We start from the raw sequence: 55,037 nt of genomic DNA on the forward strand, positions 1-55,037 counted from the left end.
TTCAAAGGTGAAACGGTCCTGAAACGGGGTGGTGACGGTGCAATGTTCCAGATCGATGGCAATCTCGTCGGTTTGGGCCACTTCCATCAGCCGGTCGACCTGATCCTGCGGCAGCACGACGGTCAGAATGCCGTTCTTGAACGCATTGCCCGAAAAAATGTCGGAAAAGCTGGGTGCGATCACGGCGGTGATGCCCATGTCCAGCAGCGCCCATGCGGCATGTTCACGGCTGGAGCCGCAGCCGAAATTATCGCCCGCGATCAGGATCGGCGCGCCCGCATTGCGCGGATCGTCGAACACATTGCCGGGTTTCGCCCGCACCGTTTCGAACGCGCCTTCGCCCAGCCCCTCGCGCGTGATGGTCTTGAGCCAGCGCGCGGGGATGATCACGTCGGTATCGACGTTCTTCGCACCGAACGGGATGGCCCGCCCTTCGATCGTGTCAATCTTGTCCATGCAAAGGCCTATATGGCGAAGGGGCACGCGGCTCAACGCCGGAATGCCCTTCAATCGGTTTCGGGGTTCTCGCCTGTCGGCACGGTGGGGGCGGGCTTGCCCTTTTGCTTGGCCCGTTCCATCCGGCGCGAGGCATACATCACCGCCGCTGCCAGCGCCGCCGATCCGATGGCGGCCCCCGCCATCGCGGCTTTCGAAGTCCAGTTCTTGTCGTCGCTCATACCGTTGCTCGGTCTTTCTCTATCCGGTTCAGGCCCTCTCGGCCCCGGCCATCCGGCAGCGGGGCCAACCCTTCTGCCCTATCTGACCAGCGCCCGCCGAAAGGCAAGGGCGCGCGGGCGATTATTCACCGCTCCAGCCATTGTTTCAGCACCATCCAGCGCATCTGCTTGTCGTGCGGGGTGATCGCGCAATAGGCGGGGCTGGACGAAGGCAGGTCGACCAGCGCGACGCGACCGTCACCCGCCATCAGCCTGCGCCCGATCCGCGCCGCCGCACTGCCGTTAAAGGCGATGGCGCGCAGGGCAGGCAATGTCGCCGCCAGTCCGGCCAGATCGGTCGGCTCCACATTGCGCAAGGCGGTATCCAGACTGCCGCGCCGCGACCCGCTGGCGGCCACGTCCCACAGCCCGATGCCGCGCGACAACAGCGCCCTCAGCCGATCGTCATAGGGCAGGGCGGGCAATTCCGGCATGTCCGCCGCCGCGCCCAGCAAATGCCAGAACCGGTTGCGCGGATGCGCGTAATACCGCCCCGCCACCAGCGAGGCATCGCCCGGCAGGTTGCCGCAAATCAGCAACCGCGTGCGCGCATCGGCAACGGGCGCGAACCCGCGTTTCAGCGGTGCGTCCGGACAGGCACCGGCATTCGGCGTTCCGCCGGCGTCCGCGCGCACCGCCCGATCAGGCCGGTTCCGGCTCTGCCACGCCCAGCGTCCGCACATCGGTCAGGCGGCCGGTCACCGCCGCTGCCGCCGCCATGGCGGGGCTGACCAGATGGGTGCGCGCGCCCGGTCCCTGCCTTCCGACGAAATTGCGGTTGGAGGTCGATGCGCAGCGTTCGCCGGACGGCACCTTGTCGGGGTTCATGCCCAGACAGGCCGAACAACCCGGTTCGCGCCATTCAAGGCCCGCGTCGGTGAAAATCCTGTCCAGCCCCTCGGCCTCGGCCTGCATTTTCACAAGGCCCGATCCGGGGACGACGATGGCCCAAGTGACATTATCGGCCTTCTTGCGCCCCTTCAGCACGGCGGCGGCGGCGCGCAGATCCTCTATCCGGCTGTTGGTGCACGAACCGATAAACACGTTCTGGACTTCGATATCGGTCATCTTCATGCCCGGCTCCAGCCCCATATAGTCCAGGCTGGCCTGCGCCGCGGCCTGTTTCGACGGGTCGGCAAAACCGGCGGGATCGGGCACTACGCCAGTGATCGCCACCGTGTCTTCGGGACTGGTGCCCCATGTGACGGTGGGCTGGATATCGGCGGCGTCGATCACCACCGTCTTGTCGAACACCGCGCCCTCGTCGGTGGGCAGCGTCTTCCACCACGCCAGCGCCTTGTCCCAGTCGGCACCCTTGGGCGCCATCGGCCGGCCTTTCAGATAGGCATAGGTCTTGTCGTCGGGCGCGATCAGACCGGCACGCGCGCCGCCCTCGATCGCCATGTTGCATACGGTCAGGCGGCTTTCGATGCTCATGTCCTGAAACACCTTGCCGCGATATTCCACGACATGGCCGGTGCCGCCCGCCGTGCCGGTCACGCCGATCACATGCATGACGACATCCTTGGCAGTGACGCCGGGGGCCAGTTCGCCCTCTACCCGCACTTCCATCGTTTTCGACGGTTTCAGCAGCAGCGTCTGGGTCGCCAGCACATGCTCCACCTCGGACGTGCCGATGCCGAACGCCAGCGCGCCCAGGCCGCCATGCGACGCCGTATGCGAGTCGCCGCAAACGATGGTCGCGCCCGGCAGCGAGAAGCCCTGCTCGGGGCCTACGACATGGACGATGCCCTGTTCCGCGTCGGCATCGCCGATATAGCGGATACCGAAGGCGGGGGCATTCGCCTCAAGCGCGGCAAGCTGCTGCGCGCTGGCGGGATCGGCAATGGGAATGCGGTTACCGGCTGCATCGCGGCGCGCGGTAGTGGGCAGGTTGTGATCGGGCACTGCCAGCGTCAGATCGGGGCGGCGCACGGTGCGTCCTGCCAGCCGTAGCGCCTCGAACGCCTGCGGGCTCGTCACCTCGTGCACAAGGTGGCGGTCGATATAGACAAGGCAGGTGCCGTCGTCGCGGCGTTCCACGACATGGGCGTCAAAGATCTTTTCGTAGAGTGTGCGTGCTTTGGTCATGATGCATGCGCGATTAGGCGCGACCGCCGCGCAATTCAAGCGCGACGGTCGTGCTTGCCCGCGCAACATTCGTGCGCGGGCAATCGGGGGCGGGGATCAGCCGCGATGCCTGTCGCGGTCGCGCTGTTCGGAGCGCAGCGACCATTCGATCCGGTCGATCTTTTTCGACAGCGTGGCGACCTCCTGCCGGTTCAGCCCGTTTCGCGCATAATTGCGGTAAAGCCGCTGCAGATCACCGGTATCGCGGCGCAGCGCATTGGCTTCCTTGCGGCTGATGGACCGGTTGCGTTCGGCGCGGTCGATCCGGTTGTCCAACTGCGCGATATCGCTGCGCAGCGATCCGCGATCGTCGACCTGCTTGCTATAGCGCGGTGCATCCCTGTCATGCGCCGCCGCCATTGCGGGCACGGGGGTCAGCGCGGCCATGCCCAGCACGGCGATCGCGGGGGTGAGGATCGTGGCAAACTTACGCATAACGGCACTCCTTGTGTGTCATTTTCCGGGTCGGGAGCATCTTTCATCCGATGCGTCCTGTGCATTCAGAAATAGTCATGCGAAAATGAACGGCGGAGAAACCGACTGCATCGAAAAGCATCTGGATTGTAAGAGTTTGTCGCAAATCCGCGGGCCGGTGCTATAGGGCGAGCATGACGATCGTTTACGCCGTGCTGATCACTCTGGCCGCTTGCGCCGCGATGGAAGGCGTTGCCTGGGCGAGCCATAGATATATCATGCACGGATGGGGTTGGGGCTGGCACCGCGACCATCACGAACGGCACGACAATTTCCTTGAAAAGAACGATCTTTACGCGCTGGTCGGCGCGGCGATGAGCATTTCGATGTTCGCGCTGGGCAGCCCGCTGGTGATGGGCGACCTGCTGGGCATGGCCGCATGGTGGCCCGCGACATGGATCGGGCTGGGCATATTATTATATGGCGTGATCTACACGCTGGTGCACGACGGCCTCGTTCACCAGCGCTGGTTCCGCTATGTCCCGCGCGGCGGCTATCTGAAGCGGCTAGTACAGGCACATCACCTGCATCACGCAACACAGTCAAAGGAAGGCGGCGTCAGCTTCGGCTTCGTCATCGCCCGCGATCCCGCCGCGCTAAAGCGCGACCTGCGCGCGCAGCGGGAGGCGGGAACCGCGGTGCTGCGAGAGGGTGCGGGGGTTTAGGCTTCCGCAGGTTGGTCAGGCCAGCCAGCGATCCGGTGCAGTCATTCCTTTACCAAATGTCTTCGGGTTTCTGCACCTCGTTCCGTTCGAGAACTTCCAGATAACAATCAAGATTGGCGGAAATTTTTTCGAGAACTTTTGGAAAATAGGGAACCAGATCCGTAAATTGTTCAAAACCAGCGGGAGGTCCGCTGTGGTAGAACCGGCAATACTCAAATAATTCTGATCGTTCATTGGACGTCAAGTGTTCGAGTGGATCGCTATTGTTGTAGTCGTGTAAAATCGATAGATGAATGAACGCGCATCCGAATTTGTAAACATTTTGCGCCCAACCTTGTAGATTGCGTGCAAAATCTACCAATTCTCTGTCAGTCACCTTTGCTCGTGACCCTTCACGCGTCCATTTTTCGCCATTCACTAACGCGTCAATCAAGAGATTTCGGCGCTCAAGGGGCTGGGCAATCAGATAGATAGATCGGACCATGGAATCGAGTTCTTGCCGGAGGACGGCCACCATTTGACCGGCCAGCTTGGCATCCGCCAACAGTTGCATCGCCTTACCATGCTCTGACGAGCGATCTCTTATAGCTCGAATAAGCCGGTCGCGATTGGACATACACTCACCCCTTCGCCGCGGCAGCCTGTTCATGGTGCCGGATCACCTCGTCGATCACGAAGCGCAGGAATTTTTCCGAAAACTCGGGGTCCAGATCGGCCTCCACGGCAAGCGCGCGCAGCCGTTCGATCTGGCGCTGTTCGCGGTTCGGGTCGGCGGGGGGAAGGGCGGCCTTTGCCTTGTACTCGCCCACCGCCTGCGTGATGCGAAAGCGTTCGGCCAGCATGTGGATCAGCGCGGCATCGATATTGTCGATGCTCTTGCGAAAGGCGGCCAGCACCGCATCAGGTGCGGGGGCTGCCGGGTGTGCAGGGCTAGTGTCGTCGCTCATAATGACCGGCCCTATAATGGGGCGGGCGCTTCAGGCAAATTTTTTGCGCAAATACCCGCCCGTACGCATCTTTCGGAACGTGCGGGCGCCAAACTTGGTGCTTGCCATCAGGGCCTTGGGACCACTAGGGAGGCGCCGTGACTGCGACCGTCCATACCCTCCCGCGCAGCGATGCCTCGCTTGGCCCGATCCTTGCCCTGACGGCGGACGGGATGAACCATGTCAATGCGATCATCCTCGATCGCATGCAGTCGAAAATCCCGCTTATTCCGGCGCTTGCGGGCCATCTGATCGCGGGCGGCGGCAAACGCATGCGCCCGATGCTGACGCTGGCCAGCGCGGCGCTGCTGGAATATGAAGGCACCCGCCATTACAAGCTGGCCGCAGTGGTCGAATTCATTCACACCGCCACGCTGCTGCATGACGATGTGGTCGACGGGTCCGACATGCGCCGCGGCAAGCAGGCGGCCAATGTCGTCTTCGGCAATCCCGCCGCCGTGCTGGTCGGCGATTTCCTGTTCTCGCGCAGTTTCGAACTGATGACCGAGGATGGCAGCCTGCGCGTGCTGAAAATCCTGTCGAACGCCAGCGCCATCATCGCCGAGGGCGAGGTCGACCAGCTGACCGCGCAGCGCCAGCTGGAGACGAGCGAGGAGCGCTATCTCCAGATCGTCGGCGCGAAAACCGCCGCCCTGTTCGCCGCTGCCTGCCGCATTGCCGCCGTGGTGGCCGAACGCGACGCGAAAACCGAACAGGCGCTGGACGATTACGGCCGCAATCTGGGCATCGCGTTCCAGCTGGTCGACGATGCCATCGATTACGATTCCGAAGTCGCGGAAAGCGGCAAGGACAAGGGCGACGATTTCCGCGACGGCAAGATGACGCTGCCCGTGATCCTCGCCTATGCGCGCGGTTCGGACGAGGAACGCGCCTTCTGGCGCGAGGCGATGACCGGCAAGCGCACGTCGGACGACGATCTGGCGCATGCCATCTCGCTGATCGCAAGGCATGACGCGGTGGCCGACACGCGCGAACGGGCGAAATATTTCGCCAATCGCGCCATCGACGCGATCTCGGGCTTTCCCGCCAATCCCGCCCGCGCGGCGATGATAGAGGCGGTGCAGTTCGCGGTAGCGCGCCGCTTCTGATCCTTTTAGGCGGCTTGGGATGAGCGTGCCGCCCGAAACCCTACCCGTTCAGGCCATCCTGCCCGACCTGCTGGCCGCCCTGCGCGCCGGACCCAATGCCGTGCTGGTCGCGCCGCCCGGCGCGGGCAAGACCACGGCGGTGCCGCCCGCGCTGATCGGTGAGGGCTGGTGTTCGGGACAGATCTGGCTTCTGTCCCCGCGCCGCGTTGCCGCGCGCGCCGCGGCGGAACGCATGGCGCATATGCTGGGCGAGAAAGCGGGCGAGACCATCGGCTATCGCACCCGCATGGACAGCAAGGTCGGCGCAAAGACCCGCGTTGTCGTCATGACAGAGGCGATTTTCGTCAATGCCATCGCTGCCGATCCCGACCTGCCGGACGTTTCCGCCGTGCTGTTCGACGAGGCGCATGAACGCCATCTCGACAGCGATCTGGGCCTTGCGCTGGCATTGCAGACGCAGGACGTGCTGCGCGCCGATCTGCGCATTCTGGTGATGAGCGCCACTATCGACGGCGCGCGTTTCGCACGGCTGATGGGCCCCGACACGCCGGTGCTGGAAAGCGCGGGGAAGGCATGGCCGCTCGAACATCGCTGGCTGGGCAGCGATCCCGCGCGCCGCGCCGACGAGCGCATGGTCAGCGCGGTGCTGACCGCGTGGCGCGAGACGGATGGCGACATCCTCGCCTTCCTGCCCGGTGTGGGAGAGATCGAACGCGTGCGCGAAATTCTGGCCGAACGGCTGAAGGATACGCCCGTCCTGCCGCTTCACGGTCAATGCGAACCCGCCGCCCAGCGCGAGGCGATCCGCCGCGACGCGCAGGGCCGCCGCCGTATCGTGCTGGCGACCGCCATCGCCGAAACCTCGCTCACGCTGGACGGCGTATCGGTCGTGGTCGATTCGGGCCTGTCGCGCCATGCGGAATTCGATGTGGCGGCAGGGACCAGCCATCTCGTCACCCGCCAGTCCAGCCGCGCCGCATCGGACCAGCGCGCGGGCCGCGCCGCGCGGCAGCAGGCGGGCATTGCCTATCGCTTGTGGGAGGAAGCCGCGCATCAGGGCCGCCCTGCCTATGACCCGCCCGAAATCACCACGGCCGATCTCGCCCCGCTGGTGCTTACGCTGGCGCGGATCGGAGAGAACGACCCCGCCGCCCTGCGCTGGCTGGACGAGCCGCCTGCCGCCTCGATCTCCGGCGCGCGCGAAAGGCTGCGCGCCATGGGCGTGCTGGATGCCGACAATCGCGTCACACCGTTCGGGGAAGCGCTGGCGAAACTGCCGATGGACCCTGTGCATGGCGCCATCGTCCTCCATGGCGCCCGCGCGGGCGAGGCGCTGCCTGCCGCAAAACTGGCGCTGCTGTTACAGGAACGCGCGCTTGGCGGCAGGGGCGATGATCTGCACCAGCGCCTGATCCGCTGGGACGGGCAATCGGGCGGAAAGGCGGAACAGGCGCGAAGGCTGGCCGCAGGCTGGGCCAAGCGGGCCGAAGGCGTGATCGCCGCAGATCCGGACGCCCCCAATGGCCATCCCGGCATCCATCTGGCCATGGCGATGACGGGCCATGTCGCCAAACGCCGCGATTCCACGGGCGAACACTGGATCAGCGTCGGCGGGCGGGGCTTTATCCTCGACCCCGCATCGCCGCTGGCGCGCAGCGAATGGCTGGCCATCGGCAACGCGCAGGGACAGGCCAAGGGGGCGCGGATCACGGCGGCTTGGCCGCTGGAGGCCGCCGATGTCGAACGGGCACTGGGCGATCTGGCCGAAACGCGGCATCTGCTGCGCTGGAATGCGGGCGAACAGCGGGTAGAGGCGCGGCAGGAAAAGCGGCTGGGTGCGATCACGCTGTCGACCGGCCCCGACCCCGATCCCGATGGCGCGGCGATTGTGGACATGCTTGTGGACAGGCTGTTGGCCGATCCGGCAAAACATCTGCCGCCCGCCTTGCTTGCCCGCGCGCGCCATGCGGGGATCGATGCGCTGTCCCCTGATGCGCTGGCGCAAAATGCGGACATTTGGCTGCGGCCTCTGCTGACGGGCAGGCGCGATCTGAAACTGGCGAAGGGCGCCTTGACCGAGGGGCTGTTGAACCTGCTCGACTGGGATGACAGGCAAAAGCTGGACCGGCTGGCCCCGCGCGAATTTACCAGCGCGGCGGGCACGCATCACGCCATCGATTACGAATCGGATGGCGCGCCGCAAGTGGACGTGCGCGTGCAGGCCCTGTTCGGGATGGACCGGCATCCGGTGATCGGGCCCCATGGGCAGGAAACGCCCTTGCTGTTGCACCTGACCAGCCCCGCGGGCCGCCCGATTCAGGCAACGCGCGACCTGCCCGGTTTCTGGCGCGGCAGCTGGGCCGACGTGGCCAAGGATATGAAGGGCCGCTATCCCAAACACCGCTGGCCCGAACGGCCGTGGGAAGAAGCCGCCAGCCTGAAAACAAAAAACGCCTTCGCGCGCGGCAGCGGGAAGGGCTGAGAGCGGTCTTGAGAATCCCGCCAAGTTGGATTATCCGGCCCGCGAAGCGAGAGCCGCAAGGCCAACCGGCCGCCCGAGCTTTATGCGAGGTAGCCAAGCGGGCCGAACGGCCCGCGCCCGGCGTTTGAGGGACCAACGAACCATGCCAGCACGTATCTATCAGCGCCCCAAGAACGCGATGCAGTCGGGCAAGGCCCGCACATCCGACTGGGTGCTCGATTTCGTGCCCGCCGAAGCGAAAAAGCCCGATCCGCTGATGGGCTGGGCCGGTTCGGGCGATACGCAGCAGCAAGTCACGCTGTCGTTCCCCGACATGGATGCGGCGGCGGCCTATGCGGCGAAGTACGGGATCGAGGCAACGGTGATCGCCACCCCGCCCAAGACGCTGAAAATTCAGGCCTACGCCGACAACTTCAAGTAAAATTGCCGGCGTTTCCGGCCCCTCAGTCGCCCGAAGCGTCCAGATAGACCATTTCGCCGCGCCATTGCAGGCGGCCTTCGTCGAATGCCTTGCGGCAATCGCTGGCGTCATGGCCGACATCGTCGCCCAGCAGCGGCGTATCGGTCATGCCGATACCTGAAAAGCGCAGATCGTCGCACTCGCCATCCTTGGCGAAATCGCCCTTGTCGTCACCGAAATCGATGCCGCCGGTCTTCACGAACAGCGGGTTCACCTGCAGCTTGCCGCGCATGAAGGCGCTGCGGCAGTCGGTCGCGTCATTGCCAAGGTCTTCGGTCAACAGCGGCGTATCGGTCATGGCTTCACCCACAAAGCGCATGTCGTCGCATTCGCCGTCATTGGCATAATCGCCATTATCGCCGCCCCATTCGATCTGGCCGACGGCGCGGTAACCGGAATTATAGCTCAGCTCGCCGCGGAAAAACGCATTGCGGCAATCGGTGGCGTCATGGCCGATATCCTCTTCCAGCAGCGGCGTATCGGTCATGCCTGGGCCGGAAAAGCGCATATCGTCGCATTCGCCGTCATTGGTGTAATCGCCCGCATCATCCCCGAAATCGAGGGTCTGCGGCTGCGCCAGCACGACCGTTGGCATGGTCGCGACGGGCAGGGCACTGGCAGCGAGGATCAGCGAAAGACGGGTAAGGCGTGACAAATTGCATGCTCCGGTTCGGGATTGAGTGTCTGCGGCGCTGATAAAGCATAATTATTGCCATTGTGTATGCGCGGCCATGCATTTCTTGCCCGTGCAGCGGGGCCCTTGCTTTCCGCGCCGCGCGCCGCCATATGGCCCACCGGGAGTCGGGCGGACGTTCGCGTTCGCCAACCTGGTCAGGTCCGGAAGGAAGCAGCCACAACGGATTGCTGCGGGTCGCTCGGCTCCTATTTCACACCCATTCAGTCGGCAGGGACGAACACGCCATGACCGACCATTATGACGCGATCATCCTTGGCGCTGGCGCGGCGGGCATGATGTGCGCCCTGCGCGCGGGGCAACGCGGTCGCCGCGTGCTGCTGATCGAAAGGCTGGCAAGACCGGGCGCCAAGATCCTGATTTCGGGCGGCGGACGGTGCAATTTCACCAATATCCACACCGCGCCCGACCGCTTCATCTCGGCCAATCCGCATTTCGTGAAATCCGCGCTCAGCCGCTATACGCCGCGCGATTTCCTCTCACTGGTCGAGGGGGCATGGCATCGCATGGCACGAAAAGACGCTGGGCCAGCTGTTCTGCGACGGTTCGGCGCGGCAGATCGTCGATATGCTGGTGGCAGAGGTCGAGCAGGCTGGCGGAACCTTCGCACTGGGACAGGAGATCGCATCGGTCAGCCACGACGGCGAGAATTTCACCGTCGCAACGCAGGACGGAGCCTTCACCGCACCCAGACTGGTCATCGCCACGGGCGGGCCGTCGATCCCCAAGATGGGCGCGACCGGCTTTGCCTATGACCTTGCCCGCCAGTTCGGATTGAAGGTCGTCGAACCGCGCCCCGCGCTCGTGCCGCTGACGCTGAAGGGCGAGGATCTGCTGTTCCGCGAACTCTCGGGCGTCTCCAGCGACGTGATCGCCAGCGCGGGCAAGGCCAAATTCCGGGAGGCGGCCTTGTTTACCCATCGCGGCCTGTCCGGCCCGGCGATCCTGCAGATATCCAGCTTTTGGCGCCCCGGCGACAGCATCGCCATCGATTTCTTCCCCGACCGTCCCGCCGACTGGCTGCTGACCGCCAAGCGCGAGGAGCCGCGCCGCGCCATCCGCAACCTGCTGGGCGAAGGGCTGCCCGAACGGCTGGCCGCCGTGCTGGCGGAAAAGCTGGCGCTTGACGGTCCGCTTCAGGAAATCGCGGACAAACGGCTGCGCGCCGCGCAGGAACGCCTGTCCCGCTGGGCCTTTACCCCCAACGGCAGCGAGGGTTTCGCCAAGGCCGAAGTCACGGTTGGCGGCATTGCGACGGCGGAACTCTCCTCGCAAACCATGGAATCGAAAAAGCGCCCCGGCCTGTACGCGATTGGCGAGGCGGTCGACGTGACCGGCTGGCTGGGCGGCTATAACTTTCAATGGGCGTGGGCATCGGGCCATGCCTGCGGTCTGGCGCTCTGACCCGATCGTTACACTTGCAACCATCGCCGCTTTCCGCTTTGGCTTGCGCGACGCGAGGCGCTAGATAATCGCCCGCCGCATCGATGGGAGAAAGCACGCATGTCCGACGTCCACGCCAAGGGTAAGGGGCCTTCGCTGTCCGCATTCGACTGGGCGGACCCGTTCCTGCTGGAGGAGCAGCTGAGCGAGGACGAGCGCATGTTGCGCGATGCGGCGCGCGACTTTGCGCAGGGCAGGCTTCAGCCGCGCGTGATCGATGCGTTCCAGAACGAACATACCGATCCCGACATCTTCCGCGAAATGGGCGCGGCGGGCCTGCTGGGCGCGACCATTCCCGAAGAGCTGGGCGGCCTGAATGCCAATTACGTCACCTATGGCCTGATCGCGCGCGAGGTGGAGCGCGTCGATTCCGGCTATCGCTCGATGATGAGCGTGCAGTCCAGCCTCGTCATGTATCCGATCCATGCCTATGGCTCTCCGCAGCAGCATGCGAAATACCTCCCCGGTCTAGCGAGCGGGGAGCTGATCGGCTGCTTCGGCCTGACCGAACCCGATGCGGGCTCCGACCCCGCGGGCATGCGCACCACTGCGCGCAAGGTCGATGGCGGCTATGTCCTGAATGGCACCAAGACATGGATCACCAATGCGCCCATCGCCGATGTCTTCGTCGTCTGGGCCAAATCCGAAGCGCATGGCGGCAAGATTCGCGGCTTTGTGCTGGAAAAGGGCATGAAAGGCCTGTCGGCCCCGAAGATCGAGGGTAAATTGTCGCTGCGCGCATCGGTCACCGGCCAGATCGCGATGGACGATGTGGAAGTGCCTGAAGATGCGCTGCTCCCCAATGTCGAGGGCCTGAAAGGTCCGTTCGGCTGTCTGAACCGCGCGCGTTACGGTATTTCGTGGGGCGCCTTGGGCGCGGCGGAATTTTGCTGGCACGCGGCGCGCGACTATGGCCTTGAACGCAAGCAGTTCGGCAAGCCGCTCGCCGCCACGCAATTGTTCCAGCTGAAGCTCGCCAATATGCAGACCGAGATTGCGCTGGGCCTGCAAGCCGCGCTGCGCGTGGGAAGGCTGATGGACGAGGGCAAGGCCGCGCCCGAGATGATTTCGATTACCAAGCGCAACAATTGCGGCAAGGCGCTGGATATCGCCCGCACCGCGCGCGACATGCACGGCGGCAACGGGATTTCGGGCGAATATCAGGTGATCCGCCATATGGTGAACCTTGAAACGGTGAACACCTATGAGGGGACGCATGATGTCCACGCGCTGATACTGGGCCGCGCGCAAACGGGCTTGCAGGCGTTTTTCTGAGGGGGCTGACCGGTGGCCAGCAATCCGGCAGACCGCGTCGCCATCGTCCACGACAATTTCCTGCGGCGCGTCGCGGCGGGCGATTTCCCGCAAGGCGCGCCGCCCGCCGGTCCGCTGGACGATATCACCGCCGTTTCGATATTCCGCAGCGCCTGCCTGACGCGCGCGCTGGACCGTGAAAGCCGCAGGATGCAGGCGGCGGGGCAGGGCTATTACACCATCGGCCCGTCGGGGCATGAAGGGCTGGCCGCGCTGGCCGCCGCGCTGGACCCTGCCGACACGGCCTTCCTGCATTATCGCGACGCAGCGTTCCAGATCCAGCGGGCGGAGCAAGTCGGCGGCACCACCATCGCGTGGGACATGCTGCTCTCTTACGCGTGCTCTGCCGAAGACCCGATTTCTGGCGGGCGGCACAAGGTGCTGGGATCGAAAGCGCTGAACATTCCGCCGCAGACATCGACCATCGCCAGCCATCTGCCCAAGGCGGTCGGCGCGGCCTATTCGCTGGGCCTTGCCCGCCGCCGTCCGCCCGAATTCCGCGCCATGGCGGACCATTCGATCGCGGTGTGTTCGTTCGGGGACGCGTCGGTCAACCATTCCACCGCGCAAGGGGCGTTCAACACGGCGGGGTGGACCAGCTTCCAGTCGATCCCGCTGCCGCTGCTGTTCGTGTGCGAGGATAATGGCATCGGCATTTCGACCAAGAGCCCGCGCGGCTGGGTGCGCGCCAATTTCGAAAACCGCCCCGGTATCCGTTATTTCGCCTGCGACGGGCTGGACATGTTCGAAACCTATCGTGTGGCGGGCGAGGCCGCCGAATATGTTCGCACGCGGCGCAAGCCCGCCTTCCTCCATATGCGCACGATCCGGCTTTACGGCCATGCGGGCGCCGATATGGCGATGGCCTATCTCTCGCGCGAAGAGGTGGAGGCCGAGGAAGCCAGTGACCCGCTGCTCCACATGGTCCGCCAGCTGGCCGAGGCGGAGATCATGGAGCCTGCCGAAGCGCTGGCGGTCTATAGCGAAACCGCCGCGCGCGTCGCCCGCATCGCCGCGCAAGTGGTACAACGGCCAAGGCTGCAAGACGCGGATCAGGTGATGCAAAGCCTGATCCCGCCCAAACGCGATTGCGCCCCGCTGCCCGCGCCCGATCCGGCCCTGCGCGACGGCGTGTTCGACAGCGACATGGCCGCGATGCAAAAACCGCAGCCGATGGGCAAGATCATCAATCTGGCGCTGGCCGACTTGATGCTGTCCCACCCCGATATCGTGATGATGGGAGAGGATATTGCGAGGAAGGGCGGCAATTACGGCATCACGCAGCGCCTGTCGGCCCGTTTCGGCAAGGACCGCGTGATCGATACGCTGCTCGACGAACAGGCGATATTGGGCCTTGCCATCGGCATGGCGCAGAACGGGTTTCTGCCCATGCCCGAAATCCAGTTCCTCGCCTATCTCCACAATGCCGAAGACCAGCTGCGGGGCGAGGCGGCGACATTGCCGTTTTTCTCGGACGGGCAGTTCACCAATCCGATGGTCGTGCGCATTTCCGGTTTCGGCTATCAGCGCGGGTTCGGCGGGCATTTCCACAACGACAATTCGGTCGCGGTGCTGCGCGATATTCCCGGCCTGATCCTTTGCACCCCGTCAAACGGGCGCGATGCGGCGCTGATGCTGCGCGAATGCGTGCGGCTGGCACGGGAAGAGCAGCGGCTGGTCGTCTTCCTCGAACCCATTGCGCTTTATGCGATGCGCGACCTGCACACGGCAGGCGATGGCGGCTGGCTGACGCTTTATCCCGATCCGGCGGAATCCATCTCGCTGGGCGAGGTCGGCGTGCATGGAACAGGCACCGAGCTTGCCATCGTCACATTCGCCAACGGGGCCTATCTGGCGCGGCAGGCGCTGCCCCTGCTGGCGCAGCGCGGCATCGATGCGCGGGTGATCGATATCCGCTGGCTGTCCCCCTTGCCGGCCAGCGCGATTGCGCAGGCGGTCGCAGCCTGCCGCGCTGCACTGATCGTCGACGAAACGCGGCGCACAGGCGGCGTGGCCGAGGCGCTGATGGCGCTGCTGGACGAGAACGCCGACCTTCCCAAGGCGCGGCTGACGGCAGAGGACAGCTTCATCCCGACCGGCCCCGCCTATGCCGCGACCATGCCCTCCCGCGATAGCATCGTCGATGCGGCGGTGGCCTTGGTGGAGGGGCTGCGATGAAGACGGCGGTCGTCATCTGTCCGGGTCGCGGCACCTATAACGCGGGCGAGCTTGGCTATCTGGCGCGGCATTTTCCCGATCCCGCCATGCTGGCCGCGTTCGACGCGCAGCGCGCTGCAGCGGGGCAGGAAACGCTGACCGCGCTCGACGGGGCGGCGAAATTCTCGCCCGCCACACATACGCGCGGCGACAATGCCTCGGGCCTGATCTTCGCGGCATCGCTGGGCGATTATCTCTCGATCGACCGCGAACGTATCGAGATCGTGGCGGTTACCGGCAATTCGATGGGCTGGTACAGCGCGCTGGCCTGCGGCGGGGCACTGGCGCCGCAGGACGGGTTCCGTACCGCCAATACCATGGGCACGCTGATGCAGGACGCGCTGATCGGCGGACAGATGATCTATCCGTGGATGGATGAGGACTGGGTGCCCGATGCCGCGCGAAAGCGGGAATTGCTGGAACGGGTCGCGCGGATCGGTGCCGCGCCCGACCGGCAGTTGTACCTCTCCATCGATCTGGGCGGCATGCTGGTGCTGGCGGGCGATGCGGCGGGTCTGGACGCGTTTGAACAGGCGGTCGGCGAACAGGCAACAGCCCGCGTGCAGCAGCGCTTTCCCATGCGGCTGGCCAATCACGCCGCGTTCCACACCGCGATGCAGGAACCGGTGGCGGCGCGGGGCAGGGCGCTGATCGACCGCTCCCTGTTCGGACAGCCGCACACGCCGCTGATTGACGGGCAGGGCCGCATCTGGTGGCCGGAGGCCAGCGATACCGGCGCGCTTTATGATTACACGCTGGGTGCGCAGGTGACGCAATGCTATGATTTTACCCGCGCCGTCACCGTGGCCGCGCGCGAATTCGCGCCCGACCTGTTCGTGGTGCTGGGGCCGGGCACGACTTTGGGCGGTGCGGTGGCCCAGTCGCTGATCGTGGCGGGATGGGAAAACATGGCCGGCAAGCAGGATTTCCGCCGCGTTCAGGACCGGTCGGGCCTGCTGGTTTCGATGGGCATGGCAGAGCAGCGCGCCATCGTCGCCTGACCGGAAAACACCGGATTTACCGGTGCCTGGGACCGGATCCTCATCCGTCGATGAACATCGTCCTTAGCAATTGTTAAGCAATCACTCATGCGGGAAACGGCACAATTCTTCCTGCGGGCGGCACGAACCGCCTGCGGGAAGGAGAACCGCATGTTCATGGATGTATCGAGGCAGGAAGGCGGCGGCGGCGAGCCGTACGGTCCGCCCTGCCATAGCTGCCACCGCATCATCGGCCCCGGCGAAGGCGCGACCGAAATCCGTTTCGAGGATGGCGACGACCAACGCCTCCACACGCTGAACGGCCTGTACCACAGCGCCTGCGCGCAGCCGATCCTGAGCGTCAAGCGCGCATTCGATCTGCTGAAGCGCCCCGGCTGGCGTTAATCGCCGCCTTCGGCCGCACCCAGCAGATCCATCAGATTGCGTGCTGCCTCGCGCTCGCCCTCGTCCTTGAACGCAACGTCGAGATCGGGCGCCGCGCCCAGCGTATAGAGCAGCGCCCATAGCACGAAACGCTGCGCCGGATCGCTCGCCAGCCCAAGGTCCACGCGCATATGTTCGATCCCCGCCTCGCGCGCGGCGGGCGGAACGGCAGCCAGATCGGATGTGCCGAAATAGCGGCGCAATTGTTCGTCGAAATCCATCGCCCGCGTTTAGGCGATCGCACCGCCCGCGCCAAGCATTGCCCCCGACATAAGCAGACTGCCGGAACCAACCCCCTGCAAACAGGTTGCTTTTCGCGGCGAAGCGGCGCAATCATGCCGGACGGCCCGCCCTGTCCGCGGCGCTTACCGGAGGAACGCCGGCCCGCTTCGTTTCGACCTGCGGCCGGAGCGTATCTGCATGAATTTCGAAGCCCTTTTCGCGCTTTCGCCCAATCCCTATGTCGTGCTCGACGCGGAATTGCGGATCGCGTGGATGAACGATGCCTATCTTCAGGCGACGATGCGCGAACGCGCCGATATTCTGGGCCGCGCATTGTTCGATGCCTTTCCCAGCGAACCGGGCACCGACAGCTATGATCTGCTTCACGCATCGCTGCACCGCGTGCTCGACACGGGCGAGCGGGACGAGATCGCGCTGATCCGCTATGACATCGCCCAGCCCGACGGCACGATGACGCAAAGGTACTGGAGCGCGACGCATACGCCCTTGCTGGGCGATGACGGGCAGGTCACCCATATTCTTCAGCACACGGTCGATGTGACAGAGCTTCAGGCGCTACGCCGCATGCGCGACGAGATGGGGCTGATCCAGCGCGCGGGCGCGATCCAGGCACGCAACACCGATCTGCAAGCACAGAGCGAGCGTTTGCGCCGCCTGTTCGAACAGGCCCCCGGCTTCGTCGCCATTGTCGAGGGGGCGGATCATGTGTTCCAGATGGCCAATGCCGCCTATCGCGCATTGGTCGGGCGTGATGATCTGCTGGGCCGCCCCGTAGCACAGGCGCTGCCCGAAATCGTCGAACAGGGCTTTGTCGATCTGCTCGACGGGGTGCTGGCCAGCGGCAAACCCTATTTCGGGCGGAACGAGCAGATATTCCTCGAGATCGAGGGGCGGATGGAGGAGATGTTCCTCGAATTCATCTACCAGCCGATCTTCGGCGACGATGGCGAGCCGGGCGGCGTGTTCGTCCAGGGCTATGACGTCACCGAGGAAGTGCGCGCCCAGCGGCGGCAGGAATTGCTGATCAGCGAACTGAACCATCGCGTGAAAAACACGCTGGCAGTGGTGCAGGGGCTGGCCAGCCAGTCGTTCCGGTCCGTCGACCCTGAGGGGGAAGCGCGGCGCATCTTCTCGCAGCGTTTGCATGCGCTGGCATCGGCGCATGATCTGCTGACCAAGGGGAACTGGGAACCGGCATCCCTGCGCGATAGCTTGATCGCCGCCGTTACCGCCGCGACGGGCGAGGATGTGGCGCGCTTTGCATTCGACGGCCCGCCCGTATCGCTGACCCCGCAGATCGGCGTGTCGCTGGCGCTGACAATCCATGAACTATGCACCAATGCCATCAAATATGGCGCCTTGTCGGCGGATACCGGCACGATCGCGGTGGACTGGCATCTGCGAGAGGATGACGCGGGCCGCCAGCGCCTGACCATCGAATGGCGCGAACGGGGCGGCCCGCCGGTGACTGCGCCCGAACGCAAGGGGTTCGGATCGCGGCTGATCGAACAGGGCTTCGTCATCCAGCATGACGGCAGCGCGCTGCTGGATTACCGGCCCGATGGCCTGTGCTGCACCATCGAACTGGAACTGCCCGCCACGGCCTGATCGCGCACGCCGCCGGCTTGGACACGGCGGCGCTTGGCGCTATGGGCGGCGCATGGCCGATATGACATGCGAATCCGGCGCGCCGCTGACGGTGGCGGCGCTTTACCGCTTTACCCGTTTCGACGATCCCGCCGCGCTGCAGGCCCCGCTGGAGGCCGTGTGCCGCAGCCATGGCGTGCGCGGCACGCTGTTGCTGGCGGGCGAGGGGATCAACGGCACCATCGCGGGCACGGCAGACGGCATCGCCGCGGTGCTGGACCATATTCGCGCGCTGCCCGGTTGCGCGGCGACGGACGTGAAATTCTCGGCCGCCGCCACCATGCCGTTCCACCGGATGAAAGTGCGGCTGAAGCGCGAGATTGTGACGATGGGCCAGCCCGACATCGACCCCAATCGCACCGTCGGCACCTATGTCGATCCGCAGGACTGGAACGCGCTGATATCGGACCCCGATACCATCGTGATCGACACGCGGAACGATTACGAAGTCGCGGTCGGCACATTCGACCGCGCGATCGACCCCAAAACCGCCAGCTTCCGCGATTTCCCCGCCTGGTTCCGCAGCGAGCGCGAAAGGCTGCTGGGTAAAGGCCTGCCGGGTGAGGGAAAAGCGCCCAAGGTCGCCATGTTCTGCACCGGCGGCATCCGCTGCGAGAAATCGACCGCCTTTTTGAAGCAGGAAGGCGTGGAGGACGTGTTCCACCTCAAGGGCGGCATCCTCAAATATCTGGAAACGGTGGACGAGCGCGACAGCCTGTGGCGCGGCGAATGTTTCGTGTTCGACCAGCGCGTCACCGTCAGCCATGGGCTGGTGGAGGGAAGCTATGGCCTGTGCCATGCCTGCCGCCGTCCGGTCAGCGACGCCGACATGGCCTCGCCGCTGTATGAAGAGGGCGTCAGCTGCCCGCATTGCCATGCCGAACGGACCGACGAACAACGCGCCGCCTATCGCGAGCGGCAACGGCAGGAGGAACTGGCGGCGCAGCGGGGCGTGGCGCATGTCGGCGCGGTGCAAAAGGCGCGCGATGACTGAACCCGTGCTCTACAGCTTTCGCCGCTGCCCCTATGCCATGCGCGCGCGGCTGGCGCTGGCGATCAGCGGCACGCCCTGCATCCTGCGCGAGGTCAAGCTGGCCGCCAAGCCCGATGCCATGCTGGCCGCATCGCCCAAGGGGACGGTGCCGGTGCTGGTGCCGGACGATGCGGCGGTCATCGACGAAAGCATCGACATCATGCGCTGGGCACTGGCCCGCAACGATCCGGAAAACTGGCTGGAGCGCGACGACCAAGCGCTGGTCGCGGCGAATGACGGGGCGTTCAAGCACGATCTCGACCGGTATAAATACCCCGACCGCCACGGATCGGACCCGATGGCCCACCGCGAAAGCGCGCTGGAGTTTCTGGGCGGTTTGAATGATCGTCTGGCCGCGCATGGCCAGCTGGGCGGCGCGCGGCGCGGGCTGACCGATGCGGCGATCTTTCCCTTTGTCCGCCAGTTCGCGGCGGTGGCTCGCGACTGGTTCGACGCATTGCCGCTGCCCCATCTGCAAAAATGGCTGACGGGCCATCTGGAATCGCCCCTGTTCAGGGCGATCATGGTCCGCCACCGGCCATGGGCAGAGGGCGACGATCCCATCCGCTTCGCGCCGGACCCCGCGTAACGCACAGCTCTGTCCGGCGCGGGCTTGCAACGTGCCATCGGCGCGTTATCGTCGCGCTCCATGCACATCAAACAGCTCGCAGCATCGCTCGCCGCCGTCTCAACGCTGGCCCTTGCAACCCCCGCCGCCGCGCAATCGCTTACCCAAAGCATAGAGCGCGACATGCCCGAGCTGATGGAGCTTTACCGCGAGCTTCACGCCAATCCCGAACTGTCGATGCAGGAAGTGAAAACGGCGGCGCGGCTGGCGGGCATCATGCGCGGGCTGGGCTTTGACGTGACCGAAGGGGTCGGCGGCACCGGCGTCGTCGCGGTGATGAAAAACGGCGAAGGGCCGACCGTGCTGCTGCGCGCCGATATGGACGGGCTGCCGGTAACCGAACAAACGGGACTGCCATTCGCGTCCAAGGTTACCGCCACCGCGCGTTCGGGCGTGGAAAGCGGGGTGATGCATGCCTGCGGCCACGATACGCATATGGCGGGCTGGGTCGGCGCGGCGCGCCAACTGGCCGCGCGCAAGGATGAATGGAGCGGCACGCTGGTCATGATCGGCCAGCCGGGCGAGGAAGTGGGCGAGGGCGCGGGCGCCATGCTGGAAGACGGGCTCTATACCCGTTTTCCCAAGCCCGATTACGCCATCGCCTTTCACGATGCGGCGCAGATACCGGCAGGCGTCGTCGGCTATGCCAGCGGATGGGCGCTGGCCAATGTGGATTCGGTCGATATCGCCATTCCCGGCGTCGGCGGGCACGGCGCCTATCCGCACACCACCAAGGACCCCGTCGTGCTGGCCAGCAGCATCGTGATGCGGTTGCAGACACTGGTCAGCCGCGAACAGAACCCGCAGGACCCCGCCGTCGTCACCGTGGGCAGCATCCATGGCGGGGCCAAGCACAATATCATTCCGGACGAGGTGAAATTGCAGCTGACGGTGCGCAGCTATTCCGATGCATCGCGCGACGGGCTGTTGAAAGGCATCGAACGCATCGCAAAGGGAGAGGCCATCGCCGCGGGCATGCCCGAAGACAAGATGCCGGTTGTCACCGTCGATCCCGCCTTCACGCCCGCCACCTTCAACAATCCCGAACTGGTCGACCGTCTGGTGCCGGTGATGCAGTCGACATTCGGAGAGGCGCGGGTGATCGACACCCCCGCCGTGATGGGCGGAGAGGATTTCAGCCGCTATCGCCGCGAGGACCCCGACAATATCCAGTCGCTGATCTTCTGGGTAGGCGGCGTCACGCCCGAAAACATGGCGAAATCCGAAGCCGGCGAAATTACGCTCCCCTCGCTCCACAGCCCGTTCTGGGCCCCCGACGCCGACGCAGTGGTCGAAACCGGCGCGACCGTGCTGGCACAATCGGCACTGACGCTGATGGCAAAGCCGCCCGTGAATTAGAAAGCCGCCCGCGAATTAGGGCGAGCATTGCGCAGCAAGCGGAGCCCTAATTCGCCAGAGGCGGCGCCCCGGCTGACGGACGCAAGGGCGACAACGCCCGCAGCGATCCGTTCAACGTGACAGCCGCGGCTTTGCCGTGGCCGCGGCAGCTTTCGGTTCCTGAGGTAATAGGTGCTAATGACTGGAATGGGGTGGAAAGCTGATGATCAGTCCAGCCCATTCGGCAGTTTGCTCGAACACCATGGACAATACGAAATTGCTATAACGGACGACCCGCCGTCATGGATCATCGGTCCATAGCTATCGCTAGCTTCAGAGTAGTGGATCAAGCAATCTGGACATTCAAAACGGTCCAAATGCTGATCGCACGTATTCTCGATATTCGAGCGCACCTTCTCGCAACAGTGCTGGATCATGCTGCTCATTCTCACAGAGGCCTTGTGGCCGCGACCGGCCATCAGCAGACCTTCCGCTTCCACCCCACCATACAGCCAAAAACCCACCAAAATCCTACCCAACACACCTGAAAAGGCGTATATTTCCACCGTCAACGACTCCAGCGGTTGGAGCCGCGCTAAAATGCGGAACTGAATGCAAGGAGGAGATCATGCGTATCCCTCATGCGCCACGGATCGGAAAGCATGCCCAATGGCATGTTCAGGCACCCCATATGCACGCACCCCATATCGATTGGGCCCATGTGGCCGCGGGGCTGGCGGCATTGCTGCTTGCGGTTGTGGTGATGTGGTTCTTCTACCAGCCCTGATCGGGGTTGGCGGAAGGATGACGACATAGGCGGAGATGCACGGCCCCGCCCGCCACGGCCGGGCCGCGCATCACCAGCGGCATCCCGCCTTGACGGCGCGCCCTATTGATAGAGGGAATCTGTCAATTGCCATTCATTGATCGATTTCCTGAATTTTTCTGAATGGGTTTTCGTGTTTGGGGCCGCTGTCATCGCCATGTATGCTCCGCCCCATAAAAGGACGGGACAAGCTGCAGGAGAAGGAACATCATGGACGCCAAGACCAAAGACCCGCTGAAAGGCGGCTGCCCCGTTCAGCACGAGGCGCGCAAGTCCCTGCTGGGCCGCACCAACCGCGATTGGTGGCCCAACCAGATCACGCTGGATATCCTGCATCAGGGCGGCCAGAACCCGAGCCCGTTCGACCGCGATTTCGATTATGCCGAGGCGTTCAACGCGCTCGATTACGATGCGGTCAAGCGCGACCTGACCGCGCTGATGACCGACAGCCAGCCGTGGTGGCCTGCCGATTACGGGCATTACGGCCCGTTCTTCATCCGCATGGCATGGCACAGCGCGGGCACCTATCGCATTCAGGACGGTCGCGGCGGCGCGGGTGCGGGGCAGCAGCGTTTCGCCCCGCTCAATTCATGGCCCGACAATGCCAATCTGGACAAGGCGCGCCGCCTGTTGTGGCCGATCAAGCAGAAATACGGCAAGAACCTGTCATGGGCCGATCTGATGATCCTGGCCGGCAATGTCGCCATCGAATCGATGGGCGGCCCCGTGTTCGGCTTTGGCGGCGGACGGGCCGATAAGTACGAGCCCGAGACCGATGTCTATTGGGGCACCGAAGCCTATTGGGTGGGGGACGAGAATAACGAAACCCGCATCCAGCCCGACAAGGAAATGGCGCTGGAAGACCCGCTGGCCGCGATCCAGATGGGGCTGATCTATGTGAATCCCGAAGGGCCGGGCGGCGATCCCGATCCGATGGGCAGTGCGCGCGACATCCGCAAGACATTCGGCAATATGGGCATGAATGACGAGGAGACCTGTGCGCTGACGGTCGGCGGCCATACGTTCGGCAAGTGCCATGGCGCGGGCGATGCCGCGCTGGTGGGGGCGGAACCCGAAGGGGCCGATATCGCGATGCAGGGCCTTGGCTGGACGTCGGGCCATGAAAGCGGGATGGGCGACCACACCATCACTAGCGGGATCGAGGGGGCATGGACGCCGACGCCGATCACATGGGACATGTCCTATTTCGACATGCTGCTCGACCATGAGTACGAGCTGGTGAAGAGCCCCGCCGGTGCCCAGCAATGGACGCCCAAGGGTGCGCCGCCCGAAACGCTGGCCCCGCAGGCACATGATCCGTCGAAGAAGCAGCCGACCATCATGACCACCGCCGATATGGCGATGAAGGTCGATCCCGGCTTCCGCGAGATCATGGAGAAATTCCGCGCCGATCCGGACTATTTCGCGGACCAGTTCGCGCGGGCATGGTTCAAGCTGTGCCACCGCGACATGGGGCCAAAGGCGCGCTATCTGGGCCCCGAAGTCCCTGCCGAGGACCTGATCTGGCAGGACCCGCTGCCCGATGTGGACCATCCGCTGGTCGATGCCGCCGATGTGAACGCCTTGTCGGTGGCGATCGCCAACAGCGGCCTGTCGGTTGCGGAGATGGTTTCCACCGCATGGGCGGCGGCCAGCACCTATCGCGGGTCGGACCATCGCGGCGGCGCCAATGGCGGGCGCATCCGGCTGGCCCCGCAAAAGGACTGGCAGGTCAACGAACCGGCCAAGCTTGCCAAGGTGATCAAGGTGCTGGAAGGCATCAAGGCCGATTTCGACGCCAAGGCCAGCGGCGGGAAGAAAATATCCTTTGCCGATCTGGTCGTGCTGGCCGGCAATGTCGGGATCGAGGTCGCGGCGAAGCTTGGAGGGCACGAGGTCGAGGTGCCGTTCACTCCGGGCCGCGTCGATGCCACGCAGGAACAGACCGATCCCGACAATTTCGGCTGGCTGGAACCGCGCGCCGACGGTTTCCGCAATTTCCTGAAGACGCATCAAAGCGTGCCGACAGAGGAATTGCTGGTCGACCGCGCGCAATTGCTGACGCTGACGGGGCCGGAAATGACGGTTCTGGTGGGCGGTCTGCGCGTGCTGGGCGCCAATTACGGCGGCAGCAAGGATGGCGTGTTCACCGACCGGCCGGGCGTGCTGACCAATGATTTCTTCGTCAACCTGCTCGACATGAATACCGCGTGGAAACAGGTGGACGAGGATAGCGACGAATTGTTCACCGGCACCTGCCGCGATACGAACAGGGAGAAATGGACCGCGACGCGCACCGATCTGGTGTTCGGTTCCAATTCGCAGATGCGGGCCTTGTCCGAAATCTATGCCGAAAACGGGATGGAGGAGAAATTCATCGCCGATTTCGTCAAGGCATGGGTCAAGGTGATGGAACTGGACCGGTTCGACCTGCACCGCTGATCCGCGGCAAAACCCGCGAAAACCCTGCAAAAACCCCGCTGCGCTTTGTGCGCAGTGGGGTTTTCCTCTTGAAGCGCGGCGCGGGCCATAGCATTTAGGCATCATGCAAAGCGACAATCCCCGTATCTCGGACATCACCCGCCTGTTCACCGCCGCTGCCGGCACTTTCGCGGGCATGGGCCGCGAGGCGAGCGAGGCCGCGCGCGAGCGTTTCAAGGAAGCGATGGGCGGCCTCGATTTCGTGAGCCGCGAGGAATTCGACGCGGTCAAGGCGATGGCCGCCAAGGCCCGCGAAGAGAACGAGGCGCTGACCGCGCGCATCGCCGCGCTGGAAGCGAAGCTGGGCGACACCGCAGCCGCACCTGCGAAAAAGGCCCCCGCGAAGAAACCGGCACCGAAAAAGCCCGCTGCCGAATAGAGACGGTCGCGGAATAGGGGGGGGCGGGCGTTTTTCGTAAAAACGCTTAACATCGGGCAAGTCGGCGGGAACGCGTTTCGCTTCCCGCTCATTGATCGTGAAATCGCATTTGTCAGGATTTCACGCCCATGTTCACACAGCTTAATCCGACGATCCCAGTCCACGTCCTTGGCAAGGGGCACGGTTATGCATTCGGCATGATCGATTACGGACAGGAGCATAACCTAATCTGGGTCACCGCCATCGACGAGACGGGGGAGATCTGGTGCGCGCCCAATCCGCAGGTCCGGCTGGGCCGCAACTGGACGATGGGGCGGAGCGAAAACCCGCTGATCGCAGCGGACAAGGAAGCGGCCCGCCAGCGCAAGGCGGCAGAGCCCTGCGCGTGCGAGGCGGACATGGCCCAATCCGCGCCCGCCTGACCGCACATCGCCCGCCCCGGCACCTGATGCCTTGCCATCGACCGGCGCGGCGGGCATGCCCCGCCCATGCATCTCAGCGCCTCTGCCATCGTTTGCGCCGCGCGCCCGCATGGCGAGAATGCCGCCATCGCGCGGCTGCTGACAGAGGAATACGGGCTGGTCGCGGGCTATGTCGCGGGCGGGCGGGGGCGGGTGATGCGCCCCGCGCTGATCCCCGGCAATGTCGTCGCGGCCGATATCGCCGCGCGTTCGGCCAGCCAGCTGCCGTTTCTGAAGGCCGAGCTGGTCACCAGCCGCGCGCCTTTCCTGACCGAGCCTCTGCCTGCCGCCGCCATCGGCTGGGTCACCGCGCTAACCGCCGCGATCCTGCCCGAACGCAGTCCGTTTCCCGCGCTGTATCAGGCGCTGGACGCGGTGCTCGATGCGATCTGCCATGCCCCGTCCGCGCGCGGCTGGGTGCCCGCGCTGTCGGCCTATGAAGCGCTGATGCTGCGCGAGCTGGGCTATGGCGGGGAAAGGCCCGCGCTCGATCCGGCAGGGTGGGACGAAACGCTGGCCATATTCGACGCAACGGGCCGCCATGTGGAAAAGCGCCTGCTTGCAGACCGCGCCGGTCCTGTTATGGGCGACCTGCTGGCCGCCCGCGCAATCTTGCGCGCGCGGCTTTCGCGCATGGCATAGGTTTCACGAAAGTCAGGGATTACGACATGAAAATCGCGGTATTTGCAGGCGACGGCATCGGTCAGGAAGTCACCGCACAGGCCCTGCGCGTGCTCGAGGCGCTGCCGCTGCCGCTGTCGTTCCTGACCGGGGATGTCGGGGGCATGGCGTATAAAAAGCACGGCCACCCGCTGCCGCCCGAAACGCTGACCGTCGCGCGCGAATGCGATGCGATCCTGTTCGGCGCGGTGGGCGATCCCGATTGCGACAATCTGGAGCGCGACCTGCGCCCCGAACAGGCGATTCTGGGCCTGCGCAGCGCGATGGGCCTGTTCGCCAATCTGCGCCCCGCCAAGGTTTTTGCCGGTCTGGAGGGTGCGTCCGCCCTGCGGCCCGAAGTCGCCTCTGCCATCGATCTTCTGATCGTGCGCGAGTTGAACGGCGACGTGTATTTCGGCGAAAAGGGCATGCGCACGACCGATGCGGGCCTGCGTGAAGGCTATGACATCATGAGCTATGACGAGAGCGAGGTCCGCCGCATCGCCATCGCCGGTTTCGAAGCAGCGCAAAAGCGCCGCGGTATGCTGTGTTCGGTCGACAAGGCCAATGTCCTCGAAACCTCGCAATTGTGGCGCGACGTGGTGATCGAAACCGCCGCCGGTTTCCCCGATGTCACGCTTTCGCACATGTATGTCGACAATGCCGCGATGCAGCTGGTGCGCAATCCGGGGCAGTTCGATGTGGTCGTAACCGGCAATCTGTTCGGCGATATCCTGTCCGATCAGGCATCGATGTGCGTCGGCTCGATCGGCCTGCTCGCCAGCGCCTCTCTGGGAGAGCGTAAGACGGCGCATGGCACGTTCGGACTTTATGAACCGATCCATGGTAGTGCTCCCGATATAGCGGGCAAAGGCATCGCCAATCCGCTGGCGACGATCCTGTCGGCCGCCGAACTGCTGCGCCACTCGCTGGGGCAGGAGGAACAGGCTGCGCGGGTCGAACAGGCGGTGGCGAAGGTTCTGGCCGACGGCATTTTCGGGGCGGACCTTGGCGGCGATGCCGACACGGCCACCATCGGCGATGCGGTGCTGGCGCGTCTGTAACGCGGCGGGCCGCGAAAGGGCGAAAGGCAGGGCAGGACAGTTGCAACGCGTGCTCGACAGGATGGGTTGCGGCGCATGGCCGTGGACCCTGCGCGCATATGTGGCGTTTGCTTTTGTCGCGCCGCTATTGGCACTGGCGATTACACAGCCCCGCTTTTACCCGCAAACCTCGCTGGCGGGGGTGGCCTATGTGGCGGCGGCCCTGCTGTTCGTCGCCACACAGAACGATTGGGTGCGCTTTACGATCAGCGGGGTGCATTTCATTTTCTCTGGCTTGGTTTTGTACGGAATTGTCTTCATTCTGCCTGACCGCACGCCCGACGCGCTGTTTCCGCTGCGCGCAATCCTGATTTTTGGCGCGACATTGGTGACTACGGCGCTGCTGTGGCATGCCGATACGGGCCGCTGGGTGCATGGCGGGCGATTGCAGGGCAAACATCGGGAGTTGCGATGAGTCTGATGCCGGAACGGACGATTGCGGGCGACATGCCATGGACAGTGCAAGCCCATGTCGCGCTGGCGCTTGCGGCCGTTGTGACGGGTGTGTGGCTCGACCATGACGGGCTCGACCTGCACGAAGCCGCATTCGCTCTGTTCTATATTTCCGTGACCGCTGGTTATGTCCGTTTGCGCGCGAACTGGGCCGGTTTTGCGATGGCGGGCTTTCATCTGGTCACGCTGGGGCTGGGGATTATGGCGTTCTGGCTTGTCCCGCCGGAACTGGCTGCCGACCAGTGGGTCATCGCGCGGGGTGCTCTTGTCATTTTCGTCAGCCTTGCAATTCTGCTGCTGCAATGCACTCCCCCAACGCGATACTGGGTTGACCGCCGCTAAGGGCAGGATCGCGACTTATCGTCCAACTTGGTCCCGATCGCGCATAAACTGCGATTGTCATGCGTGCAGTGCGCGTCTAACCGCTTGGCCATTATGAAACGCACCACCGGAACCGACCGCTCGATCACCCGCAACTGGCGTCCCGCCACCAAGGCCGTGCGCGCCGGCACATGGCGCAGCGAAATGGGCGAGACGAGCGAGGCGATGTTCCTCACCTCGGGCTATAGCTATGACGATGCGGCGACCCCTGCCGCGCGCTTTGCGGGCGAGGAGGCGGGGATGACCTATTCGCGCCTGCAGAACCCCACGGTCGCCATGCTGGAAGAACGCATTGCGATTATGGAGGGGGCAGAGGCATGCCGCACGCAGGCATCGGGCATGGCCGCGATGACCGCCGCGCTGCTGTGCCAGCTGTCGGCAGGCGATCACGTCGTCGCCGCGCGCGCCGCATTCGGTTCGTGCCGCTGGCTGGTCGACGATCTGCTGCCGCGCTTTGGCATTACCGGCACGACCATCGATGCGACCGACAATGAAGCGTGGGAGGCTGCGATTCGGCCCAACACCAGGGTGTTCTTCTTCGAAACCCCGGCCAATCCCACGCTCGACATCGTCGACCTCGAATATGTCTGCGGCCTTGCCAGGGCGCATGGCATCACCACCGTGGTCGACAATGCGTTTTGCACGCCGGTCATGCAGCGGCCGATGGAATTCGGCGCCGACGTGATCGCCTATTCCGCGACGAAGCTGATGGACGGGCAGGGCCGCGTGCTGGCGGGGGCCGTTTGCGGTTCGGAAGAATTCATCAATGAAAAGCTGTTGCCGTTCCAGCGCAATACCGGCCCCAACCTGTCGCCCTTCAACGCATGGGTGGTGCTGAAGGGGCTGGAAACGCTGGAGCTTCGCGCGCGCCGCCAGTGCGATAATGCGCTGAAGATCGGGCAGTTCATGGAAAGCCGCGTGCCGCAGATCAAGCACCCCGGCCTTGCCAGCCATCCGCGCCACGAAATGGCGATGAAACAGATGGATATGCCCGGCTGCATCTTCTCCTTCGTGCTCGACGGCGGGCGCGAGGCTGCGCATGCGCTGCTGGACAATCTGCAATTGATCGATATCTCCAACAATATCGGCGATGCACGGTCGCTGATGTGCCATCCGGCATCGACCACCCATCATTCGGTCGGACCGGAAAAGCGCGCCGAAATGGGTGTGGACGAGGGGATGTTGCGGTTCAATGTGGGCCTTGAAGACGCCGACGATCTTATCGAGGATATCGACCGGGCACTCTCGGCCATCGGCCTGTAAGGGCGTGTTTTCAGCCAAGGACGGGGCCGTCGGCGCAAGTCCGGCACCCCGCCGCACGGGATCGCGATAATGCCGATATTGGGAAGCGGCGCGGTCGGCACCCCTGCCGAGGGGCTTCTGGCCGCGATCTTCAACAGCTGCGAGGATGCGATCGTGTCCAAGCGTCTGGACGGCACGATCACCAGCTGGAATCCCGCGGCGGAACGACTGTTCGGCTATAGCGCCGAGGATATCGTCGGCCGTTCGATCCGCATGCTGATCCCCGACGACCGCCAGCATGAAGAAGATCTGATCATCGAACGGATCATGGCGGGGGAGCGGGTGATGCCGTTCCACACGATCCGCCTGCGCAAGGATGGCAGCGAGGTCGAGGTGACCGTCACCGTCTCGCCCGTGCGCGATAGCGATGGCCGCATCGTCGGCGCCAGCAAGTTCGCGCGCGAGCTGGGCGAGCTGGACCTTGCCCGCAAGGCGCTGGCCGAAAGCGAAAACCGCTTTGCCATGCTGGCCGACAATATCTCCCAGCTGGCATGGATCGCCGACGCCGACGGGTCGATTTTCTGGTATAACCGGCGCTGGTTCTATTTTACCGGCACCACGCTAGACGAAATGAAGGGCTGGGGCTGGAAATCGGTTCACCACCCAGATCATCTTGGCCGCGTGGTCGATAAATACAGCCGCGCCATCGTCAGCGGAGAGCCATGGGAAGATACTTTCCCGCTGCGCCGCCACGACGGCGTTTACCGCTGGTTCCTGTCGCGCGCGCGCCCCATCACGGGCGCTGACGGCAAGATCGAATATTGGTTCGGCACCAATACCGACATCACCGAACAGCGCGAACAAAGCGACGCGATCGAGGTTTTGCTGCGCGAGGTGAACCACCGGTCCAAGAATATGCTGACGCTGATCATGGCGCTGGCGCGGCGGTCGGCACCGGGGAACGAGGAATTCCTGAAACGCTTTACCCGCCGGATACAGGCGCTGGCCGCCAATCAGGACCTGCTGGTCAAGCGCGCATGGGGCAGCGTGTCGGTGGCCGATCTGGTCGAGGCGCAGCTGGCCTTTGCCATCGATCTGGCCGGAACCGCCCTGTCGCACGAGGGGCCCAAGGTGAATATCGGCGCGCGCGCGGCGGAAACGCTTGGCCTTGCCTTGCACGAACTGGCGACCAATGCGCTGAAATATGGCGCGCTGTCGCAGGATAGGGGCGTGGGCAGGGTTACGGTGCGATGGGACACGGCGGACGGACGGTTCCGTTTCAGCTGGAGCGAAAGCGGCGGGCCGCCCGTGACCCCGCCCGAACGCGAAGGATTCGGCAGCGCGGTGATCCGCGACATTCCGGCGGCTTCGCTGGGCGCGGATGTGACGCTGGACTATCCGCCAGAAGGGCTTCGCTGGACACTGGACGCACCGCTGGAGGCGGTTCGGGCGGGGTAGGGCGACTGCCCGCGATCGACGTATCTGTTCACAATTCCCGCCCGCCAATTGCACGAACAGGCGAAACGGGCCTAGCCTGCCCTTCATGATAGAGCAGCTTTTCGAACATGCCGCGATATCGAACGGCATCACGGTGCGGGTCAGCGCCAGCTTCCTGCCGGAACAATCCGAAGTGTCCGAAGGGCACTGGTTCTGGGCCTATCACATCCGCATCGAAAACCACGGCGACGAACCGGCGCAGCTGGTCACCCGCCACTGGCGCATCACCGATGCGGCGGGCCGCGTCAGCATCGTGACGGGCGATGGCGTGGTCGGCGAACAGCCGCGCCTGTTGCCGGGCCGAAGCCATGATTACGTATCGGGCTGCCCGCTGGAAACGCCGCACGGCACGATGGAAGGCAGCTACAGCTTCCGCCGCGACGACGGCACCATCTTTGACGCCGCGATCCCGTTCTTTCCGCTTGCGGCGCCTGCCACCGCGCAGCGGTAATTGGGGCCACCGCCCAGCGATAGGGCGCTAACCCTTCCAATACATTGCCCAATCGGGCGCGGCGCATTATCAGCATGGGCACGATGAAGCGCACCCATCTCCCCCTTAACGGCCTGCGCGTGCTCGATGCCGCGGCCCGCCATCTGTCCTTTACCCGCGCGGCGGACGAACTGGCGGTGACCCCTGCCGCCGTCGGGCAACAGATCCGCGCGCTGGAGGATTTGCTGGGCGTCGTCCTGTTCCGCCGCACGCCCAAGGGGCTGGAACTGACGGACGAGGCGATCGCCGGCCTCGATTCGCTGCGCAGCGGTTTCCTGCGGTTCGAGGAAGCGGTCCACGCGATGCAGGCGGGCCAGTCGAGCCACAAGTTCACCTTTGCCGCCCCGCGCGACTTTTTCGGCGCATGGTTCGCCCGCCGCCTTGCCGCCTATCGCGCCGCCTTTCCCGACACGCGCTTCCACATGGCGGGCGGCCACGATACCGATTTCACCGAAGCCAATCTCGATTTCGCGGTTCGCCTGATCGACAGCCCGGGCGAGCTGGAGGGCGTGCCCCTGTCCCCCGGCAAAAGCATCGAGGTCGCCGCCCCCGGCGCGCCCGACAGCTGGATATCATGGCCCGGCAGTCCCGCTGGCAAGGACGGCGACGATGCCGAAGCCGCACTGCGCGTGGGTGCGACCGGTCAGGCGTTGTCGGCGGTGCTGGGCGGCATGGGCCGCGCCGTGCTGCCGCTGCAACTGGTGGAGCACGAGATTGAGACGGGCCAGCTGATCGCCCTGTCGGATGTGGCGGACACGCGCGCCACATACTGGCTGGTCGCCCCGCGCCCGCAATGGCGGCAGAAAAAGGTGAAGGCGCTGGTCGATTTCCTGACCGCCCAGACTAAGCCCTAATCCGCGAAACCGTCCTCCGGCAATTCCCCTGCCTTGCGGGCCTCGGCGCGGCGCATCTGTTCGCGGGCGCGGTCCAGCTTTTCGTTGATGCTGTCGATCACGTCCTGCTCGCTCATTTCCTCTGGCGCAGGGCGCAGCGCGGGCGGGCCGTACCGCGCGGCGCGGCGGTTGCGCAAAAGGAACATCACCAGCCCCTCGTTATGCACGCGATATTCGCCGATGATCTCGCCCCGCGCGACGATGGGGCGCAACTCTCCCTCGATCGCGCGGGCAAGAGCGGTGTCCTCCAGCCTTGCGATGCCAAGGTCGATGGCCTTTTCCCACGCGGCGGCGAATTCCTCGGCCCCGCCGCGGGCGCGCAGATTGTATAAAGCCTCGACACTCGCGCCGATGGCCCGCGCGGCCTGCGTTACCGATCCGCTGGCGGCCAGCGCCGCGATAAAGGCGCGCTGCCGGTCCGGCGTGATCGAATTCCTGCGCGGGCAGCGATGAAGGAAGGGGCGAAAGCCCAGCAGCGGATCGTCGGGATGCGGCTCCGGCCCCGTAAAGGCGGCACGGCTGGTCCGCCGCGACGGACGCGCCGACCGGCTGGCAAGATGGCCCGAATGATCGGAATACGCGTCGGCGGAATGCGGAAGGGCGGAGTTCGGGGCGGCGGAATAGGCACCGGAAGACTGCACCGACGGATCGGGCGGCGACAGCCGGAACGCATGCGGCACATGGCCCGTATGTCCGTCCGCCCCATCCGGCCCGCGCGCGTCCCGATCCCGCGGGTCCTGTTCCAAGCGGGCCTGCTCCAGTCGGGCCTGCTCCAGCCGCTGGCGCTCCATCCGGTTCTTGTCCCTGCGGCGTGCCGAGCGGGCCTTGCGCGCCGCCTCGCACCCGCGCGCCGCATCCCATGCCGCGCGAAAGCTTTGGCCCCCCTTCGGGTTCTGGCCTTTCGGGGAATAGCGCAGTTTCTCCAGCGCCGCGACGCTGACCCCCACTTCCTCGGCCGCCTCTGCCACAAGCCCCGTCCGCGCCAGCGCCGCAATAAACTGCCGCTGGCGTGCGGGCGTTAGCTTCCTTCGCGCGCGAGGGACGGGGGTGAAGGGGAATTCGGGCGGCGGCGTTGTGTCGGACATGCGGGCGCTCCTGCTGGGTGAGGGGCGCTTGGGGATATTGGGGGGAGGGGGTGTAGGAAAATAAAAGTCCTTTGGGATAAGGCAGTAGCCAATCGCCCGAAGAGCAATCTGGAATTTGATCTAATGGACATAATTACCTCACGCACCGGCAATACGCCCTTACGGTTTGAGCGGATTAATGTGCTTCTTGGATCAAATGGCACAGGAAAATCAAAGCTATTACAGGAATTAAGGGGGCAAATACCTAACATACTACCTGATCACAAAATTATAAATATTGAGGGTGGTCGTGCACTTACGATGTACGATAGTCTTGAATTAAATGCGCAAAACTTCAATAAATACCGGTCATATGACACAACATTTAGTCAATACTCTAAAAAGAGAGCTGGAACATTGCAGAGCCGGCTTTTTGATGGACTCAAGACATTAGAATTGTTGGCTGAAAATTCGCGAATAGAGCATTCCGATCGTGTAATGGAATGGTTGAAGGTTAATCCGGGGCGATCTGCTGACGAGGTGCCTCGGCGGCCTCTTGACCCAATGAGTCGTGTATTTGAAGCGTTCAACGATATATTTCCCACTATAACATTGCAGTATTCAGCGAGTGACAAGAGACTTCGATGTAATAAGGGTCAGCATAGATATGGACCAACTTCGCTCTCTGATGGAGAGAAGCAAGTTTTCTCAGTTCTTGTTGATGTTGTAGAGTTGGCTGAGGAGAAGTCGATATTATTCATAGACGAGCCAGAGTTAAATTTGCACCCTGGGCTAGCGAACAGATTGTGGTCGTCAATTGAAAGTATGTTGCCGCAATCGATGTTTGTATACGCGACGCATAGCGTCAGTTTCGCTATGCGCGATTCAGTAGAATACCTCTATGTTCTCAGCAACAGCAATGAAAACATCCAACAGATTGATAATCTAGATGAATTGTCAAAATCTGAGCAAGAGGAACTTTTAGGTAACATAACTTCCTTATTATCCAATAAGAAGTCACTAGTAGTTGAAGGTCAAGATGAATCCTTTGACTCAATATTCTACAATTTTATTTTGGGTGATAGCGAGATTGCGCCGTCCTCGGTAGGTGGGTGCGAAGATGTAATTGCAATCGTTTCGCGTTCTGGCAAATGGAATAGAATTTCACCGGATGTGCGGGTGGTCGGAGTTGTTGACCGGGATTACAAATCAGACGCTGAGATTGCTGAGATTGAAGGACCGACGCTCTTTGTGTTGGAATACCATGAAGCTGAAAGTTATTTGTGTGAGCCTGATTTAGTTCGGACGTTAGCTGAGCGGTTGGGGACTGTGGAAAGTATCCCAAGTTCAGACGAGATTTCATTTAAGATAATTTCTTTCGTTCGTCAAAATAAGCTGCAAATTGTCGCACGACGAATCTCAAGTAAGCTGGACACCTCGAAGAACCCAGTGATTTTATCGTGATCGCGTCAAAACGGGGCCCGAAGGCATTAAGGGCTTTGCTGTTTGCCCAATTTCCGGATGATTTTGATGTTTCCGGCACCTCCTTGGGGCCGTTTTGATGTCATGCAGACGCAGTTCGCCCCTCAAGCCATACCAGGCGTTGGAAGTTGTAGACCAGGTTGGCCATGCCGATCTTGATGGTGGCGCGGGCGATACCGATAGTGCGCACGACGAGACCCATCCGGTGCTTCTGCCCGGCGAACACATGCTCGACCTGCGCGCGGATTTTGGATCGCTTGGTGTTGGCCTTGGCGATCCGCTCGGGCATGGGCCGCATCGGCTTGCGCCTCTGGTGGATATGGCTCTTGAACATGCCGGCGGTGAGGAACGCTTCGTTCTTCTTCGACCGGTAAGCGGTATCCGCCCAGACGCCCGAGCCGGTATTGCCCTTGCTGATCAGGTCGGGCAGCCGCGCCCCGTCATGGGCGTTGGCGGCGCTGGCACCCCAGGTACGGATCAGACCGTGGGCCTTGTCGATGCCGATATGATTTTTGTAGCCGAACATCGGGATAGCGAGATCGACGGGCTTCGCTGCCTTGGGATCGGTCCCCTCGCGGACCTTGGCTTTGCTGTACTTGATCGACCAACGCGCATCCCTGTCCTTCTGTCGCGCCTTGGCCGGCTTCCAGTCCTCGGGGATGCGCCCTTCCTTGATGGCGGTCTTCTCGGCCTCGGTGTTACGTTGCTTGGGCGCCGGGACCACCGTAGCGTCGATGATCTGCCCGCCCATGGCAAGATAGCCGCGATCCTTGAGCGCAGTGTCGAAGCGGGCGAAGAGTTTATCGATCGCCTTGGCCTGGACCAGGCGCTCACGGAACAACCACACCGTCGTCGCATCCGGCACGGTGCCGTCGAGGCCGAGGCCCAGGAAGCGCTGGAACGACAGCCGGTCCTTAATCTGGAACTCCGTCGCCTCGTCTGACAGCGAGTAAAGCGCCTGAAGCACCAAGATCTTGAACATCAGCACCGGGTCGAACGGCGGCCGCCCGCCCTTGCCGCGAACGCTGCGTCGAAGCGCTGCCACTAGCGGCCCGCGGAAAACCTCGAAGTCAACCACCGCCGCCAAGCGCTCCAGCGGATCGCCCGCCGCACTCAGCGCTTCATAACGGTCCGAAAGATCAAAGAAACCGGGCTGTCCCGCCATCACTGCCTCCGCCGTATCACCGGCGAAGTGAATCAAATCTACACCTCAAAGACCAGAGTTTTTCGAGGTGTCCAGCTGTCCCTTAGGCTTGGTGTTTCCGTTCCATCGACCGCGCTCAAGAGGGTAAATAATGACACGGATTTGCGACGGCTTCTTATGCAGGACGTCGAGCGCCAGAGGGCGCATGTTACCAAAGCTTATGATCCATCATATATTGAAAAATTAATTGCAGAAGAGACATCAGGTTTACAGGCGGCGATTGAACTACAAGATATATCTAAGCTCTTGCGGTATGCCCCAGGAAAGGAACTGCTTGGTAGTCTGTCCAAGTCTATAGCCCGTCTTATTCACGGGGTTGGCTACGAAGGGTTGGCGGGAGTGGCATAAGCCTCTGATCTGAATTAGGAACTGGGTGTCTACACCGGCCCTGCTGCAGGGCAGAAAATGCCACAGGCCACACCCGCCATGAACGACGATATCGCAAGCCCCTTCCGATTCCCAGCGGTCGACCGCAAGAAAGTCACAGCCGCGTTCGACGGTGGTCGGCTCACTTCGGACGGCGGCGTTCTGTTGCTGTCGCAGGCCGAGCGCGCGATGGGTATCTGCCAGCGGCTTGCGACTTGCATTGCCGATCCGCGCGATCCTGCCCGGGTGATCCATCGCCTCGACGACATCCTGCGTGCCCGCGTGTTCGCGATCGCCTGCGGCTATGAGGATGCCGACGATCTCGATGCCCTGCGCGACGATCCGGGCTTCCGCCTGGCCCTGGGCAAGCTGCCGGGATCGGGCGCGGGGCTGGCCAGCCAACCGACGATGAGCCGGTGGGAGAATGCACCGATCACGCGCGAGTTGGCGAAGATGCTGGCCGCGATGATCGACATCTACTGCGCCAGCTATCCGGCCCCGCCGGCGGCGGTGACGCTGGATATCGATGATACCTGCGATGTCGTCCATGGCTATCAGCAGTTGTCGTTCTGGAATGGTCATCATGGCGAGCGTTGCTTCCTGCCGATCCATGTCTACGACACCGCCACTGGCCGGCCGGTGGCGATGCTGCTGCGCACCGGCAAGACACCGTCTGGTGTTGAAGCTGCCGGTCACATCCGGCGCCTCGTGCGCCACATCCGCCGGCAATGGCCCGAAACGCACATCACCATCCGCGGCGACGGGCACTATGGGCGGCCCGAGGTCATGGCCGTCTGCGAGGGTTGCGGCGTCGACTACGTGTTCGGCCTGCCGACCAACGCCGTGCTACGCGCCGATCCCGAAATCGTCGTTGCCGCCGATGCCTGTGCGGTCAAACGCGCTCAGCGCCAGTACCCGGTCCTGCGCACCTATGCCGAGACCCGCTACGGGGCCAAAAGCTGGAAGTGCCAGCGCCGCGTCGTCGCCCGGATCGAGGCCAGTACGATGGGCATGGACATCCGCTATGTCGTCACTTCGCTGACCGAAGGCTCGGCCGAGCACATCTATGATACGCTCTACTGCGCGCGCGGTCAGGCCGAAAACCTGATCAAGCTGCACAAGACCCAGCTGGCCAGCGATCGCACCTCGTGCCGCTCTCCCAACGCCAATCAGATGCGCCTCATCCTGCACACCGCCGCATACTGGCTCCTGTGGCGCATTCAGCAGGAAATCCCCAAGGCAGCCTCGCTCGCGACCGCCGAGTTCGCAACGTTGCGCCTCAGGCTGCTCAAGGTCGCTGCCCGCGTCATTGAGAGCGCCACTCGCATCCGTGTCGCCTTCGCGTCAGCCTGTCCCGATGCCTCCGTTTTGAAAGCCATCGCCACCAATCTCAGGCCTGCACCTACTTAGGCGGTGCGGCTGTGCCGCCGAACTCCGAGCTCCATTCCATCAACCTCGAAAAGCCCATTGATCCTGACGCGGTGAAAAATGCCGTCGAAGACGCTCGCCCGGACTACGCCGCCAACGTCAGATCAAGGCCCATCCACTTCGCTGCTGCGGCCTCATGAATAAACCGGGATAGGATGCGTCGATACGAACTCTGTCGCTCGCGCAGCTCGCACGCATTTGTTAGTTGAAGAATTTGAGAGCCTTCGTGACCTAAGGGCAAAACTGCGACCGGCTTTCCAAACTATATCGTGAGCCTTGACCCACACCCCGAATCCCCCTAAGGGCCGCGCCAACCGCTATCGGGGCTAACCCCCTACCGGCGGATAGAGCTGAACATTGCCGGTGAGTGAAGGTGGGCCGAACAGGTCCGGGCTTTGTTATCCGTCAAAGTAACCCGGCTGGACCCGGGTGGAGCGTTTCGGTTCGTGCGGCGATCGCCAGGGGTAGGGCCTTTTAAGGCCAGATGCCCTTTTCGCGTTTCCGGCACGGTCCTTCCTCCATCCACGGCAATCCATACGGCGGCTCGCAAGGACGAGTTTTCGCCGCTCTCGTCATGCGCCTCGGTGCAGACCTGTTCGGCAAGAGTGATTTCGCCGCTCGACCCCATCCACACGGTGCGGGGAAGGGCGGAACCTCATCAGTAAAAGTGGGAGCCACTTTTACGCCCGGATGAGGTGACCCCGAACGGGAAACCTCCCGTTCGGAAAAGTGACGCCGGGCCGCAAGGCCCGGAAACAAGGAACGTATAATATGCCGACTATCAACCAGCTGATCCGCAAGGGTCGCGAGCCGCAGAAGGCCAAGTCCAAGGTCCCTGCGATGGAGCAGAACCCGCAGAAGCGCGGCGTTTGCACCCGCGTTTACACCACCACGCCGAAGAAGCCGAACTCGGCACTTCGCAAGGTGGCCAAGGTGCGCCTGACCAATGGCCGCGAAGTCATCAGCTATATCCCCGGCGAAGGCCACAACCTGCAGGAGCACTCGGTCGTGCTGATCCGCGGCGGCCGTGTGCGCGACCTTCCCGGTGTGCGCTATCACGTGCTGCGCGGCGTTCTCGACACGCAGGGCGTGAAGGATCGCAAGCAGTCCCGTTCGAAGTACGGCGCCAAGCGTCCGAAGTAATAGACCCGGCGGCGGTCCACTCCCCCACCCGGACACCCTTGCGAGGGTATCCTTTGGGTGGCCGGGTGGGGGAGTGGGCCGGCGTCGCAGGACGCTTACGTATGTAAGCGGCCACTCCGAAGGAGTTCAAGAAAATGTCACGTCGTCGTCGTCCCGAAAAGCGGGTCATCCTGCCCGATCCCAAGTTTGGCGATCAGGTTCTGTCGAAGTTCATGAACAACCTCATGCTCGACGGCAAGAAGTCGACCGCAGAGCGCATCGTTTACGGCGCGCTGGAAACCGTGGAAACCAAGGCCAAGACCGATCCGGTCCAGCTGTTCCACGACGCGCTGGGCAACATCATGCCGCAGATCGAAGTGCGCAGCCGCCGCGTCGGCGGTGCGACCTATCAGGTTCCGGTCGAGGTTCGCCCCGAACGTGCGCAGGCGCTGGCCATCCGCTGGCTGATCACTGCGGCGCGCAACCGCCCCGAAACCACCATGGCGGCACGTCTGTCGGGTGAACTGCTCGACGCTTCGAACAACCGCGGCAACGCCGTGAAGAAGCGCGAAGACACCCACCGCATGGCCGACGCGAACCGCGCGTTCAGCCACTACCGCTGGTAAGACCTGTGCAAAGACGCCCGTTTCCGACCTGTTTGGGGAAATGGGCGTCTTTCGCCGGTCACATTTATCACTATATGGGGCCCATCCGGCTCCGTTGAGAGTCGGCAATAGAGCGGCAGGCAAGCTAACCGTCGCCCCGTTGCAAGCTTCATACTCTTCCCGAGGAATTTTCCATGGCCCGCGAATATCCGCTGGAACGCTACCGCAATATCGGCATCATGGCGCATATCGACGCCGGTAAGACCACCACGACCGAGCGGATCCTGTACTACACCGGCAAGTCCTACAAGATCGGCGAAGTCCACGACGGCGCCGCCACCATGGACTGGATGGAACAGGAACAGGAACGCGGCATCACCATCACGTCGGCCGCGACCACGACCTTCTGGGCCGCCGAAGACGGCCAGGGCCCGAAGCACCGCATCAACATCATCGACACCCCCGGCCACGTTGACTTCACCATCGAAGTCGAACGCTCGCTGCGCGTGCTCGACGGTGCGGTCGCCGTGTTCGACGGCGTTGCTGGCGTCGAACCCCAGTCCGAAACCGTATGGCGCCAGGCCGACAAATACGGCGTGCCGCGGATGTGCTTCATCAACAAGCTGGACCGTACCGGCGCGGATTTCTATTACTGCGTCCAGTCGATCGTCGACCGCCTCGGCGCGACGCCGCTGGTGCTGTATCTCCCGATCGGTGCGGAAAGCGACCTTAAGGGCGTCGTCGATCTGGTGAACAACCGCGGCATCGTCTGGGAAAACGACGGTCTGGGCGCGACGTTCAACTATGTCGATATCCCCGAGGATCTGGCCGACAAGGCCGCCGAATATCGCGAAAAGCTGATCGAAACTGCCGTCGAGCAGGACGATGAGATCATGGAAGCCTATCTCGAAGGCGAAGTTCCCGATGCGGCCACGCTTAAGAAGCTGATCCGCAAGGGCACCATGGCGCGCGACTTCGTTCCCGTGCTGTGCGGTTCGGCCTTCAAGAACAAGGGCGTACAGCCGCTGCTCGACGCAGTGGTCGATTACATGCCGTCGCCGCTCGACGTGCCTGCCATCGAAGGTGTGCTGCCCGACAGCGACGAAAAGGACTCGCGTCCGTCGTCGGACGATGCGCCGTTCTCGGCTCTGGCCTTCAAGATCATGAACGACCCGTTCGTCGGTTCGCTCACCTTCACCCGCATCTATTCGGGCAAGCTCACCAAGGGTTCGGTTCTGAACTCGGTGAAGGACAAGAAGGAAAAGATCGGCCGCATGCTGCTGATGCACTCGAACAACCGCGAGGACATCGATGAAGCGTTCGCAGGCGACATCGTGGCGCTGGCCGGCATGAAGGACACGACCACGGGCGACACGCTGTGCGATCCCGCAAAGCCGATCATCCTTGAGCGTATGGAATTCCCCGAGCCGGTCATCGAACTGTCGGTCGAGCCCAAGACCAAGGCCGACCAGGAAAAGATGGGCGTGGCGCTCAATCGACTGGCTGCCGAGGATCCGAGCTTCCGCGTCACCACCGATCACGAATCGGGCCAGACGATCATCAAGGGCATGGGCGAGCTTCACCTCGACATTCTCGTCGATCGCATGAAGCGCGAATTCAAGGTCGAGGCCAATGTCGGTGCGCCGCAGGTGGCCTACCGCGAATATCTCGCGAAGCCGGTTGACGTCGACTACACCCACAAGAAGCAGTCGGGCGGTTCGGGCCAGTTCGGTCGCGTGAAGGTCAAGGTCACGCCGGGTGAACGCGGTCAGGGCTTTGTCTTTGAAGACAGCATCAAGGGCGGTAACATTCCGAAGGAATATATCCCCGCGATCGAAAAGGGTCTGCGCGAGCAGGCCGAGAGCGGCTATCTGGTCGGCTTCCCGATCATCGACTTCACCGTCGAACTTTACGACGGTGCGTACCACGACGTCGACTCGAGCGCGATCGCGTTCGAAATCGCCGGTCGCGGCGCGATGCGCGAAGTGGCCCAGAAGGCAGGTATCAAGCTGCTCGAACCCATCATGAAGGTCGAGGTCGTTACGCCCGAGGATTACCTTGGTGACGTGATCGGCGATCTTAACTCGCGTCGTGGCCAGATCCAGGGCACCGACTCGCGTGGCAATGCGCAGGCTGTCGAAGCCAATGTGCCGCTGGCCAACATGTTCGGCTATGTGAACGAGCTGCGTTCGTTCACGCAGGGTCGTGCACAGTACACGATGCAGTTCAGCCACTATGACGAGGTCCCGGCAAATGTCGCGGCCGAAGTTAAGGAGAAGCTTGCGTAAGCAGCTTCATCGGTCTAGGGGCGGGCGCCTGATTCACGGGTGCCGGCCTCAAGTCCGCCCAATCATAATCACCGGATCAGCATATCCAGACGAATAGAGGTCTTTGAAAATGGCGAAAGCTAAGTTTGAGCGGAACAAGCCGCACTGCAACATCGGCACCATCGGTCACGTTGACCACGGCAAGACCACGCTGACCGCAGCGATCACCAAGGTGCTCGCTGACGAGTTCGGCGGCGCAGCCGTTGACTTCGCGAACATCGACAAGGCTCCCGAAGAGCGTGAGCGCGGCATCACCATCTCGACCGCACACGTCGAGTACGAAACCGGCGCGCGTCACTACGCACACGTCGACTGCCCGGGCCACGCCGACTATGTGAAGAACATGATCACCGGTGCCGCCCAGATGGACGGCGCGATCCTCGTGGTGAACGCTGCCGACGGCCCGATGCCCCAGACCCGCGAGCACATCCTGCTGGCCCGTCAGGTTGGCGTGCCTGCCCTGGTCGTGTTCATGAACAAGGTCGACCAGGTCGACGATCCGGAGCTGCTGGAACTGGTCGAGCTGGAAATCCGTGAGCTCCTGTCGAGCTACGACTTCCCGGGTGACGATATTCCGATCGTGGCCGGTTCGGCACTGGCCGCTCTGGAAGGTCGCGACGACGAAATCGGCAAGGACAAGATCCTCGAGCTGATGAAGGCCGTCGACGACTACATTCCGCAGCCTGCCCGTCCGGTTGACAAGCCGTTCCTGATGCCCGTCGAAGACGTGTTCTCGATCTCGGGCCGTGGTACGGTTGTGACCGGCCGCGTCGAAACCGGCATCGTGAAGGTGGGTGAGGAAGTCGAGATCGTCGGCCTCAAGGACACCCGCAAGACCACCGTCACCGGCGTTGAAATGTTCCGCAAGCTGCTCGACCAGGGCGAAGCTGGCGACAACATCGGCGCACTGGTTCGCGGCGTTGCCCGTGAAGACGTCGAGCGTGGTCAGGTCCTCTGCAAGCCCGGTTCGGTCAACCCGCACACCGAGTTCAGCGCAGAAGTCTACGTGCTGTCGAAGGACGAAGGTGGCCGTCACACGCCGTTCTTCGCCAACTATCGCCCGCAGTTCTACTTCCGCACCACCGACGTGACCGGCGAAGTGATCCTTCCCGAAGGCACCGAGATGGTCATGCCCGGTGACAATGTCACCATCGGTGTGAAGCTGATCGCTCCGATCGCGATGGACGAAGGTCTGCGTTTCGCAATTCGTGAAGGTGGCCGTACCGTCGGTTCGGGGGTTGTCAGCACCATCACGAAGTAATATAGGCCTGCTCGCCGGCAGGGAGTGATTCTCTGCCGGACAGGTTTTTGAGAGGGGGCCGCCCCTTCCCGGGTAACCGGTGAGGCGGGGCGGGCCTTTCTTTTTTTGAGGCGGGGCACTTTTTCCTCTTTGGGAAGATGGTCCGCTTCTTGGCTCTTTCGCATCGGTAGTTGGACATGGAAGCTCAGAATATCCGCATTCGCCTGAAGGCGTTTGATCATCGCGTTCTCGACACGGCAACGGGTGAGATCGCAGAAACCGCGCGTCGCACGGGCGCGCTTATTCGGGGGCCCATTCCGCTGCCGACGCGTATCGAGAAATTTACCGTGAACCGCGGCCCGCACATCGACAAGAAGTCGCGGGAGCAGTTCGAGGTTCGTACCTACAAGCGGCTGCTCGACATCGTTCAGCCCAACGCCCAGACGGTCGATGCGCTGATGAAGCTCGATCTGGCTGCAGGCGTCAACGTCGAGATCAAGCTGGCCTGATAGGCCGCGGGTCTCGCTGAAGGCCGAAAGGCTTTCGCAAGACATTGGGATACCGCCGGAGCGCCGCTTTCCAAGTGGCATAGGTTCTCCGGGCCGCGTCCCCCGTCTCGCTTCCATCATTCGTGATGGCGGCACTCAGCCCGGACGGGGCGATGCTTACATAATCGGGCTGGAACGGGCTGTGGCGGCGTGTGCTTCCACGGCTCTTCACGCACCCGGGGGTGGTCCCCGACGTGCCTCTGTCACCGGGCCTATGGCGAATGGTCGCTATGCCCATGTTTAGGAGTTTTGATCATGCGCACTGGCGTGATCGCCAAGAAAGTCGGGATGACCCGCCTGTTCCAGGAGGACGGTCGGCACGTGCCTGTTACCGTTCTGGCGCTGGAAGATTGTCAGGTTGTCTCGCACCGCACGCTCGACCGCGACGGCTATGTTGCCGTTCAGCTGGGCGCCGGTGAGGCGAAGCAGAAGAATGTGGCCAAGCCGCAGCGCGAGCATTTCGCGAAGGCTGAGGTTCCGCTCAAGATGAAGGTTGCCGAGTTCCGTCTTGAGGGCGAGGATGGCCTCCTTCCCGTCGGCGCATCGATCTCGGCCGAGCATTTCATTGCCGGCCAGAAGGTGGACATCACCGGGCACACGCAGGGCAAGGGCTTTGCCGGTGCCATGAAGCGTTGGGGCTTCGGCGGTCTGCGCGCATCGCACGGCGTGTCGCTGTCGCACCGTTCGCACGGTTCGACCGGCAACCGCCAGGATCCGGGCAAGGTCTTCAAGAACAAGAAGATGGCCGGTCACATGGGTGACCGCCAGCGTACCCAGCAGAACCTGGAAGTCGTGCGCACTGACGCCGACCGCGGCCTGATCTTCGTCAAGGGCTCGGTGCCCGGAGCGAAGAACGCCTGGCTGCTGGTTTCGGACGCCGTCAAATTGCCTCTTCCCGAAGGCGTGCCGTTCCCCGGCGCCGTGATCGAGAAGAACGCCGTGGCCGCTGCTCAGGAAGCGCCCGTCGAAGCGACCAACAATGACGCCGCAGAGGGCACCACGCCCGACGCCGGCGAGAACAAGGAGGGCTGATCCGTGAAGGTGAAGGTCCAGAAACTCGACGGCAAGGCGTCGGGTGACATCGAGCTGAATGACGACGTCTTCGGCCTCGAACCGCGCGAGGACATCCTCCATCGCGTTGTCACCTGGCAGCTGTGGAACCGTCGCGCCACTGCCCGCCCGACGCGTGAGCGTTCGGACGTGGCCCGCACCGGCAAGAAGTGGGGTCGCCAGAAGGGCGGCGGCACGGCTCGTCACGGTGACCGCGCTGCTCCCGTCTTTATCGGTGGTGGTAAGGCTCATGGTGCTCGCAAGCGTGATTTCGACATCTCGCTGAACAAGAAGGTCCGCTCGCTCGGTCTGCGCATGGCGCTGTCGAGCAAGGCCAAGGCCGAAAACCTGTTCGTGCTGGAATCGCTGGAACTGGCAGAAGCCAAGACCAAGGCGCTGGCAACCGACTTTGCGAAGCTGGGCTTCGGCAAGAAGGTTCTGGTGATCGACGGCGAGGCTGTCGAGGACGGTTTCCGCAAGGCTGCCGGTAACCTGGTTGGTGTGGACGTCATCCCCGCAGTGGGCGCGAATGTCTATGACATCTTGAACCACGACACGCTGGTGCTCACCCGCGCCGCTGTCGAAAAGCTGGAGGCGCGTTTCAATGGCTAAGGCTGAAATCGACATCCGGCATTACGACGTGATCGTCGCGCCGCACATCACCGAGAAGGCGACGCTTCTCTCGGAGAACAATGCGGTCGTGTTCAAGGTCGCCAACGACGCCACCAAGCCGCAGATCAAAGCTGCGGTCGAGGCTCTGTTCGGCGTGAAGGTCACGGGCGTGAACACCATTGTCCAGAAGGGCAAGAACAAGCGCTGGAAGGGTGCACCCTACAAGCGCACCGATGTGAAAAAGGCGATCGTTACGCTGGCTGAAGGCCAGTCGATCGACATCACCGAAGGCGTACGGGGCTAATCATGGCACTCAAGAACTACAAACCGACGAGCCCGGCCCGCCGCGGCCTCGTGTTGGTCGACAAGTCGGGGCTCTACAAGGGCAAGCCCGTCAAGTCGCTGACCGAAGGCAAGCGCAAGACCGGTGGTCGTAACAACAAGGGCCATGTCACTTCGCGTGGCATCGGCGGTGGTCACAAGCAGAAGTACCGCTACATCGACTTCAAGCGTCGTAAGTGGGACATGCCTGCGACTGTCGAGCGTATGGAATATGACCCCAACCGCACGGCCTTCATCGCATTGGTGAAGTACGAGGACGGTGAGCAGGCCTATATTCTCGCTCCGCAGCGTCTCGCCGTTGGCGATACCGTTGTGGCTGGTGAAAAGACCGATACCAAGCCGGGCAACGCCATGTTGCTCAGCCAGATGCCGGTCGGCACGATCTGCCACAATCTGGAGATGAAGCCGGGCAAGGGCGGTCAGATTGCCCGTTCGGCCGGTGCCTATGCACAGATCGTCGGTCGTGACCGTGGTCTGGTCATCGTGCGCCTCAACTCGGGCGAACAGCGTTACCTGCGCGGCGATTGCATGGGTACGGTTGGCGCGGTGTCGAACCCCGACAACTCGAACCAGACGCTGGCGAAGGCCGGTCGTCGTCGTTGGATGGGCAAGCGTCCGCTGACCCGCGGTGTTGCGAAGAACCCGGTCGATCACCCGCACGGTGGTGGTGAAGGTCGTACTTCGGGTGGCCGTCATCCGGTTACCCCGTGGGGCAAGCCGACCAAGGGTGCTCGCACTCGTCACAATAAGCAGACGGACAAGATGATCATCCGGTCCCGTCACGCGAAGAAGAAGAGGTAAGACCCATGGCACGTTCGCTTCGCAAGGGTCCGTTTGTCGAGCTTTCGCTGCTGAAAAAGGCAGAGGAAGCGCAGGAAAAGAACAGCCACGCGCCGATCAAGACCTGGTCGCGCCGCTCGACTGTCCTGCCCCAGTTCGTTGGTCTGACGTTCAACGTCTATAACGGCCAGAAGTTCATCCCCGTGTCCGTGAATGAGGACATGGTCGGCCACAAGCTTGGTGAATTCGCGCCCACGCGCAACTTCCCGGGTCACGCCGCAGACAAGAAGGGCAAGCGCTGATGAGCAAGCAGAAAGCTCCGCGCCGCGTTGCCGATAACGAGGCTCTGGCCGTCGGGACCACGATCCGTGGCTCGGCTCAGAAGCTGAACCTCGTTGCGGGTCTTATCCGCGGCAAGAAGGCCGAGGAAGCGATGAACATCCTCGCTTTCTCGAACAAGGCGATGGCTGTCGATGCACGCAAGGTGCTCGCCAGCGCGATTGCCAATGCCGAGAACAATCACAACCTGGACGTCGATGCTCTGGTCGTTGCGGAAGCATCGGTCGGCAAGTCGATCACCATGAAGCGTTTCCACACGCGGGGCCGTGGTAAATCCACGCGCATCCTGAAGCCGTTCAGCCGGTTGCGCATCGTGGTCCGCGAAGTCGAGGAGGCCTGATCATGGGTCAGAAGAGCAATCCGATCGGCCTGCGTCTGCAGATCAACCGTACTTGGGACAGCCGCTGGTACGCCGAAGGGCGTGACTATGCCGGCCTGCTCAAGGAAGATATCGAGATCCGCAAGTTCATCGTCGACACGCTGCCCCAGGCCGCGATTTCGAAGGTGGTGATCGAGCGTCCGGCAAAGCTGTGCCGCATTTCGATTTATGCAGCCCGTCCCGGTGTGATCATCGGCAAGAAGGGCGCGGACATCGAAAAGCTGCGCGCCAAGCTGGCGAAGATGACCGACAGCGAAGTGAAGCTGAATATCGTCGAAATCCGCAAGCCGGAAATCGATGCGAAGCTCGTCGCACAGGGCGTTGCCGATCAGCTGATCCGTCGTGTGGCTTTCCGCCGTGCGATGAAGCGCGCCGTGCAGTCGGCGCTGCGTCTTGGCGCCGAAGGCATCAAGATTGTGTGCGGCGGCCGTCTTGGCGGCGCCGAAATCGCCCGCGTGGAATGGTATCGTGAAGGTCGCGTGCCGCTCCACACCCTGCGTGCCAATGTGGATTATGCCGAAGCCGAGGCGCTGACTGCCTATGGTATCATCGGCATCAAGGTCTGGATCTTCAAAGGTGAGATCATGGCCCACGATCCGATGGCGCAGGACCGTCTGATGATGGAGGCCCAGACCTCCGGCGTGCGACCCGCGCGCTGAGGCTAGGCTGAGGTAAGAGCAATGCTGCAACCGAAAAAAACCAAATTCCGCAAGGCGTTCAAGGGCAAGATCCATGGCAACGCCAAGGGCGGCACCGCGCTGAACTTCGGTTCCTATGGCCTGAAGGCGATGGAGCCCGAGCGTATCACCGCACGCCAGATCGAAGCGGCCCGCCGTGCGATCACGCGTCACATCAAGCGCCAGGGTCGCCTCTGGATCCGCGTTTTCCCCGACGTGCCGGTTTCGAAGAAGCCTGCAGAAGTCCGTCAGGGTAAGGGCAAGGGTTCGGTCGAATACTGGGCCGCTCGCGTAAAGCCGGGTCGTATCCTGTTCGAACTGGATGGCGTTGCCGGTCCGCTGGCCGCCGAAGCGTTCGAGCGCGCCGCGATGAAGCTGCCCATCAAGACCAAGGTCGTTGCCCGCCTCGGCGACACCTCGCATCTGGGAGGCGAATGATGGCCAACAAGACCGAAGACCTGCGCACCAAGACCGACGATCAGCTGACCGCTGATCTTTCGGAGCTGAAGCGCGAGGCGTTTAATCTGCGCTTTCAGGCAGCGACCAACCAGATCGAGCGTCCCGCTCGGATCAAGGAAGTCCGCCGCGAGATCGCGCGCATCAAGACGCTGCAGGGCGAGCGCGCCCGCGCAGCGAACTAAGGAGCCAACCGATGCCGAAGCGTATCCTGATCGGGACGGTTGTTTCCGACAAGACCGACAAGACGGTGGTCGTGAAGGTAGAGCGTAAGGTGAAGCACCCGCTCTACGGCAAGATCATCCGCCGTTCGAAGAAGTATCACGCGCACGACGAAGACAATGCCTATCGCCCCGGCGAATGGGTACGGATCGAAGAGACCGCGCCGATGTCCAAGCTGAAGACGTGGAAGGTCATCGACCGCGTCGGCGGCAAGGCCGATGTCGCGCTCGAGGCGAACCTCGACGTCGAAGCCGCGGGCAACTGAGTCCGCTTTAAAATTTTGGAACTGCCGGGCATTTGGTCCCGGCAAGCCGAGAAGAAGGAACCGGATCGATGATCCAGATGCAGTCAAACTTGGATGTCGCTGACAACAGCGGCGCCAAGCGCGTCCAGTGCATCAAGGTGCTGGGCGGATCGAAGCGTCGCACCGCGAGCGTTGGCGATGTCATCGTCGTCTCCGTCAAGGAGGCGCAGCCCCGTGCCAAGGTCAAAAAGGGCGACGTTCACCGCGCCGTGATTGTGCGTACCAAGAAGGACGTGCGTCGTCCCGACGGTAGCGTGATCCGCTTTGACTCGAATGCCGCAGTCCTCGTGAACAAGTCCGAGGAACCGATTGGCACCCGTATCTTCGGCCCCGTCGTGCGCGAACTGCGCGGCAAGGGCTTCATGAAGATCATCTCGCTTGCTCCGGAGGTGCTGTAATGGCTGCCGCAAAGATCAAGAAGGGCGATAATGTCGTCGTGCTGTCGGGTAAGGACAAGGGCAAGACCGGTACGGTCGCCCAGGTCATGCCCCGTGACGGCAAGGTCGTGGTGGAAGGCGTGAACGTCACCACCCGTCACCGCAAGCCCACCCAGATGAACCCGCAGGGCGGCATCGACCGCGCTCCTGCGCCGATGGCGATCAGCAAGGTCGCCGTTGCCGATCCCAAGGATGGCAAGCCTACCCGCGTCCGTTTCGAAACGAAGGACGGGAAGAAGGTGCGCGTTGCCGTCAAGTCCGGGGAGACGATCGATGGCTGATAAATACACCCCGCGCATGCGCACCAAGTATGACGAGGAAATCGTCAAGGCCATGACCGAGAAATTCGGTTATGCGAACCGCTACGAAGTGCCCAAGCTGGAAAAGATCACGCTCAACATGGGCGTGGGCGAAGCGAGCCAGGACAAGAAGAAGGTCCAGACCGCTGCCGCCGAAATGGAGCTGATCGCCGGCCAGAAGCCCGTGATCACCAAGGCGAAGAAGTCGATTGCGCAGTTCAAGCTGCGTGAAGGCATGCCGATCGGTTGTAAGGTGACCCTGCGCCGCGAACGCATGTTCGAATTCCTCGACCGCCTGGTCACCATCGCAATGCCCCGCATCCGCGACTTCCGTGGTCTGAACCCGAAGTCGTTCGATGGTCGCGGCAATTACGCTATGGGTCTGAAAGAGCAGATCATCTTTCCCGAGATCAGCTATGACCAGATCGAGAAGGTGCGTGGCATGGACATTATCGTGACCACCACCGCGAAGACTGACGAGGAAGCCCGCGAGCTTCTGCGTCTGTTCGGATTCCCGTTCCCGGCCGAAGCGTCGGAAGAAAAGGAAGCGGCGTGAGCCGCCCCGGAAAGAGAGCTTAAGTCCATGGCGAAACTGAGTTCCGTGAACAAGAACGAGCGTCGCAAGAAGCTTGTCAAGAAGTACGCGAACCGCATTGCGAAGCTGAAGGCGATTGCTGATGACGAATCGCTTGACGATGGCGAGCGTTGGCTGGCCCGTCTGAAGCTGGCCGAGGTGCCCCGTAACGGCAACCCGACCCGCGTGCGCAACCGTTGCACCACCACTGGCCGCCCGCGTGGTTATTACCGCAAGTTCGGTCTTAACCGTATCGAGCTGCGTGATCTGGGCAACAAGGGCCTGATCCCGGGCCTGACCAAGTCGAGCTGGTGAGGAATTAACCTATGGCGATGACCGATCCCCTGGGTGACATGCTCACCCGTATCCGCAACGGCCAGCAGGCGAAGAAGGATTCCGTCCTTTCGCCCGCTTCGAAGCTGCGTGCGAACGTTCTGGAAGTGCTCCAGCGCGAAGGCTACATCCGTGGCTATAGCGAAGACGCGACCGGCAAGCACAAGGCGCTGCGGATTGAACTGAAGTATTTCGAAGGCGAGCCCGCGATCAAGCATCTCGCTCGCGTCTCCAAGCCCGGTCGCCGGGTCTATTCGGGCTCGAAGGAGCTTCCGAATGTCCGTGGCGGTCTTGGCATCACCATCGTCTCGACGCCCAAGGGCGTGCTCTCGGATGCCGAGGCACGCACCGAGAACGTCGGCGGCGAAGTGCTGGCGGAGGTGTTCTGATGAGCCGCATCGGTAAGAAACCGGTTGCGATCCCCGGTGGCGTCGAGGCGAAGATCGCCGACGGCGTGCTAAGCGTGAAGGGTCCCAAGGGCACCCTCACCATGGGGCTGACCGACCTGGTCACCTATGAAGTGCAGGACGGTCAGATCGCCGTTCAGCCGGTGAACGACAGCAAGAAGTCGCGTTCGTTTTGGGGCATGCAGCGTACGCTGGTGTCGAACCTGATCGAAGGCGTGACCGAGGGTTACTCGAAGACGCTGGAAATCAAGGGCGTCGGCTATCGTGCGCAGTCGCAGGGGAAGAAGCTGAAGCTTCAGCTCGGCTTCAGCCACGACGTAGACCTCGACGTTCCCGAAGGTCTGGACGTGAAGACGCCCGACCAGACGACTGTCATCATCTCGGGCATCGACAAGCAGGCCGTGGGCCAGTTTGCCGCCGAGGTTCGCCGCTGGCGCAAGCCCGAGCCATACAAGGGCAAGGGCATCAAGTACCAGGGCGAGTATATCTTCCGCAAGGAAGGGAAGAAGAAGTAAGATGGCCAAGCTTTCTCTTTTCGAACGCCGCCGCCGCCGGGTCCGCTCCGCGCTGCGCGCTCGTGGCAACGGTCGTCCCCGCCTGTCGGTGCACCGCACCGGCAAGCATATCTACGCGCAAATCATCGATGACAGCGAAGGCCGCACCGTGGCCGCCGCTTCGACGCTGGGCGCGAAGGCTTCGGGCGCGAATGTCGATGCCGCAACGCAAGTCGGCAAGGACATCGCAGCCGCCGCCAAGAAGGCGGGCGTGACTACGGTTGTGTTCGACCGTGGCGGCTTCCTGTTCCATGGCCGCGTCAAGGCGCTGGCCGACGCTGCGCGCGAAGGCGGGCTGGAGTTCTGATGATGGCAGAAGAAAACAACAACGAAACCCCGCAGGTCGATAACGCGGGTGAAACCCCGACCCCGACGGTTGCAAGCACCGAAGCGGCTGACAACCAGTCGACCGCTGCGGGCGATGCGCCGACCGAGCGTGAGGGTCGTGGTCGCCGCGAACGTGGCGATCGCGGCGGTCGCGGTCGCGGTCGTGGCCGTGACGACCGTCGTGGCGGTCGTGGCCAGCGCGAGGAAGAGGGCGAGGAGCTCATCGAGAAACTCGTTCACATCAACCGCGTTTCCAAGACCGTTAAGGGCGGTAAGCGTTTCGGCTTTGCCGCGCTGGTCGTGGTCGGTGATGGCAAGGGCCGTGTCGGCTTTGGCCATGGCAAGGCCCGCGAAGTTCCTGAAGCGATCAACAAGGCCACTGCTTCTGCCAAGAAGAAGATGGTTCGCGTTCCGCTCAAGGACGGCCGCACGCTGCATCACGACGGCAAGGGTCGTTTCGGTGCGGGTAAGGTCAATGTTCGCACGGCGCCTCCGGGTACCGGCATCATCGCCGGTGGTCCGATGCGCGCCGTGTTCGAGGCTCTGGGCGTTGCCGACGTGGTGACCAAGTCGGTCGGCACCTCGAACCCCTATAACATGATCCGCGCCACATTCGATTCGCTGACCAACCAGACTTCGCCGAAGTCGGTTGCCCAGCGTCGCGGCAAGAAGGTCGCTGACCTTCTGGGTCGCGGTGGCGCTAGCGAGGCCGAGGCGGAAGCCGAAGCCGCCGCCCTGGTGGAGTAAGCTATCATGGCAAAGGCAAAGACCATCAAGATCAAGCAGATCGGTTCGCCGATCCGTCGCCCCGAAAGCCAGAAGAAGATTCTGGTCGGCCTGGGCCTTGGCAAGATGCATCGCGTCGTCGAAGTGCAGGACACTCCCGAAGTGCGCGGCGCCATCGCCAAGCTGCCGCATATGGTGGCTGTAGTCGACTGATCCGGTTGACTATCGCGTCCGCCGAACGGCAAGCGATACTTGACATGAGGCGGCCCGGGCGCGTACCGGGCCGCCTTCATTTGAAGGCCGGAGCGCCGGTCTGAATTTTTCAGCGCGAAGAAAAGCGAAAGCGAGTGCAACTATGAAACTGACTGATATCCGTGACAACGAAGGTGCGCGTCACCGTCGTATGCGCATTGGCCGTGGCATCGGCTCGGGCAAGGGCAAGACCGGTGGTCGTGGCCAGAAGGGCGCGAAGAGCCGTTCGGGCGTTTCGATCGCCGGCTTCGAAGGCGGCCAGATGCCGCTGCACATGCGTCTGCCGAAGCGTGGTTTCAACAACCCGTTCGGCAAGGATTATGCCGAGGTGAACCTTGGCATGATCCAGAAGTTCATCGATGCGGGTAAGCTTGACGCCAAGGGCACCATTGATCACGCAGCGCTGCAGGCCGCCGGTCTGGCTCGCGGTGGTAAGGATGGTGTACGTCTTCTTGCCAAGGGTGAACTGACCAGCAAGGTCAGCTTCAAGGTCGCGGGCGCCTCCAAGGGCGCCGTGGCGCAGGTCGAAAAGCTGGGCGGGAAGGTTGAGACCACCGCTCCGGCCAAGGCTGCTTCAGAATAATCCGCAAGACTTTCTGCCGGCGGGGGTGTTAGCATCCCCGTCGGCATTCTATATGCGCGGGCGCAAGGCCCAATGGTCTTGCAGGAGGGGCGCGTCTGTTGTTAGCGCGTTCCGGTACTTCGGTCCGGTTGGATCGATCAGCCCGTCACCTGCATAGGCATTGATTACCGATGGCATCACGCGCCGATAATGTTGCGAGCTCTCTCAGCCTCGCCAATTTCTCGAAAGCGACCGAGCTCAAGCAGCGTATCTGGTTTACGCTGGGTGCACTGATCGTGTTCCGCTTCCTCAGCTTCGTGCCGCTGCCGGGCGTCAATCCGCTTATCCTGCAGGACCTTTACGACCAGACGCGCGGTGGCGTGCTGGATCTTTTCAACACATTCTCGGGCGGCAGCCTTGAGCGTATGAGTCTCATCGCGCTCGGCGTCATGCCCTATATTACCGCCTCGATCGTCGTCCAGCTGGGCGCGGCCCTGCATCCGGCGCTGGCGGCCCTCAAGAAAGAGGGTGAGAGCGGGCGCAAGAAGCTTAACCAGTATACCCGTTACGGCACGGTCGGACTGACGGCGGTACAGGGCTATTTTCTTGCTGTCGGTCTTGAAACCTATGCCGCGGCCAGCGGGCTTAACGCAGTGGTCGATCCGGGCCTGATGTTCCGTATCGGCGCAGTAATCTCGCTAGTCGGCGGGACCATGTTCCTGCTGTGGCTGGGTGAGCAGATTACTTCGCGCGGGATCGGCAATGGCGTTTCGCTGATCATTATGGCGGGTATCGTCGCCCAGTTCCCGACCGTCGGCGCGCAGCTGATGGAAGGCGGTCGTTCGGGCTCGATCCCGTCCTATCTGATCGTGATGCTCTTCGTGACGATCATCGGGCTGATCCTCTTCATTTCGTTCATGGAGCGTGCGCAGCGCCGGCTGTTGATCCAGTATCCCAAGCGCGCCCAGCAGCGCGGGGGCATGCAGGCCGACCGTTCGCACCTGCCGCTCAAGCTGAACACCTCGGGCGTCATCCCGCCGATTTTCGCCAGCTCGTTGCTGTTGCTGCCGCTGACGATCACGCAGTTCGCCGGTAACTCGGTCACTCCCGACAGCACCATGGGTGGCGTGCTGGTCACGTTGAACCAGTATCTGCAGCACGGACAGCCGCTGTATATGTTGCTTTATGCGGTAGGGATCATCTTCTTCTGCTTCTTCTATACGGCGGTTGTCTTTAACCCCGAGGAGACGGCCGAGAATCTGAAGCGCGGTGGCGGGTTTATTCCGGGCATCCGTCCGGGGCGAAACACGGCGAACTATCTCGACTATGTGCTGACGCGCATTACCGTGATCGGTGCTGCCTATCTGACGCTGGTCTGCGTTCTTCCGGAATATGTGATCGCGCAGACGGGACTCCCGTTCTTCCTCGGTGGAACGAGTCTTCTCATCGTTGTCAACGTAACCGTTGATACTATCGCGCAGATCCAGAGCCATCTGCTAGCACATCAGTACGGCGATCTTATCAAGAAGGCCAAATTCAAGGGTCGGTTGCGCTGACATCCTGTCCTAAGGTGTCGGTTCGATCAGGTGGGAGGAAGCGCAAGTGAATATCATCCTTCTCGGGCCTCCGGGGGCAGGCAAGGGAACGCAGTCGCAGAGGCTGGTGACCAAATTCGGCATGCGGCAGTTGTCTACGGGCGACATGCTACGCGCGGCGGTGAAAGCGCAGACGCCGGTCGGTATCCAGGCCAAGGCCGTAATGGACGCAGGTGAACTGGTTTCCGACGAGATTGTCTCGGCGCTGATTTCCGCGGAACTGGCCGCAATGGGGGATGATACCGGCGCAATTTTCGATGGCTATCCGCGGACTGCGGAGCAAGCACATTCGCTGGACGATATCCTCAAGGAACATGGTCGCACGCTCGACCATGTGATCGAATTGGAAGTGAACGAGGATGCGCTCGTCGAGCGAATTACGGGACGCTATACCTGTGCGAATTGCGGCAAGGGCTATCACGACGCATTCGAGCAGCCTAAACAACTCGGCATATGCGACAAATGCGGATCGACCGAGTTCAAGCGCCGTCCTGATGACAATGAGGAAACGGTGCGGACGCGTATGGCTGAGTATCGCGCAAAGACTGCGCCGAT

64 protein-coding genes, 1 other RNA gene and 2 pseudogenes (2 of these 67 running past the window's edge) are annotated in these 55,037 nt (G+C 62.9%); 56 read left to right on the forward strand and 11 right to left on the reverse strand.

Annotation, left to right across the window (positions count from 1 at the left end; genetic code table 11):
* The 5 genes from leuD to LOZ77_RS03115 all read right to left on the reverse strand — a co-directional run.
* Positions 1-456, reverse strand: the 5' portion of a protein-coding gene (gene leuD / locus LOZ77_RS03095; protein WP_230280743.1) for a 3-isopropylmalate dehydratase small subunit. It extends 147 nt beyond the left edge of the window; the window shows 456 of its 603 coding nt (coding positions 1-456); its start codon is at positions 454-456; its stop codon lies beyond the left edge, outside the window.
* Positions 457-506: 50 nt separating this feature from the next.
* Positions 507-677, reverse strand: coding sequence for an isopropylmalate isomerase (locus LOZ77_RS03100; RefSeq protein WP_230280744.1), 171 nt, complete (start codon positions 675-677; stop codon positions 507-509).
* A gap of 125 nt (positions 678-802) precedes the next feature.
* Complete coding sequence (locus tag LOZ77_RS03105) at positions 803-1,351, reverse strand: DNA-deoxyinosine glycosylase (protein WP_230280745.1); 549 nt, start codon at positions 1,349-1,351, stop codon at positions 803-805.
* A gap of 7 nt (positions 1,352-1,358) precedes the next feature.
* Positions 1,359-2,807, reverse strand: a complete 1,449-nt coding sequence (gene leuC, locus LOZ77_RS03110; RefSeq protein ID WP_230280746.1) for a 3-isopropylmalate dehydratase large subunit — start codon at positions 2,805-2,807, stop codon at positions 1,359-1,361.
* A 96-nt stretch (positions 2,808-2,903) separates the two neighbouring features.
* Positions 2,904-3,281 (reverse strand): hypothetical protein, encoded by a 378-nt coding sequence (locus LOZ77_RS03115; RefSeq protein ID WP_230280747.1) that lies wholly within the window; start codon positions 3,279-3,281, stop codon positions 2,904-2,906.
* 173 nt (positions 3,282-3,454) lie between these two features.
* On the opposite strand from LOZ77_RS03115, the gene LOZ77_RS03120 reads away from it, so the two are divergent.
* Positions 3,455-3,985, forward strand: a complete 531-nt coding sequence (locus tag LOZ77_RS03120; protein WP_230280748.1) for a sterol desaturase family protein — start codon at positions 3,455-3,457, stop codon at positions 3,983-3,985.
* 49 nt (positions 3,986-4,034) lie between these two features.
* Here the strand turns inward: LOZ77_RS03120 and LOZ77_RS03125 are convergent, their stop codons facing one another.
* Positions 4,035-4,601, reverse strand: a complete 567-nt coding sequence (locus LOZ77_RS03125; RefSeq protein WP_230280749.1) for a hypothetical protein — start codon at positions 4,599-4,601, stop codon at positions 4,035-4,037.
* A 4-nt stretch (positions 4,602-4,605) separates the two neighbouring features.
* A complete protein-coding gene (locus LOZ77_RS03130; RefSeq protein ID WP_230280750.1) occupies positions 4,606-4,932 on the reverse strand; it encodes a chorismate mutase in 327 nt (108 codons plus the stop codon).
* Between the two features lie 137 nt (positions 4,933-5,069).
* On the opposite strand from LOZ77_RS03130, the gene LOZ77_RS03135 reads away from it, so the two are divergent.
* The 3 genes from LOZ77_RS03135 (at position 5,070) to LOZ77_RS03145 (ending at position 8,983) form a co-directional block, all read left to right on the forward strand.
* The gene (locus LOZ77_RS03135; RefSeq protein WP_230280751.1) at positions 5,070-6,080 is read left to right on the forward strand and encodes a polyprenyl synthetase family protein; all 1,011 of its coding nucleotides are present in this window, start codon (positions 5,070-5,072) and stop codon (positions 6,078-6,080) included.
* Positions 6,081-6,099: 19 nt separating this feature from the next.
* Positions 6,100-8,562 (forward strand): ATP-dependent helicase HrpB, encoded by a 2,463-nt coding sequence (hrpB, locus tag LOZ77_RS03140; protein WP_230280752.1) that lies wholly within the window; start codon positions 6,100-6,102, stop codon positions 8,560-8,562.
* Between the two features lie 142 nt (positions 8,563-8,704).
* Positions 8,705-8,983, forward strand: coding sequence for an NADH dehydrogenase ubiquinone Fe-S protein 4 (locus tag LOZ77_RS03145; protein ID WP_230280753.1), 279 nt, complete (start codon positions 8,705-8,707; stop codon positions 8,981-8,983).
* A 22-nt stretch (positions 8,984-9,005) separates the two neighbouring features.
* Here the strand turns inward: LOZ77_RS03145 and LOZ77_RS03150 are convergent, their stop codons facing one another.
* Positions 9,006-9,677: a hypothetical protein gene (locus LOZ77_RS03150; RefSeq protein ID WP_230280754.1), complete on the reverse strand. Its 672-nt coding sequence runs from the start codon at positions 9,675-9,677 to the stop codon at positions 9,006-9,008.
* A 139-nt stretch (positions 9,678-9,816) separates the two neighbouring features.
* On the opposite strand from LOZ77_RS03150, the gene ffs reads away from it, so the two are divergent.
* From ffs to LOZ77_RS03180, 6 genes and pseudogenes are all read left to right on the forward strand, one after another.
* An RNA gene (gene ffs, locus LOZ77_RS03155) (signal recognition particle sRNA small type) lies at positions 9,817-9,911 on the forward strand.
* Positions 9,912-9,991: 80 nt separating this feature from the next.
* Positions 9,992-11,120 (forward strand): annotated as a pseudogene (locus tag LOZ77_RS03160) (NAD(P)/FAD-dependent oxidoreductase).
* A gap of 99 nt (positions 11,121-11,219) precedes the next feature.
* Positions 11,220-12,434, forward strand: a complete 1,215-nt coding sequence (locus LOZ77_RS03165; protein ID WP_230280755.1) for an acyl-CoA dehydrogenase — start codon at positions 11,220-11,222, stop codon at positions 12,432-12,434.
* 12 nt (positions 12,435-12,446) lie between these two features.
* Positions 12,447-14,651: a thiamine pyrophosphate-dependent enzyme gene (locus LOZ77_RS03170; protein WP_230280756.1), complete on the forward strand. Its 2,205-nt coding sequence runs from the start codon at positions 12,447-12,449 to the stop codon at positions 14,649-14,651.
* Positions 14,648-15,691 carry an ACP S-malonyltransferase gene (locus LOZ77_RS03175; RefSeq protein WP_230280757.1) on the forward strand — a complete coding sequence of 348 codons (1,044 nt, stop codon included), beginning with the start codon at positions 14,648-14,650 and terminating at the stop codon, positions 15,689-15,691. Before LOZ77_RS03170 ends, LOZ77_RS03175 begins: the two co-directional genes overlap by 4 nt.
* Before the next feature lie 150 nt (positions 15,692-15,841).
* A complete protein-coding gene (locus LOZ77_RS03180) occupies positions 15,842-16,075 on the forward strand; it encodes a hypothetical protein (RefSeq protein WP_230280758.1) in 234 nt (77 codons plus the stop codon).
* Here the strand turns inward: LOZ77_RS03180 and LOZ77_RS03185 are convergent.
* On the reverse strand, positions 16,072-16,335 hold the full coding sequence (locus LOZ77_RS03185; RefSeq protein ID WP_230280759.1) for a hypothetical protein: 264 nt from the start codon (positions 16,333-16,335) through the stop codon (positions 16,072-16,074). The two genes, LOZ77_RS03180 and LOZ77_RS03185, sit on opposite strands and share 4 nt — an antisense overlap.
* A gap of 199 nt (positions 16,336-16,534) precedes the next feature.
* Between LOZ77_RS03185 and LOZ77_RS03190 the strand changes: the two genes are divergently transcribed.
* The 16 genes and pseudogenes from LOZ77_RS03190 (at position 16,535) to LOZ77_RS03265 (ending at position 31,830) form a co-directional block, all read left to right on the forward strand.
* Entirely contained in the window at positions 16,535-17,965 is a 1,431-nt protein-coding gene (locus LOZ77_RS03190; RefSeq protein WP_230280760.1) for a sensor histidine kinase, read from the forward strand.
* A 52-nt stretch (positions 17,966-18,017) separates the two neighbouring features.
* Positions 18,018-18,998, forward strand: a complete 981-nt coding sequence (locus tag LOZ77_RS03195) for a rhodanese-related sulfurtransferase (RefSeq protein WP_230280761.1) — start codon at positions 18,018-18,020, stop codon at positions 18,996-18,998.
* Positions 18,991-19,626, forward strand: a complete 636-nt coding sequence (locus LOZ77_RS03200) for a glutathione S-transferase (protein WP_230280762.1) — start codon at positions 18,991-18,993, stop codon at positions 19,624-19,626. Before LOZ77_RS03195 ends, LOZ77_RS03200 begins: the two co-directional genes overlap by 8 nt.
* 60 nt (positions 19,627-19,686) lie before the next feature.
* Complete coding sequence (locus LOZ77_RS03205; protein ID WP_230280763.1) at positions 19,687-21,024, forward strand: amidohydrolase; 1,338 nt, start codon at positions 19,687-19,689, stop codon at positions 21,022-21,024.
* A gap of 607 nt (positions 21,025-21,631) precedes the next feature.
* On the forward strand, positions 21,632-21,790 hold the full coding sequence (locus tag LOZ77_RS03210) for a hypothetical protein (RefSeq protein ID WP_230280764.1): 159 nt from the start codon (positions 21,632-21,634) through the stop codon (positions 21,788-21,790).
* Between the two features lie 249 nt (positions 21,791-22,039).
* On the forward strand, positions 22,040-24,271 hold the full coding sequence (katG, locus tag LOZ77_RS03215; RefSeq protein ID WP_230280765.1) for a catalase/peroxidase HPI: 2,232 nt from the start codon (positions 22,040-22,042) through the stop codon (positions 24,269-24,271).
* Between the two features lie 103 nt (positions 24,272-24,374).
* Positions 24,375-24,611: pseudogene (locus tag LOZ77_RS03220) on the forward strand (accessory factor UbiK family protein); the annotation flags it as partial.
* A gap of 206 nt (positions 24,612-24,817) precedes the next feature.
* Entirely contained in the window at positions 24,818-25,111 is a 294-nt protein-coding gene (locus LOZ77_RS03225; protein ID WP_230280767.1) for a hypothetical protein, read from the forward strand.
* Positions 25,112-25,177: 66 nt separating this feature from the next.
* On the forward strand, positions 25,178-25,792 hold the full coding sequence (locus LOZ77_RS03230; RefSeq protein WP_230280768.1) for a DNA repair protein RecO: 615 nt from the start codon (positions 25,178-25,180) through the stop codon (positions 25,790-25,792).
* Between the two features lie 26 nt (positions 25,793-25,818).
* Positions 25,819-26,874 (forward strand): 3-isopropylmalate dehydrogenase, encoded by a 1,056-nt coding sequence (leuB, locus tag LOZ77_RS03235; protein WP_230280769.1) that lies wholly within the window; start codon positions 25,819-25,821, stop codon positions 26,872-26,874.
* A gap of 49 nt (positions 26,875-26,923) precedes the next feature.
* On the forward strand, positions 26,924-27,328 hold the full coding sequence (locus tag LOZ77_RS03240) for a hypothetical protein (protein ID WP_230280770.1): 405 nt from the start codon (positions 26,924-26,926) through the stop codon (positions 27,326-27,328).
* A gap of 5 nt (positions 27,329-27,333) precedes the next feature.
* Positions 27,334-27,708, forward strand: coding sequence for a hypothetical protein (locus tag LOZ77_RS03245; RefSeq protein WP_230280771.1), 375 nt, complete (start codon positions 27,334-27,336; stop codon positions 27,706-27,708).
* A gap of 93 nt (positions 27,709-27,801) precedes the next feature.
* Entirely contained in the window at positions 27,802-29,010 is a 1,209-nt protein-coding gene (locus LOZ77_RS03250; RefSeq protein WP_230280772.1) for a PLP-dependent aspartate aminotransferase family protein, read from the forward strand.
* 69 nt (positions 29,011-29,079) lie between these two features.
* Positions 29,080-30,447 carry a sensor histidine kinase gene (locus tag LOZ77_RS03255; RefSeq protein ID WP_230280773.1) on the forward strand — a complete coding sequence of 456 codons (1,368 nt, stop codon included), beginning with the start codon at positions 29,080-29,082 and terminating at the stop codon, positions 30,445-30,447.
* Between the two features lie 88 nt (positions 30,448-30,535).
* Positions 30,536-30,937 (forward strand): Co2+/Mg2+ efflux protein ApaG, encoded by a 402-nt coding sequence (gene apaG / locus LOZ77_RS03260; protein WP_230281756.1) that lies wholly within the window; start codon positions 30,536-30,538, stop codon positions 30,935-30,937.
* A gap of 83 nt (positions 30,938-31,020) precedes the next feature.
* Positions 31,021-31,830 (forward strand): LysR family transcriptional regulator, encoded by an 810-nt coding sequence (locus tag LOZ77_RS03265; RefSeq protein ID WP_230280774.1) that lies wholly within the window; start codon positions 31,021-31,023, stop codon positions 31,828-31,830.
* Here LOZ77_RS03265 and LOZ77_RS03270 read toward each other — a convergent pair.
* A complete protein-coding gene (locus LOZ77_RS03270; RefSeq protein ID WP_230280775.1) occupies positions 31,827-32,954 on the reverse strand; it encodes a hypothetical protein in 1,128 nt (375 codons plus the stop codon). The genes LOZ77_RS03265 and LOZ77_RS03270 overlap by 4 nt on opposite strands.
* A 123-nt stretch (positions 32,955-33,077) precedes the next feature.
* Between LOZ77_RS03270 and LOZ77_RS03275 the strand changes: the two genes are divergently transcribed.
* Positions 33,078-34,397: an AAA family ATPase gene (locus LOZ77_RS03275; protein ID WP_230280776.1), complete on the forward strand. Its 1,320-nt coding sequence runs from the start codon at positions 33,078-33,080 to the stop codon at positions 34,395-34,397.
* A 100-nt stretch (positions 34,398-34,497) separates the two neighbouring features.
* Here LOZ77_RS03275 and LOZ77_RS03280 read toward each other — a convergent pair whose 3' ends face one another.
* Positions 34,498-35,580, reverse strand: a complete 1,083-nt coding sequence (locus LOZ77_RS03280) for an IS5 family transposase (protein WP_095387427.1) — start codon at positions 35,578-35,580, stop codon at positions 34,498-34,500.
* A gap of 156 nt (positions 35,581-35,736) precedes the next feature.
* Here LOZ77_RS03280 and LOZ77_RS03285 point away from each other — a divergent pair, with 156 nt between their 5' ends.
* The 29 genes from LOZ77_RS03285 to LOZ77_RS03425 form a co-directional block, all read left to right on the forward strand.
* Positions 35,737-35,967 (forward strand): hypothetical protein, encoded by a 231-nt coding sequence (locus LOZ77_RS03285; protein WP_230280777.1) that lies wholly within the window; start codon positions 35,737-35,739, stop codon positions 35,965-35,967.
* Positions 35,968-36,045: 78 nt separating this feature from the next.
* Positions 36,046-37,395, forward strand: a complete 1,350-nt coding sequence (locus LOZ77_RS03290) for an IS1380 family transposase (RefSeq protein ID WP_169749280.1) — start codon at positions 36,046-36,048, stop codon at positions 37,393-37,395.
* 789 nt (positions 37,396-38,184) lie between these two features.
* Positions 38,185-38,556 (forward strand): 30S ribosomal protein S12, encoded by a 372-nt coding sequence (rpsL, locus tag LOZ77_RS03295; RefSeq protein WP_230280778.1) that lies wholly within the window; start codon positions 38,185-38,187, stop codon positions 38,554-38,556.
* Positions 38,557-38,690: 134 nt separating this feature from the next.
* Positions 38,691-39,161, forward strand: coding sequence for a 30S ribosomal protein S7 (gene rpsG / locus LOZ77_RS03300; RefSeq protein ID WP_230280779.1), 471 nt, complete (start codon positions 38,691-38,693; stop codon positions 39,159-39,161).
* Between the two features lie 173 nt (positions 39,162-39,334).
* Positions 39,335-41,428 (forward strand): elongation factor G, encoded by a 2,094-nt coding sequence (gene fusA / locus LOZ77_RS03305; RefSeq protein WP_230280780.1) that lies wholly within the window; start codon positions 39,335-39,337, stop codon positions 41,426-41,428.
* 109 nt (positions 41,429-41,537) lie between these two features.
* Complete coding sequence (gene tuf, locus LOZ77_RS03310) at positions 41,538-42,728, forward strand: elongation factor Tu (protein ID WP_230280781.1); 1,191 nt, start codon at positions 41,538-41,540, stop codon at positions 42,726-42,728.
* A gap of 176 nt (positions 42,729-42,904) precedes the next feature.
* Positions 42,905-43,216 carry a 30S ribosomal protein S10 gene (gene rpsJ, locus LOZ77_RS03315; protein WP_066775157.1) on the forward strand — a complete coding sequence of 104 codons (312 nt, stop codon included), beginning with the start codon at positions 42,905-42,907 and terminating at the stop codon, positions 43,214-43,216.
* A 294-nt stretch (positions 43,217-43,510) separates the two neighbouring features.
* The gene (rplC, locus tag LOZ77_RS03320; RefSeq protein ID WP_230280782.1) at positions 43,511-44,287 is read left to right on the forward strand and encodes a 50S ribosomal protein L3; all 777 of its coding nucleotides are present in this window, start codon (positions 43,511-43,513) and stop codon (positions 44,285-44,287) included.
* Between the two features lie 3 nt (positions 44,288-44,290).
* The gene (gene rplD, locus LOZ77_RS03325) at positions 44,291-44,917 is read left to right on the forward strand and encodes a 50S ribosomal protein L4 (protein ID WP_230280783.1); all 627 of its coding nucleotides are present in this window, start codon (positions 44,291-44,293) and stop codon (positions 44,915-44,917) included.
* Positions 44,910-45,221 (forward strand): 50S ribosomal protein L23, encoded by a 312-nt coding sequence (locus LOZ77_RS03330; RefSeq protein WP_230280784.1) that lies wholly within the window; start codon positions 44,910-44,912, stop codon positions 45,219-45,221. Before rplD ends, LOZ77_RS03330 begins: the two co-directional genes overlap by 8 nt.
* A gap of 2 nt (positions 45,222-45,223) precedes the next feature.
* Positions 45,224-46,060 carry a 50S ribosomal protein L2 gene (gene rplB, locus LOZ77_RS03335; protein WP_230280785.1) on the forward strand — a complete coding sequence of 279 codons (837 nt, stop codon included), beginning with the start codon at positions 45,224-45,226 and terminating at the stop codon, positions 46,058-46,060.
* Positions 46,061-46,065: 5 nt separating this feature from the next.
* Positions 46,066-46,341 (forward strand): 30S ribosomal protein S19, encoded by a 276-nt coding sequence (gene rpsS, locus LOZ77_RS03340; RefSeq protein WP_230280786.1) that lies wholly within the window; start codon positions 46,066-46,068, stop codon positions 46,339-46,341.
* Positions 46,341-46,718, forward strand: coding sequence for a 50S ribosomal protein L22 (gene rplV, locus LOZ77_RS03345; protein ID WP_230280787.1), 378 nt, complete (start codon positions 46,341-46,343; stop codon positions 46,716-46,718). The genes rpsS and rplV overlap by 1 nt, the downstream gene beginning before the upstream one ends.
* Before the next feature lie 2 nt (positions 46,719-46,720).
* Positions 46,721-47,416 carry a 30S ribosomal protein S3 gene (gene rpsC / locus LOZ77_RS03350; protein ID WP_230280788.1) on the forward strand — a complete coding sequence of 232 codons (696 nt, stop codon included), beginning with the start codon at positions 46,721-46,723 and terminating at the stop codon, positions 47,414-47,416.
* Positions 47,417-47,437: 21 nt separating this feature from the next.
* On the forward strand, positions 47,438-47,872 hold the full coding sequence (gene rplP / locus LOZ77_RS03355) for a 50S ribosomal protein L16 (RefSeq protein ID WP_230280789.1): 435 nt from the start codon (positions 47,438-47,440) through the stop codon (positions 47,870-47,872).
* Positions 47,872-48,075, forward strand: a complete 204-nt coding sequence (rpmC, locus tag LOZ77_RS03360) for a 50S ribosomal protein L29 (RefSeq protein WP_230281757.1) — start codon at positions 47,872-47,874, stop codon at positions 48,073-48,075. Before rplP ends, rpmC begins: the two co-directional genes overlap by 1 nt.
* An 11-nt stretch (positions 48,076-48,086) precedes the next feature.
* Positions 48,087-48,377: a 30S ribosomal protein S17 gene (gene rpsQ / locus LOZ77_RS03365; RefSeq protein ID WP_230280790.1), complete on the forward strand. Its 291-nt coding sequence runs from the start codon at positions 48,087-48,089 to the stop codon at positions 48,375-48,377.
* A 68-nt stretch (positions 48,378-48,445) separates the two neighbouring features.
* Positions 48,446-48,814 (forward strand): 50S ribosomal protein L14, encoded by a 369-nt coding sequence (gene rplN, locus LOZ77_RS03370; RefSeq protein WP_066775183.1) that lies wholly within the window; start codon positions 48,446-48,448, stop codon positions 48,812-48,814.
* Positions 48,814-49,134 (forward strand): 50S ribosomal protein L24, encoded by a 321-nt coding sequence (rplX, locus tag LOZ77_RS03375; RefSeq protein WP_230280791.1) that lies wholly within the window; start codon positions 48,814-48,816, stop codon positions 49,132-49,134. The genes rplN and rplX overlap by 1 nt, the downstream gene beginning before the upstream one ends.
* The gene (rplE, locus tag LOZ77_RS03380) at positions 49,127-49,708 is read left to right on the forward strand and encodes a 50S ribosomal protein L5 (protein WP_230280792.1); all 582 of its coding nucleotides are present in this window, start codon (positions 49,127-49,129) and stop codon (positions 49,706-49,708) included. The genes rplX and rplE overlap by 8 nt, the downstream gene beginning before the upstream one ends.
* A gap of 27 nt (positions 49,709-49,735) precedes the next feature.
* A complete protein-coding gene (rpsN, locus tag LOZ77_RS03385) occupies positions 49,736-50,041 on the forward strand; it encodes a 30S ribosomal protein S14 (RefSeq protein ID WP_230280793.1) in 306 nt (101 codons plus the stop codon).
* A gap of 11 nt (positions 50,042-50,052) precedes the next feature.
* Positions 50,053-50,448, forward strand: coding sequence for a 30S ribosomal protein S8 (gene rpsH / locus LOZ77_RS03390; protein WP_230280794.1), 396 nt, complete (start codon positions 50,053-50,055; stop codon positions 50,446-50,448).
* On the forward strand, positions 50,448-50,981 hold the full coding sequence (gene rplF, locus LOZ77_RS03395; RefSeq protein ID WP_230280795.1) for a 50S ribosomal protein L6: 534 nt from the start codon (positions 50,448-50,450) through the stop codon (positions 50,979-50,981). The genes rpsH and rplF overlap by 1 nt, the downstream gene beginning before the upstream one ends.
* 1 nt (position 50,982) lies before the next feature.
* Complete coding sequence (gene rplR / locus LOZ77_RS03400; protein WP_230280796.1) at positions 50,983-51,327, forward strand: 50S ribosomal protein L18; 345 nt, start codon at positions 50,983-50,985, stop codon at positions 51,325-51,327.
* Positions 51,327-52,094, forward strand: a complete 768-nt coding sequence (gene rpsE, locus LOZ77_RS03405) for a 30S ribosomal protein S5 (RefSeq protein WP_370638041.1) — start codon at positions 51,327-51,329, stop codon at positions 52,092-52,094. Before rplR ends, rpsE begins: the two co-directional genes overlap by 1 nt.
* 6 nt (positions 52,095-52,100) lie before the next feature.
* The gene (rpmD, locus tag LOZ77_RS03410; RefSeq protein WP_230280797.1) at positions 52,101-52,286 is read left to right on the forward strand and encodes a 50S ribosomal protein L30; all 186 of its coding nucleotides are present in this window, start codon (positions 52,101-52,103) and stop codon (positions 52,284-52,286) included.
* Between the two features lie 142 nt (positions 52,287-52,428).
* Complete coding sequence (gene rplO / locus LOZ77_RS03415; protein ID WP_230280798.1) at positions 52,429-52,908, forward strand: 50S ribosomal protein L15; 480 nt, start codon at positions 52,429-52,431, stop codon at positions 52,906-52,908.
* A gap of 170 nt (positions 52,909-53,078) precedes the next feature.
* Positions 53,079-54,443 carry a preprotein translocase subunit SecY gene (secY, locus tag LOZ77_RS03420; protein WP_230280799.1) on the forward strand — a complete coding sequence of 455 codons (1,365 nt, stop codon included), beginning with the start codon at positions 53,079-53,081 and terminating at the stop codon, positions 54,441-54,443.
* 46 nt (positions 54,444-54,489) lie between these two features.
* Positions 54,490-55,037 carry the 5' portion of an adenylate kinase gene (locus tag LOZ77_RS03425; protein WP_230280800.1) on the forward strand. 97 nt of this gene lie beyond the right edge of the window, so the window shows 548 of its 645 coding nt (coding positions 1-548); the start codon lies at positions 54,490-54,492; its stop codon lies beyond the right edge, outside the window.

It is taken from the genome of Croceicoccus sp. Ery15, from assembly GCF_020985305.1.
Classification (GTDB): Bacteria; Pseudomonadota; Alphaproteobacteria; order Sphingomonadales; family Sphingomonadaceae; genus Croceicoccus.

Coding starts and splice junctions, on each gene's coding strand:
- LOZ77_RS03100 (WP_230280744.1), bottom strand. CDS start 677: ATGAGCGACGACAAGAACTGGACTTCGAAAGCCGCGATGGCGGGGGCC.
- leuC (WP_230280746.1), bottom strand. CDS start 2,807: ATGACCAAAGCACGCACACTCTACGAAAAGATCTTTGACGCCCATGTC.
- LOZ77_RS03115 (WP_230280747.1), bottom strand. CDS start 3,281: ATGCGTAAGTTTGCCACGATCCTCACCCCCGCGATCGCCGTGCTGGGC.
- LOZ77_RS03120 (WP_230280748.1), top strand. CDS start 3,455: ATGACGATCGTTTACGCCGTGCTGATCACTCTGGCCGCTTGCGCCGCG.
- LOZ77_RS03125 (WP_230280749.1), bottom strand. CDS start 4,601: ATGTCCAATCGCGACCGGCTTATTCGAGCTATAAGAGATCGCTCGTCA.
- LOZ77_RS03130 (WP_230280750.1), bottom strand. CDS start 4,932: ATGAGCGACGACACTAGCCCTGCACACCCGGCAGCCCCCGCACCTGAT.
- hrpB (WP_230280752.1), top strand. CDS start 6,100: ATGAGCGTGCCGCCCGAAACCCTACCCGTTCAGGCCATCCTGCCCGAC.
- LOZ77_RS03145 (WP_230280753.1), top strand. CDS start 8,705: ATGCCAGCACGTATCTATCAGCGCCCCAAGAACGCGATGCAGTCGGGC.
- LOZ77_RS03165 (WP_230280755.1), top strand. CDS start 11,220: ATGTCCGACGTCCACGCCAAGGGTAAGGGGCCTTCGCTGTCCGCATTC.
- LOZ77_RS03175 (WP_230280757.1), top strand. CDS start 14,648: ATGAAGACGGCGGTCGTCATCTGTCCGGGTCGCGGCACCTATAACGCG.
- LOZ77_RS03180 (WP_230280758.1), top strand. CDS start 15,842: ATGTTCATGGATGTATCGAGGCAGGAAGGCGGCGGCGGCGAGCCGTAC.
- LOZ77_RS03185 (WP_230280759.1), bottom strand. CDS start 16,335: ATGGATTTCGACGAACAATTGCGCCGCTATTTCGGCACATCCGATCTG.
- LOZ77_RS03190 (WP_230280760.1), top strand. CDS start 16,535: ATGAATTTCGAAGCCCTTTTCGCGCTTTCGCCCAATCCCTATGTCGTG.
- LOZ77_RS03195 (WP_230280761.1), top strand. CDS start 18,018: ATGGCCGATATGACATGCGAATCCGGCGCGCCGCTGACGGTGGCGGCG.
- LOZ77_RS03200 (WP_230280762.1), top strand. CDS start 18,991: ATGACTGAACCCGTGCTCTACAGCTTTCGCCGCTGCCCCTATGCCATG.
- LOZ77_RS03205 (WP_230280763.1), top strand. CDS start 19,687: ATGCACATCAAACAGCTCGCAGCATCGCTCGCCGCCGTCTCAACGCTG.
- LOZ77_RS03210 (WP_230280764.1), top strand. CDS start 21,632: ATGCGTATCCCTCATGCGCCACGGATCGGAAAGCATGCCCAATGGCAT.
- katG (WP_230280765.1), top strand. CDS start 22,040: ATGGACGCCAAGACCAAAGACCCGCTGAAAGGCGGCTGCCCCGTTCAG.
- LOZ77_RS03225 (WP_230280767.1), top strand. CDS start 24,818: ATGTTCACACAGCTTAATCCGACGATCCCAGTCCACGTCCTTGGCAAG.
- LOZ77_RS03230 (WP_230280768.1), top strand. CDS start 25,178: ATGCATCTCAGCGCCTCTGCCATCGTTTGCGCCGCGCGCCCGCATGGC.
- leuB (WP_230280769.1), top strand. CDS start 25,819: ATGAAAATCGCGGTATTTGCAGGCGACGGCATCGGTCAGGAAGTCACC.
- LOZ77_RS03245 (WP_230280771.1), top strand. CDS start 27,334: ATGCCGGAACGGACGATTGCGGGCGACATGCCATGGACAGTGCAAGCC.
- LOZ77_RS03250 (WP_230280772.1), top strand. CDS start 27,802: ATGAAACGCACCACCGGAACCGACCGCTCGATCACCCGCAACTGGCGT.
- LOZ77_RS03255 (WP_230280773.1), top strand. CDS start 29,080: ATGCCGATATTGGGAAGCGGCGCGGTCGGCACCCCTGCCGAGGGGCTT.
- LOZ77_RS03265 (WP_230280774.1), top strand. CDS start 31,021: ATGAAGCGCACCCATCTCCCCCTTAACGGCCTGCGCGTGCTCGATGCC.
- LOZ77_RS03270 (WP_230280775.1), bottom strand. CDS start 32,954: ATGTCCGACACAACGCCGCCGCCCGAATTCCCCTTCACCCCCGTCCCT.
- LOZ77_RS03275 (WP_230280776.1), top strand. CDS start 33,078: ATGGACATAATTACCTCACGCACCGGCAATACGCCCTTACGGTTTGAG.
- LOZ77_RS03280 (WP_095387427.1), bottom strand. CDS start 35,580: ATGGCGGGACAGCCCGGTTTCTTTGATCTTTCGGACCGTTATGAAGCG.
- LOZ77_RS03285 (WP_230280777.1), top strand. CDS start 35,737: ATGCAGGACGTCGAGCGCCAGAGGGCGCATGTTACCAAAGCTTATGAT.
- LOZ77_RS03290 (WP_169749280.1), top strand. CDS start 36,046: ATGAACGACGATATCGCAAGCCCCTTCCGATTCCCAGCGGTCGACCGC.
- rpsL (WP_230280778.1), top strand. CDS start 38,185: ATGCCGACTATCAACCAGCTGATCCGCAAGGGTCGCGAGCCGCAGAAG.
- rpsG (WP_230280779.1), top strand. CDS start 38,691: ATGTCACGTCGTCGTCGTCCCGAAAAGCGGGTCATCCTGCCCGATCCC.
- fusA (WP_230280780.1), top strand. CDS start 39,335: ATGGCCCGCGAATATCCGCTGGAACGCTACCGCAATATCGGCATCATG.
- tuf (WP_230280781.1), top strand. CDS start 41,538: ATGGCGAAAGCTAAGTTTGAGCGGAACAAGCCGCACTGCAACATCGGC.
- rpsJ (WP_066775157.1), top strand. CDS start 42,905: ATGGAAGCTCAGAATATCCGCATTCGCCTGAAGGCGTTTGATCATCGC.
- rplC (WP_230280782.1), top strand. CDS start 43,511: ATGCGCACTGGCGTGATCGCCAAGAAAGTCGGGATGACCCGCCTGTTC.
- LOZ77_RS03330 (WP_230280784.1), top strand. CDS start 44,910: ATGGCTAAGGCTGAAATCGACATCCGGCATTACGACGTGATCGTCGCG.
- rplB (WP_230280785.1), top strand. CDS start 45,224: ATGGCACTCAAGAACTACAAACCGACGAGCCCGGCCCGCCGCGGCCTC.
- rpsS (WP_230280786.1), top strand. CDS start 46,066: ATGGCACGTTCGCTTCGCAAGGGTCCGTTTGTCGAGCTTTCGCTGCTG.
- rplV (WP_230280787.1), top strand. CDS start 46,341: ATGAGCAAGCAGAAAGCTCCGCGCCGCGTTGCCGATAACGAGGCTCTG.
- rpsC (WP_230280788.1), top strand. CDS start 46,721: ATGGGTCAGAAGAGCAATCCGATCGGCCTGCGTCTGCAGATCAACCGT.
- rplP (WP_230280789.1), top strand. CDS start 47,438: ATGCTGCAACCGAAAAAAACCAAATTCCGCAAGGCGTTCAAGGGCAAG.
- rpmC (WP_230281757.1), top strand. CDS start 47,872: ATGGCCAACAAGACCGAAGACCTGCGCACCAAGACCGACGATCAGCTG.
- rpsQ (WP_230280790.1), top strand. CDS start 48,087: ATGCCGAAGCGTATCCTGATCGGGACGGTTGTTTCCGACAAGACCGAC.
- rplN (WP_066775183.1), top strand. CDS start 48,446: ATGATCCAGATGCAGTCAAACTTGGATGTCGCTGACAACAGCGGCGCC.
- rplX (WP_230280791.1), top strand. CDS start 48,814: ATGGCTGCCGCAAAGATCAAGAAGGGCGATAATGTCGTCGTGCTGTCG.
- rplE (WP_230280792.1), top strand. CDS start 49,127: ATGGCTGATAAATACACCCCGCGCATGCGCACCAAGTATGACGAGGAA.
- rpsN (WP_230280793.1), top strand. CDS start 49,736: ATGGCGAAACTGAGTTCCGTGAACAAGAACGAGCGTCGCAAGAAGCTT.
- rpsH (WP_230280794.1), top strand. CDS start 50,053: ATGGCGATGACCGATCCCCTGGGTGACATGCTCACCCGTATCCGCAAC.
- rplF (WP_230280795.1), top strand. CDS start 50,448: ATGAGCCGCATCGGTAAGAAACCGGTTGCGATCCCCGGTGGCGTCGAG.
- rplR (WP_230280796.1), top strand. CDS start 50,983: ATGGCCAAGCTTTCTCTTTTCGAACGCCGCCGCCGCCGGGTCCGCTCC.
- rpsE (WP_370638041.1), top strand. CDS start 51,327: ATGATGGCAGAAGAAAACAACAACGAAACCCCGCAGGTCGATAACGCG.
- rpmD (WP_230280797.1), top strand. CDS start 52,101: ATGGCAAAGGCAAAGACCATCAAGATCAAGCAGATCGGTTCGCCGATC.
- rplO (WP_230280798.1), top strand. CDS start 52,429: ATGAAACTGACTGATATCCGTGACAACGAAGGTGCGCGTCACCGTCGT.
- secY (WP_230280799.1), top strand. CDS start 53,079: ATGGCATCACGCGCCGATAATGTTGCGAGCTCTCTCAGCCTCGCCAAT.